This window comes from Blautia hansenii DSM 20583, assembly GCF_002222595.2.
Classification (GTDB): Bacteria; Bacillota; Clostridia; order Lachnospirales; family Lachnospiraceae; genus Blautia; species Blautia hansenii.
Genome location: NZ_CP022413.2, coordinates 75,172 through 130,000 on the forward strand (window position 1 = coordinate 75,172; position 54,829 = coordinate 130,000).

The following is a 54,829-nucleotide window of genomic DNA, read 5'->3' on the forward strand; positions in this document are numbered from 1 at the left end:
ACACTGGAGGCTTTCCGTCTGGCAATGGAGCAGGGAGCAGACGGCATTGAACTGGATGTACATCTGACAAAAGACGGAGAAGTAGTGGTTATTCATGATGAAACTCTTAACAGAACCAGCGATGGACAGGGAAAAGTAAGAGATTATACATTAGAAGAATTGAAAAAATTTTCCTTTCACAATCATATAGAAAAATACAAAGGAGTTCAGATACCGACCTTAAAGGAAGTGCTGGATTTGGTAGAAAATTCTTCTATGAAGGTAAATATCGAATTAAAAACAGGTATTTACTGGTACGAAGGAATTGAAGAAAAAACCATAGAAATTGTGAAAAACAAAAAAATGGAAGACCGTGTTATTTATTCTTCTTTCAACCATTATAGTATTCAGAAAATATTAGAGCAGGATATTCATGCAGAAACGGCATATTTGTTCAGTGATGTAACTCTTAATATGGAGAAATATGCAAAAGAGACAGGTGTAAAAGGACTGCATCCGGCAGTTTACCACCTGAAAATGGCAGATTTTCTGGAAACTTACTTAAACAGTGGGTTAAAGGTGCGTGTGTGGACGGTGAATAAGAAAGAAGATATGAAAATGTTTATGGACGCAGGTGTAGATGCGGTGATTACGAATTATCCGGATTTAGCTCGTAAATAGTTGACGAACCCTTTAAAACTGTGCATAATAGATGCTGACTGACAAGACACTTGAAATGACAGTTTGGAAAGGGAAAAGGATATGAAAGAGTTTTTAAAAAGAAAAAATATTATTTTTTCTGCAAAGAGGTACGGAATTGATGCCTTAAGCGCTATGGCACAGGGCTTATTTGCTTCTCTGCTGATTGGTACAATTATCAGTACGCTGGGAGAACAATTCGGAATTGATATTTTAGTGACTGTGGGAACTTACGCAAAGGAAGCAACAGGTGCAGCTATGGCAATCTCTATCGGGTATGCGCTGCAGTGTCCGCCGTTAGTATTGTTTTCACTGGCAGCGGTGGGAATGGCAGCTAATGAGTTGGGCGGAGCAGGAGGACCTCTGGCAGTTCTGGTAGTAACGATTTTTGCAGCAGAGTTCGGAAAATTAGTGTCAAAGGAAACTAAGATTGATATTATTGTAACTCCATTTACAACCATTGCCGTTGGTGTGCTTTTATCCTTGTGGTGGGCGCCGGCAATCGGTTACGCTGCAAGCAGTGTAGGAAATGCTATTATGTGGGCAACAGAGCTGCAGCCATTCTTTATGGGAATTGTAGTTTCTGTGATTGTGGGAATTGCACTGACACTTCCAATCAGCAGCGCTGCAATCTGCGCAGCGTTATCTCTTACCGGGCTTGCCGGAGGAGCAGCAGTAGCAGGCTGTTGCGCACAGATGATGGGATTTGCAGTAATGAGCTTTCGTGAAAACAAATGGGGCGGACTTTTTGCACAGGGAATTGGAACATCCATGCTTCAAATGGGAAATATTGTGAGAAATCCAAAAATCTGGCTGCCTCCTACTTTAGCGTCTGCCATTACGGGACCATTGGCAACCTGCCTGTTTCATATGGAAATGAATGGAGCAGCAGTAGCTTCCGGTATGGGAACTTGTGGCTTTGTAGGTCAGATTGGCGTCTATACAGGATGGGTAAATGATATAGCAAGCGGTGTAAAAGCAGCCATTACACCTATAGACTGGATTGGGATGGCTTTAATCTGCTTTATTCTTCCGGCAGTGTTTACATGGCTGATTGCTATTCCTTTTAGAAAATATGGATGGATTAAAGAAAATGATTTGAAATTAGACTTATAATTATAGGAAAATGGTGTTATAACAAAAAATTACGTTATGGCGCCATTTTTTTAATATTTGTTAAAAATAACTAAAATCAACCAAAAATTTTATAAATTTTGGAGACGAAAAAAGTATGATTTGTTGAAAAAGAGAGGGGATAGTGTTACAATAATTACGATATAATATGCTTATTACATTTATATTGGTCACCAAAGACAAAAATACTAATGAATATGAGACTTCAAGATTGATTGGTGTCCGATTTGCAAAAATACTGAATTTTTGTGACGGGATGGATTTTGAAGTTAAAAATAATTACCCCCTCCCCCTTAAGGAAGTTTAGATGTATAAGGCATTTTAGTAAATTTTTTAGGGGGGGGGTAGTTGTGCAATGAGGTAAAAAAGTTATGAAAAGAATTGATTTACACTGCCATGTTTTGCCGGGGGTGGATGACGGAGCAGCGGACTTTGGAGAAAGTCTGCGTATGCTGAAATCTGCTGCTAAGCAAGGCGTGTATGCAGTTGTTGCAACTTCTCATTATTCCAGACAGTTTCGTAATGAAGAACCGGAACGATTTAGGATGTTAAGAGAAGAACTGCAAAGAAGAGCCCGAATAGAAATTCAGGAGAATTTTACTGTTTATTCGGGACAGGAGGTTTTCTATACAGAGGATGTAGTACAAAAACTGGATGAAAAGAAGCTTCTTACATTAAACGGAAGTTCTTATGTGCTTACAGAATTCCATCCTTCTATGCCATATTCTATGATTATTAATGGAGTAAGAGAATTGACTATGGCACAGTATACACCAATTATTGCTCACTTTGAAAGGTATTCTGCATTAAGAGAAAAGGGACGTGTGGAGGAATTGATTCAAGCAGGTGCTCTCATGCAGATGAATTATAAGCCTATTGGAGGTAAATGGTATGAGGAAACAACCAGATGGTGCAGAAAGATGTTGAAGGAAGGAAATGTTCATTTTCTCGGAAGTGATATGCACAACATGAGAACGAGAAAACCGGAACTTATGGAAGCTTCGCACTGGATGGAAAAACATCTGGATAATGAATATATGAAGGATATTTCTTATGCAAATGCAGAGAAAATTCTGAAAAATAAAATTTTATAAAGAAAAGGATTGAGATGATGGAAAATACGCGTGAAGATGAATTAGAAATTGATTTAAAACAGATTTTTTATGTCTTGAAAGAAAAAATACTGGTTATTCTGGCAGTAGGCTTGCTGTTTGGCTGTCTCAGTTGTGTTGCTACAAAGCTTTTGATTACTCCCACGTATACATCAACCTCCAGTATGCTGCTGTTGACAGATCAAGGGCTTGAAACAGTATCTGATGTGCAGATGGGAACACAGCTTACAAAGGATTACAGTGTACTGATTACAAGCCGTCCTGTTTTAGATGAAACAGTGAAAAACTTAGACTTGGAGTTGCCATATGAGGAACTAAAAGAAAAAATTTCTGTGGAAAATCCGGAAGGAACACGTATTTTAAATATTACAGTAGAAGACTCAGAGCCTAAGATGGCACAGAAGATTGTAAATGAGGTTGCATCTATATCTTCTCAGTTCATTGGGGATAAAATGGAAGTAAAAGCGCCAAAGATTATTGATGAAGGTCAGCTTCCAACGCACAAGGCAAGCCCGAACATGAAAAAAAATGCGCTCTTAGGACTTCTTTTAGGATTATTTTTAAGTGCAGGCATGATTGCAGTAGTAGCGATTATGGACGACACGATTAAGACAGAAGAAGATATAGAAAAATATTTAGGACTGTCCACATTAACCAGCGTACCGGACAGAAAAGATTATATTAACGAAAAGAAACACGGTAAAAAGAAAAAAGGTAAGAAGGGGAGAAAATAATGGAACAGAAAGTCGTATTAACAGATATCAGAAAAAAAGATTATTTTTACGAAGAAGCGATTAAAACCCTTCGTACAAACATTCAATTTACAGGTAAAAATGTAAAGACGATTATGTTTACAAGTTGCTTTCCTAACGAAGGAAAGAGTGATGTGACTTTCCAGTTGTGCCAGGAAATCGGAAATATGGGTAAGAGAGTGCTTCTGATTGATGCGGATATTCGTAAATCTGCTTATGTAAGCCGATATCGTATTAAGCAAAAGGTAAATGGCTTATCTCAGTATTTAAGTGGACAGTTGGCAAAGGAATTTCTTATTTACCAAACGAACTTTCTTAATGTAGATATTATTTTTGCAGGACCTATGGCGCCTAATCCTTCTGAGCTTTTGGAGGAGGAAGCGTTTCGTGAGTTGCTTGCTGAAGTTAGAGGTTATTATGATTATATAATAATTGATACACCACCGGTGGGAAGTGTTATTGATGCGGCGATTATTGCAAAGGAAAGTGATGGAGCTGTGTTAGTAATTGAAAGCGAACGTGTGAGTTATAAGGTGGCACAAAAATCTATGGAACAGTTGGAAAAAACCGGTTGCAAAATACTGGGCGCTGTTTTAAATAAGGTAAATATTGAGAAAAACAAATATTACGGAAAATATGACTATTACTATAAAAGTAAATAGTAAAAAAGATAAAAAGGCAGAGAAAATATAATGAAGAGAAAGAAAAAAAGCTCATGGGCATGGAACTTTTTGCTGTTAATTATATGCGCGGCTCTGACAGTGGCTTTGGCAGGATTTATTGCATGGGATTCAAAGACAGAAGCAGCAAAAAATGAAAAGCTGGTACAGGAAGCAAAAAAAGGAAGCAAAAAAGAAAATATAAAAGGCGAAAATAAATCGGAAAAAGAGGATAACGGCAAGGAAGAAGATGAAAAGCCGAAGGAAGAAAAAAAGGAAGAGCCTCAGATCCCGGCAGGGATTTCTTTCTGGGGTGATGAGTTTTTTACAGCAGAAAACGAACTGCAATATTCTTCCAGAGTAAAATTAGAAGAAAAGCTGAAAGCGGAAGGATATACACTGGAATATGCAAATAAAACACTGGCCGGTGCAGGGACTTTATCAGTAATGAAAATGGCGGGAGTACCGCAGACTGATTTGGACAAATATATTGAGAAGCACAAAGCAAGTGCAGGAGGTACAACTCCTCCGGTGACAGAAACGGGAATTCGTGATTTGACTGCTGAAGAGATGGAACGTTCTGATAAAGACTATATTCCGATTATTACTATGGGATATTATGGCGGATGGAATAAAGATCCTAAGGAATTAGTAGAACAGCAACAGAAGGTTCTGGATACTTTCGGAGCGAATAAAGACAAATTTATCATTGTGGGTGTGAGACCAATGGATGGCAGTGTGAATATACCGGAATATGAAAAGGTGATGAAAGAAACATGGGGAGAACATTACATCAGCACCATTGATATTTGTACTGTTACAACAACGACAGCAGACGGACAGACACAGGTTGCAGATGCACTTTATAATAAGTTGTTAGAATTGGGTTATATTGTAAAATAAAAGAAATTTAGAAGAAACACGAGGTGGGAACATGTATAGAAAGAATGCCAATAGTTGGCTAAAGCATTGGGACTTTATATTATTGGACTTAATTGCGCTGCAAATAGCATATATTTTTTCTTGTATCATGAGAAATGGATGGACTGAGCCTTTTCAATCAAAAATATATCTTACCATAGATATTGTTATATGCTTTGCTGACATTTGTGCATTATATTTTCTGGAGTCCCATCACGGAATTATGAGAAGGGGATATTTTCTGGAGTTCCGAAATGTAGCGTATCATGTTACTATGATAGCAGTTATCGAAGTGTGTTATTTGTTTTTAAGCAAAAACGGAGAAGAATTTTCTCGTATATCTTTTGTAGTATTCTATATAAGCGGAATTTTACTGGTATATATAGAGAGAATTTTATGGAAACAGTATTTACTTCATTATAATAAAAACTTTGCTCAAAAGAGAAAAATGATAGCTGTATTAACCAGTCATAATGCAAAGAGGCTTATTGAACGGGCTCTTGACACACAGTATAAAGAATGGGAAATCGTGGGAATTGTACTGGCAGACAAAAGCGATATGGTAGACAGCGATATTCTGGGAATTCCCGTTGTATGTAAGGCAGAAGAAATTCCGGATTATATTCAGACAAAGTGGATTGATAGTATTTGGATTCATGTGGAAAGAAAATATCAATTACCTCTTGAGCTGGTAAATACTTGTATTGAGATGGGCGTTACTGTACATAATACATTAATTAATGTAGATGCTTATTCGGGAACAAAAGAAGTAAGGAAAATTGGAAGTTACCATGTGTTAACTGCAAGTCTAAATATGGCAACACCATTACAGCTTCTTGTAAAGAGGATTATGGATATCTGCGGAGGATTTGTGGGATTGTTATTTACAGGAATTGCCACATTGTTCCTTGCACCGGCAATCTATATTGCTTCTCCGGGACCAATCTTCTTCTCTCAGGTGAGAATTGGTAAAAATGGAAGAAAGTTTAAAATCTATAAGTTCCGCAGTATGTATATGGATGCAGAAGAACGGAAGAAAGAATTGATAGATAAAAACGAGATGCAGGGACTGATGTTTAAAATGGATGCAGATCCACGAATTATCGGCAGCGGACCGGACGGAACGAAAAAGGGTTTAGGCTGGTTTATTCGAAAAACTTCTCTTGATGAATTTCCGCAGTTCTGGAATGTATTAAAAGGAGATATGTCTCTGGTAGGGACAAGACCACCGACAGTAGATGAATGGAACCAATATGACTATCATCACCGTGCACGTATGGCAATTAAGCCGGGCATCACAGGAATGTGGCAGGTAAGCGGAAGAAGTGATATTACAGACTTTGAAGAAGTGGTAAGACTGGATAGAGAGTATATTGAGAAGTGGAATTTAGGATTGGATATTAAGATCTTGTTTAAGACAGTGATGGTAGTGTTTAAGGGAAGTGGATCGAAATAAAAATGTTATAGCTAGGGTTGTAAGAGGAAATTAATAATGAATAAAAAGAAAGATATGAAAGTCTGTCTGGTGGGATCATCAGGCGGACATTTAACACATTTATATATGTTAAAACCATTTTGGGAAAGTAAAGAACATTTTTGGGTTACTTTTGATAAAGAAGATGCAAGGAGTTTGCTGGAAAATGAGAAAATGTATTCGTGTTATTTTCCGACAAACAGAAATATAAAAAATTTATTGCGGAATACAGTATTAGCATGGAAAGTTTTGAGAAAAGAGAGGCCCAATTTAATAATTTCATCTGGAGCAGCGGTAGCAGTCCCATTTTTTTATTTGGGGAAATTATTTGGTGCAAAGTTGATTTATATAGAAGTATTTGACAGAATTGATAAACCTACGATGACTGGAAAGTTGGTGTATCCAATTGTAGATAAATTTATTGTGCAATGGGAAGAACAAAAAAAGGTTTATAAGAAAGCGATTAATTTAGGTAGCATATTTTAAAATGAGGTTGAGAGAATGATATTTGTAACAGTTGGAACGCATGAACAGCCATTTGATAGGTTAATAGAATGTATTGATAATTTAAAAAAAGAAGGAAACATTAAAGAAGAAGTTATTATACAAACTGGATTTAGTACTTACGAACCTAAGTACTGTGAGTGGAAAAACTTGTTACCATATAAACAAATGGTAGAGAATGTTTCTAAAGCAAGAATTGTTATAACTCATGGTGGACCGGCAAGTTTTATTATGCCTTTACAAATGGGGAAAATACCAATTGTGGTTCCGAGACAAAAGAAATATAATGAACATGTAAATGATCATCAGGTGGAGTTTGTAGAGCAAGTTGCAAAGAGAATGGAAAACATTTTGGTTGTGGAAGAGATTGCAGATATGAAGAGAAAAATTCTTGAGTATGACAAATTAGTAAACAGAATGAAAAAGAGACAGAATAGTAATAATGAAAGGTTTAATGCTAACTTTGCTCAAATTGTATCAGAGATTATAAAAGGTGACTAGAAATGATTTTAAACATTAAGAAATTAGTTAATATATTTTTAATGACTCAATTGATATTTTGCTTATTTAATGAGTTATTATATTCGTTAAATGAAAATATGAGCGTGCTTTTTTATATTCCAGATATTTTATGTGTTATTAACATTTTCTTGGTTTTTATTATGAATAGGGATAAGATTCGATTAAGAATTTCTATAGAAATGTATTATGGACTGATAGCTATACTATTTATAATTTATTCTATTCTTAGTTTTTCTTGGTCATCTTATAATTATTATGATGCTTTTTTAAGATTACGATATATTTTAGGAGGGTTTTTGACATTCTTTATTTGTGAAAAGTACTTAAGCGATTGGTTTTACGTACAAATAATTAATTTGATGAGTACTGTACAAATAATTAATTTGTTTTTAGTATCATATCAACTGATTATCTTGAAGTTACATCCGGATTTTTGTAATGGCATATTTGGATTTACACAGTATAATAATGCTATGCAAGGGATTTTTTGTTTGGCTATTTCTTTACTGGCAGTAATATATTTTGTAGATGGAAGATGGAAATGGAAGCGTTCAGTTTTGCAGATTGCTCTTTCGTGTATTATATGTGCCTTAGCTGAGATAAAGATTTTTTTTGTTATGTTTGTTATAGGAGTTTTTTTAATATTTTTATTAAGAAAAAAAAATAGAAGGCAGAAAATTCGAGTTACGATTATTATATTAGGAATAGTTGGATTACTTATTGTAGCATATCAAGTGTTAAAAATTGTTATGCCTGAAAATTTAAGGGTGTTTCAAAGTTTAGAAGGTGCATTGTTTTATGAAGATAGAACAACATATGCAGGAAGAACAAATACAATACCTTTTGTATATCATAATGTTTTCGAAAACGATTGGATGTTTGCTCTGTTTGGAACTGGGATTGGAACTAATGCAGGTCAATATATTTATGAGTTAGGGAAAAGCTTTGCAGACTTAGGATTTATAGGCTTGGGATTATTAATGGCGTTTTTGGGATGTGTTTTTTTGTCTGGAATATATCAAAAAAAAGAATATATTGAGACTGAGCAGTTTTCAACAGCTATATTTTCTATTATGATTGTGATAGGTGTAATAGTTTGGAATTGTTTGTTTACAAGATGTACATATCTTGTGTTTTTCTTTTTATCAATAAGAAATGTAAAAGGATTTAGGGACAATGAATATAGAAAAGATGAGTAGTGAATATAAAGTAAGTGTTATAATACCAGTATATAATGCAGAAAAAACAATAAAAAAAGCTATAGATAGTGTTCTAGCACAATCTATGAATAACATACAAATAGTTGTTATAAATGATGGCTCTACAGATAGTACACTTAATATTTTACAATCATATGCGGATTTGAAAAATTTAAAGTTAATTAATCAAAAAAATGCAGGAGTTTCTACTGCGAGAAATAATGGGATTAAAAATGCGGATGGTGAATTTTTGTTTTTTTTAGATTCAGATGATTGGCTAGATCCATATCTGCTAGAAATGATGATTAATTATGCAGAAAAAAATAATTTAGATTTAGTGGCGTGTAGTCATATTGAAAGAAATGCTACACTTTATGGTGGTAATCAAAATTTAGCAACGAAATTCGTTGCTAGAACATTAGAAGAAATTGGTTCAAAAGTTTTTGATATTTTTCCTAAGAGCGCATGTGCGAAAATTTTTAGAAAAGAGATTATACAAAAAAATGATATTTTTTTCCCAGAAAAAATGCAATTGGGGGAGGATTTATATTTCACTTATTTATTTTTATTAAAAACAAATACTATTGGAAAAGTAGAAAATGTTTATTATCATATTGAAAATGTTAATCCAGATTCTTTGTCTAAGCGTTATGTGGAAAACATAGAACAGGATTTAGATAAACAATTTGTATTATGGGAAAAGTTGTTTTGTAAATATCCAAATGCAAGAAAAGAATATTACAAAAATCATATGTATTTGCCGTTTACCATAATGTCTATGTATGCTAATAATTTGCATAAAAAGGGATGTAAGTTAGATTTTATTCAAAAATGTAAAATATTAAATCGGTATATGGAACAGCATAAAGAATGGTTTAATAAAACAGAACAGAAATTATATGGTCCTAAAAATATGTTGGAGAAGTGTTTATATATTATTTTTAATACTCATAACACAGTTGTGATAAACCTATTTTTTCAATTTAAAGAATATATAAAAAGAAAGAAACAAAAATATAAATAAAATGCCATGTCAGAGGAGGACTATGTTAGTGTCAGAATTAATATCAATAATAATTCCTATTTATAATGTAGAAGATTATCTAGAAAGATGTATAAAAAGTATACAGCAACAGACATATAAAAATTTGGAAATTATTTTAGTGAATGATGGATCCACAGATGGGAGTACAGAAGTCGCTTTGGAATTTTGCCAGATGGATCCACGCATTAAGCTTGTCAATAAAAAAAATGGTGGTTTATCAGATGCTCGAAATGTAGGGATTGATGTGTGCAAAGGAAAATATATTGTTTTCGTTGATTCTGATGATTATGTAGAAGCTCGTTATGTAGAACTATTATATAAATCTCTAGTATCTAATAATGCACAAATGGCAGTTTGTTCTTTCAATATTGTTAATGATAATGGAAGTGTAATAAAAAGAAAGTTAGTAAGTGAAAAAAAGAATGAAATTATAACAGGGCGTGAAATGCTTAACAGAGTAATGCGTGCGGATGGATATAAATATGTTGTTGCATGGAACAAAATATATGCATCAAATTTACTCGAGGATCTTAGATTTGAAAAAGGAAAATTATATGAAGATGAATTTTTTAATTTTGAAGTATCTTATAATTTAACTAAAGTAAGTTTTGTGGCAGAACCATTATATAATTATGTACAACGAGCTGGAAGCATAAAACTATCGGAGCTTACTAACGAGAAAATAGAAATGCAAAAAGAAATGCATGAAAAACGTATAAGTTTTTATAAAGATAATAAAGATAAGGAATTGTATGAACGAGCTATTCAAATGTACTGTAATTGGATGGTTAATATTGTAATAGAAGCAAGGGGAATAATTAACAGGGATTTACTAAAAAGTTTTAAAAGAAGCAAAAAAGTTTTCCTGTTATCGATGTGTACAAGACAAAGTTCCTATGGCGAAAAAATTCAAGATTGTATTGCTATTTTTTCACTATTCGTTGCAGCAAAAATAAAAAAAAGAAGAAAAGAGAAGATAGAAAATGATTAAAAAGGTAGTACAAGCTATTGAGGATGGAAGTATAGGCGAAAAAATTCTTAGAAAAATTCATCATAATTTTCCAATTTATATAGTTAATAATAATAATTTGGAATTTCAGTTAAGGATGTATAAAGTATATCAAAAATATTCTAAAAAATATCAAGACATAATAAAAGAAGGAGTACAGTCCAAAGAAACAAAGAAATCAAAAATAGTTTGGATTTGTTGGTTTCAAGGAGAAGAAGTTGCGCCTCCCTTAGTAAAAGCGTGTATTGCATCGGTACGAAAAAATCTTTGTGAGTATGATGTTATTGTATTAACACAAAAAAACATATCTGATTATGTTAAATTTCCAGAATATATAGAAAGTAAGTGGGAAAAGGGAAAGATTCCATTTGCACATTATTCCGATTTGTTGAGAATTGAATTATTGTGTAAATATGGAGGGATTTGGATTGATGCGACTGTTTACTGTACATCGAAAGTACCAAAGTATATTTCTGATGTACCATTATTTTTATATAAGCAGATGGATTTAATACGTATGGATGAGATGCCTAGTATAGCATCAAGTTGGTTTATATCATCCGTTAGTAATAATAAAATTTTACTATTAACAAGGAAATTACTCTTTACATATTGGAAAGAGCATTCAAATTTAAATAATTATTTTTTATTTCATATTTTTTTAACAATGTCAGCACGCCGTTATTCCCAAGAATGGGAAAAAATACCTACATTCAATAACCACAGCCCCCATACATTGTTTTTTGAGTTACAAACAAAATTTAATAAGGAACGATGGGAAGAAATAAAACGAATTTCTTGCTTTCATAAACTAAATCATCACATAGAGTATGAAAATATAGAAGGAACATATCTTGAAAGTATTTTGAATATGGAAAATAACATTTAAGAAAGATGAGACCATGAAAAAAACAAATATAGTAGTAAATTTTTTATATAATATAGGATACCAAATTTTGGCCATTGTAATTCCTCTTATAACATCCCCATATTTAGCGAGAACTTTAGGTGCAGAAAAGATAGGTATAAATTCATGGACTTATTCAATTGTATTTTATTTTATGATATTTGCAATGCTAGGGATTTCTAATTACGGAAATAGAACTATTGCAATGGCAAGAGTAAATAAAAAAGATATTAACAAAACTTTTTCTAGCATATATACATTTCAGTTATTTATGTCAGTAGTAATGTTAGTGCTATACAGTATTTATGTTATATTTTGGGCAAAGAAATATATGGTGATATCAGCTATACAAGCATTTTTTATTTTAGCTAATGCAGTGGATATTACATGGTATTTTTACGGGATGGAAGAATTTAAAACGACAGTTCTTAGAAATTGCTTTGTTAAAATCTTTGGACTTATTTGTATATTTATTTTTGTAAAGACGCCAGATGACTTGTGGAAATTTACTTTTATAAATGCAGGATCTATGTTTTTGGGACAACTCATTATATGGCCCCAATTAATAAAACAAATAAAGTTTGTTAAAGTAAAGTTGTCAGATGTTTTGCCTCATATACGACCAATTTTGATATTATTTTTACCAGTACTGGCAATTAGCGTTTTCGCAAATATGGATAAGTATATGATAGGGGTTTTTAGCAATGTAGTGGAAAGTGGTTTTTATGAGAATACTGATAAAATAATAGGGATTCCTAAAGCAGTAATTACCGCTTTAGGGACAGTAATGCTACCGAGAACAGCAAATCTTATAGCAGAAGGGAAAGAAAAGGAAAGTAAACAATATATAGAAAATACCATGTTCTTTACAGTATGTTTAGGAAGTGCATTTGTATTTGGGATGATGTCAGTAGCAGATATATTTTCAGTGGTATTTTGGGGAGAGGAGTTTAGAGAATGTGGAGAGTTAATAGCTTGTATGGCACCAGCAGTATTGTTTTCTGTCTTTGGCAATGTAATTAGAACACAGTATTTAATTCCGAGATCAAAGGATAAAGAGTATACAATATCCTTGATTATTGGTGCAATAGTAAATTTATGTGTTAATTTAGTATTAATACCTGAATTAGGTGCAATGGGAGCGGTTATGGGAACCTTAATAGCAGAATTTACAATGACTTTTTTACAAAGTTGGTTTGTAAAGAATGCTTTGCCAATAAAAAATTATATTTTCAACAATATGATTTTTTTGATTATGGGATTAATTATGTATTGGTTATTGAATAGTATTAAAAAATGTGTATCGATTAATACTATAAGCCTTATTATTTTGATAATAATAGGTGTTTTTATCTATTTTTTCATGCTTACTATTTATTTCTTTATATCAAAGAGAGAGATGTGTGTTAAGATTAAAAAAGAAATTCTAATAAAAATAATGAGTAGGAAGAGGGGATAGTATGAATTTTTATAAATTAAAAATGCAAATAAAACATATTCCATGTGTTGACTATCTTTATGGAAAGTTAATTGGAAACAGAAAGGTTATTGATATGGAAAAGAGAAAAAAAGAAGCATTAAAAATGGAAGGGGCGGGTATAACACAAGAAATTTTTGATATATTATCAAAAAGCGAAGCTCGCTATTTTGTTGATATGGGAACTTTACTTGGAATAGTTAGAAATCAAGGATTATTATCATGGGATAATGATATGGACTATGGGGTAATTATAGATGAAAAGTTCAATTGGGATAAGCTAGAAGAATTGTTAAATAAAAAGGGCATTAGAAAAGTACGACAATTTATTTATGAGAATAAAGTGGTCGAGCAGACCTATGAAAAAAAAGGAGTTCTTATAGACTTTTTTGGACATTACATAAAGGACAATGGTAGTATATTTTATTCATTTACAAGAGAAAAAGATACAATATATGATTCTCCAAATATATTTGAGACTGTGAGATTTGATGTGTGTGTATTAAATAAAATGAAGCTAGTAAAATATAATGATATAACGTGGAGCATTCCAGAAAATGCGGAAGAATATTTAGCATGTTTATATGGTGAAGACTGGAAAATCCCAAATCCTGATTGGGTTAGTTATTCAGGACCTTGCTGTAAAAAAATCCCGAATCAATATGGATGTTTAGAAATGTTTTGAAAGATTACTAACTTTAAAGGGAAAGGGGATTAAATTATGAATATTACAATAGTTGGTGCCGGCAACATGGGGCTTGCAATGGCTGGATATTTTTCGGTCAATACAGAGCATAATATTATATTGTTTACGAATAAAGATATTTATAGACGTGAAAAATTGGTTTTACACGAGATAGAAGAAAAAAAATGTACTGAGATTAAAGGAATACATACTACTAATTCGATAAAAGAAGCTTTCCAAAGTACGGATATTGTTTTTTGTACATATCCAGCTTTTTTAAGAAAAAAATTCATAGAACAAATAGAAGATATTATTTCTCCGACAGCTATGTTAGGATTTATACCAGGATATGGTGGTGCTGAATTTTGTTGTAAAAAAATGCGCGAAAGAGGAGTTACTATTTTTGGATTGCAAAGAGTTCCATATGTAGCAAGAGTAAATGAAACAAATGATGAAATCATTGCAGGGATATTGTCAAAAAAGAAAAAATTATATGCAGCAGCTATTCCTTATAATAAGACGCAAGAGATTTCGAATATTATTGAAGGATTATTAGATATACCTTGTGAAGCATTAAAAGAATATCTTGCGATTACTTTAGCTCCTTCAAATCCTTTATTACATATATCAGGACTATATAATGTTTTTAGAAACTATAAAGAAGGCGATGTGTTTAAAGAACAGTTAAGCTTTTATGAAGAGTGGAATGATTTTACATCAGAGCTTCTTTTTGAATATGATGCAGAATTACAAGAAATTTGTAATAAATTAGAACCATTAGATTTAGAAGAAGTAGTACCATTATCTATATATTACGAATCGCGGACACCACAGGATATGACATTGAAACTAAAAAGTATAGAACCTTTTAAAGCTGTTATGGTTCCACTTAAAGAGGTTGAGGACGGATTTGTTCCTGATTTTACATCCCGTATGTTTGTGGAGGATTTTCCTTTTGGTGTATGCGTTATTAAAGATTTTGCGCGTATTGTAGATGTGAAAACTCCAGTTATAGATATGCTTTTAAGATTTTATGAAGAAAAAACTAATCATAGATATTTTAATAATGATGGATCGTATACAACAGAAATAAAGGAAACAGGGGTTCCAGGGTTATATGGAATTAATACCATAGAAGATATAATTAAATTTTATCATTAGAGAGGAAGAATATAGATGTACTATTTGAATAAAAATGTTGAAGATTTAGATAGAGTATTTGACCAGAATAAAAGAGAAGGTTTTTTAAGACTGGATTTAAATGAAAATCCGGGAGGATTACCTCAGAAATTTATAGAAGAGGTACTAAGTGAAATTACTCCTGAATTTGTTTCTCAATATCCAGAAACTTTAGAATTTACAGAAATGTTAGCTCAATTTGTAGGAACAGATATAGAACATATTTGTTTGGTGAATGGATCTTCAGAAGGAATTCGATACATAATAGAGGCATTTTCTTCTCCTAAGGGTAAGATTGTAGGGGTTACACCAACATATGCAATGTTTGAAGTATATTCAAAAATGTACGATAGAAATTTTATACCAGTTCCATATACAGAAAATTTAGAGATGCCAGTATCTAATATTATTGAAAAATTGAATCCAGAAATAGAATTATTAATTTTGCTTAATCCCAATAATCCTATGGGAAACGCTTATACAGAGGAAGAAATGAAAAGGGTCATTTGCAAGGCTAAAGAGAATGAAATTACAGTGGTTATTGATGAGGCTTATTTATATTTTTATCCAAAGACCTTTGTTGAGTATGCATTAAAAGAAGAACATATTTTTGTCACAAGAACATTTTCTAAGTTATTTTCACTTGCTGGATGTAGGCTGGGATATGTAGTGGGATGGCCAGAAGGAATAAAGATGGTTCAAAAATTATGTACACCTCATAATGTAAATGCATTTGCAATGAAATTTGCAAAAGCAATTATAGAAAAAGACGGAATGTTAGATGATTTAATAAAACTTCAAAAAGAAGGTAAAGCATATTTGATTTCTTCGTTACAGAAACATAATTATGAGTTTAATGCAAAAGAAGGCAATTTTATCTTTATAAAACCTAAGACAGATGCAGAAAACCTAGTTAAAAGAATGAAATTAGAAAAGAGAATTTTAATTAAGACTTATTCTGGGATTGGAAGTTTAGGAAATTGTTTACGTGTTACAACAGGCGAAGAAAAATATATGAAACAATTTTTGAAGGCATTATATGAGTTAGATAAATAAAAAGGTTAAAAATGTAACTAAAGATTGGAGAGGTAAAAATGGTTAAGGTAATAACATATGGAACCTACGACCTTTTGCACTATGGGCATATAAAATTACTTGAGAGAGCAAAAAAACTGGGTGATTATCTTATTGTTGGGGTAACAGCAGATGATTTTGATAAGACAAGGGGAAAGATTAATGTACAACAATCGCTAATTGAAAGAATTGAAGCTGTTAGAAATACAGGTTTAGCAGATGAAATTATTGTGGAAGAGTATGAAGGTCAGAAAATTGATGATATAAAGAAATATGATGTGGATATTTTCACAGTTGGCTCAGATTGGGTTGGGTGTTTTGACTATTTAAAAGAATATTGTGAAGTTATTTACTTGGAACGTACAGAAGGGGTTTCAAGTTCTGAAATACGATCTGAGAAACGTTCTATATCTATAGGCTTAGTTGGAACTTCAGGATTTCTTAATAAAATTTTACATGAATGTGAATATGTCAATGGTGCTCACATAGAAGGGATTTGTTCAGATAATTTAAGTAATATGGAAGGTGATATGAAACAGTTACCATTGCTTACAGATGATTATAGTGAATTACTTGAAAAGGTAGATGCAGTGTTTATTCATTCATATCCAACAGCACATTATGAACAAGTAAAAGAAGCTTTGAAACAAGGAAAAAACGTTTTATGTGAATCTCCTATAGCTCTTAATAGAGAAGAATGCCAAGAATTATTTAGAATTGCGAATGAGAAAAAGTTAGTTTTAATGGAGGCGTTAAAAACTGCGTATTCGACTGCTTTTTCAAGATTATTGCTTCTGATAAAAGGGGGTAAAATAGGAAATGTAGTTTCGATAGATGCAACCTGTACAAGTTTGCGAGAAGTGGATGTAAGTAAAGATTTGAAAAAAGGTTGGAACAGTATTACTGCATGGGGACCAACAGCGATGCTTCCGATATTCCAATTGTTAGGAACAGAATACAGAGAATTTGAAATTATTTCTCAATATTTAGATGATGAACAGAATTATGATTTATTTACAAAAATTAATTTTATTTACGATAGTGCAGTTGCTTCAATAAAAGTAGGAACAGGAGTTAAATCGGAAGGGGAATTAATAATATCAGGAACTAAAGGATATGCTTATGTTCCCGCACCTTGGTGGAAAACAGATTACTTTGAAATTAGATATGAAAATCCTGTAAATAATAAGAGATATTTTTATCAATTAGATGGTGAAGGGATACGTAACGAAATAGTAGCGTTTGTTCGTTCAATAAACAAAGCAAAAAACTTATCTAATATAGAACAACAAGTAACAGAGAAAATTTCACAGGTGATGGATAGTTTCAATAACAAGAAAAATGTAAAGATAATTAAGTAACGACTATTACAGGAGGAAAATCATTGGAGTGTTCAAAGAAAAGAGAGTCTAATCTTGAAATGCTAAGGATTGTTGCAATGCTTCTGATTGTAGCACAACATATTGTAGAAAGAGGGGTAGAGGGGGGGGGGTGGACTGCACTCAAAGTCCCCTTTTCTTTTAATTTTGTTACTACAGTAATTATAGGAATTTGGGGGCAATTAGGGGTTTTACTTTTTGTTATTATTAGTTCTTGGTTTCTTGTTGATAGACAGGGAATTAAGAGCAAAAAAATTTTAAGTTTAGTATTTCAAACATGGAGTACGTGTGTAGTTTTAATAGTTGTATTTCTGTTTTTTAAGCCGGAAATGTTAAATTTCAAATTAATAGTGAAGGAACTATTGACACCCGCTGTTAAACAATATTGGTTTATAACAACATTTCTTGTGTTTTATTTGATAGTGCCATTGTTACAAAAAAGTATTGCAGGGTTAAGTAATATAGCACTAAGGAATATATGTATAGTTTTAACAATGATTATACCTGTATATAATTATTTTTCAACCAATGTAGGAGATACGTTGGCTGATTTTTGTTATATTTTTTACCTTGTTGCGTACTTAAAAAGAAATAAGGATAATTTTTTTGAAAAATATAATAAACTGGGATTTGCCGGAATGGCACTAATTGTAAGTATCCTTTTATTAGTTAAAATAGTATTGCCGGATTCAATACTGGGTAAAAATGGAACAGACTTATTTATGAAATTATTTCTTGCATTAAGAGGGAGAACTCTTTTAATGGTTATAATTTCTGTATGTATTTTTTACTATTTTAAAAATTTAAAGTTTTCTTATTATAAGGTAATTAATATTATTGGTGGTTCCACATTCGGTGTTTACATTATTCATGAAAATTTTCTATTAAGAGGAGATGGAATGAAATCTTTTTTATGGGATGGAGTATTCCACATGGATTGGTGGTATAATAACTCATTTTGTTTTTTTATAATACATATTATTGTTACAATATCTGTATTTGCAGTATGTATTGTAATCGATTTATTGAGAAAAAACACAGTTGGTAAATTGTTTGATAAGAATAAAAAAATAAATGAGTTTTGCATTAGATTTGATGATTGGTATTCTAATCAATTGTTTAAATAATATAAATAATCTGAAATTTAGTGGCGACAGCATTATCCTATTATTAACCAAACGATATGTAGCACAGCCAAAATCCCATGTGGAAGTATCATTGGAGTGGAACTTAGTGCAAATCATAGAGTATATATTCTACAGAAATATCCTAAACTCATAGAGTTGATGCGTTGTGTTTGAGAATTCCGTGAAGTATACGAAAAGAAAATTCTGCTGTCAGTGAACTCTCAAATGGTTTTGTTGAGGAAAGAAATAGAAAATTAAAAATGGTAAAACGTACGATGTATGGGAGAAGCAGCAAAACTAATGTATGTAAATAAGCATTTTACTCTATTTGATTTATGGTAAGCGCAAAATATTGCTACGCTGCCCATGAATCACGCTTGCACCAAAATGATAGATGCAAGCGTTTTACTCTATGTTTAGTTTTGACAGTTCGCTTTCGCAGTCTCGCTCCATGGGGCAAGCTGTTCCAGCTGTTCATCTGACATTTTAGCGTCTGGCCGCTGTGATAAGAGGTATGTCAGATATTTGTAGGTATTCAGGTCATTCGCTTTTGCCATCTCAACCATTGTATACACAATAGCGCTAGAGGCCGCTCCCTTCGGACTGGCACTGAACAGCCAGTTCTTCCGGCCAACAGTGAATGGTCTGATTGCATTCTCGCTAAGATTATTGGATAAACTGCAATGACCGTCTTCCAGATAGGTCATCAGGGTGTCTTTCCGATTTTGGGCATAGTTCACCGCTTTCGCCAAACGGGTTCCCTTATTTGGACGCTGTTGATCCAGCCAATTCCAGAATGCCTCCAGTATCGGCTTCTCCTTTTCAAGACGGAACTGTTTTCTCTGCTCCGCAGTATGATTTTTTGCTTTTGAGTACCGCTCACAATCAAACAGCTTGGAGCAGAATTGTACTCCCTGCACCGCCGGAAGGCTGTAATCATACTCTTTCCCTTTCGGTATGGCATCTGTGAAATAACGTCTCACATGTGCCCAGCAAGAGCAGCGTTTGATATCCGGCAGATCGTTATAACCCTGGTATCCATCGGTCTCCAGATATCCACGGAACCCCTGCAGGAAAGATGCTGCATGGAACTTTGCCCTTGTCTCTGTGTAATGATAGAGCAGGATCGGCGCAAGCCCATCTTCTCCACTGCGGAAGAGCCACATCCAGGAATCTGTTTCAGGATTGCGCTCCGGCTCATTCAGTACCTGAACCCGGGTTTCATCTGCCATCAGATATTTACGCATCCGTAACTGACGGTGAAAATAATCATAAACATGACAGAGGTAATTCTCGGCACAGTAAATGATCCAGTTAGCAAGCGTAGCCCGGCTTAATGGGACACCCAGCTGCTTCCATTCCGATTCCTGCCGGTTTAATGGCAGACCATTCTGGTACTTCTGGTGCATTGCCCATCCTACAACGGATTCCGATGCATAACTTTCTGGGATCAATGGTTCCTGAACAGGCGCTTTGACAAATGTCTGATCATCCGGGTGTTCCTCTGATATGGCACACTCCGGGCATTTATAGGTTTCACGATAGATATTTACTACTTTCCCTTTGGCAGGGGTAAACCGGAATTCATGGCGGACGAATTCTTTCCCAATACATTCCATCTGTGTTCCGCAGGTTGGACAGTTTCGCTCCTCCTCCGGAAGAGAAATGATCTCATCGCAGGAAGGAACATTTTTAAAGAGATCCGTATGTGTCCGTCGTGATTTTCTCTTATGTTCCGGAACAGTGATGTCATCAGGAAGTTCCTGTTTCCATGTCAGATCTGCCTCCTGCTCGGCTTCATCAAAAAGATTCAGCTGACCATCGATATCTTTCCGTTTTTCACTGGAAGTACCAAAGAGTTTCTTCGTGAGATATTCGTAAACGCAAAATAGCGAGTACCTTGACATTTTTAGGCGGCTGCTTTGCAGCCACCGATATTTAAGCTTTGCGAATCCCTGCCGGAAGTTTTTCTGACCAGGGCAGAAGATCTTCCAGAAAAGAACAGTCCTTATCATTCATGTGTTTCGGAATCTCTTCCAAGAGATGCTGCACATAATCAAAAGGTTTCAGATTATTGGCTTTTGCAGTTTCTACAATACTGTAAATAATTGCGGAAGATTTGGCTCCATGAATCGTATCGATCATCTGCCAATTCTTCTTTCCAATACAAAAACCTCGGATTGCCCTTTCGGATGCATTATTATCAATCGGAACATCTCCGTCTGTAAGAAATACCCGGAGATATTTTTCCTGATTTCGTGCATATCTAACGGCATCACCAAATTTGTCCTTTTTGGACACATTTATGGTTTTCAGGTACGCAAAAAAAGCATCCACAAGAGGTTTGATAACCGCCTGTCGCTGTTTCAGTCGTTCATCAGAAGAAAGGTCATTCAATTTCCCTTCTTCCCGATAGATTGCCTGAATCTGTTTCATCAGCAGAAATGCATTGGATTCCTTTTGGGATGGTTTGGGAATCAGCTTCAAAGCTTCATCAAATCTGCGGCGACAGTGCACCCAGCATCCAGCAATGGTCAGTTCTTCCAATTCTTTTTCTAAAGTATGGTAGACCTGATAACCATCTGTTACACAGATGCCATCGTATCCTTTCAGGAATTCCCGTGGATGGGATGCATTTCTTGTCTGCTGGTATTCATACAGGACAATCTGCCGGTCTTGATACAGATGACCAGAACGGTATACCCACATCCAGCTTTTGCTTCCGGCTTTGCGTCCGTCATGGTTTACAAGCAACGGCGTCTCGTCTGCCTGGATCACATGATAGAAATACAATTCTTCATGAAGATGATCATAAAGGATCGAGAGATATTCCTCTGCCAAACGTATGCACCAGTTTGCCATGTTCTGCCTTGTGATCTGCAGGCCATAACGCTGGAATTCCTGCTCTAACCGATAGAGAGGAACTGCATTCACATACTTTCCATTGATGATCGCAGCTCCAAGAGATGGTGATACCAAACTTCCATGCAGTAATGCTTTTGGATGGTCTGCTTTGACCATGTGCTCATCTGTTTTGCTGGCATACACACCGATGTGATGTTCTTCTACCTCTACCCTCGCAGGTACAAAATGATATTTTTTGGAAATGGCATCCGGTAACTGTTTCCACCCATTGACACCGAATTCTATTTCCAATTCCTCCTCTGACAGATAATGGTCAATCCGTCTGACCGTAAGTCCGGAAAGATCTGATTCTTTCTTTCCCTTACGCTTTGGCTGTTTTGGAGATTTGAGTTCCAGCTCATCAGGTTCTTTTTCATTGAGATCGTAGACAGCTTCCGCTTCATTGAAAAAAACAATAGTGCCGTCTACTTCTTGAAAACAGATCTGGCTGGTATCTTCCATTTTTTCAGATGACCTTCCAAAACGGTTCTGCTTACCAAGGATTACCTGTTCCATCAGAAGCTGCATTTTTTCATTCGATGCGTGAAGCTCCTTTGTTATGGCTTCCAATTGTTCCTGCTGTTGTAAAAGAAGCTGGATAAGAAACGACTTATCAACACTATTTAATTGTTCCTCCGTATACTTAACTGCCATAACCAAACCTCACTTTCCTGAGTGCTATTATAGCAGAACCAACGGTTTTTGGCTATTTTTGAATTCTGTCACCTTCGTCATTTTGACAGTGGATAACAGTCATGAATACCTGAAAATAAAAGCCTGAATTTCAGATATTTATGACTGTTATCCACAATCTGAAAAGTTTTGGAATCAGGAGTATATAGAAACTCACAGAAAACTTTCAGGATGTGAATAACTTTAAATTTTATATTGCACAGGGTGATTTATCATGGATGAAAGCAATTTTATTTTCTACGTTTTGCACAAATCACAAGGAGAATTCTGGACAGGAGATTTCTTCTATGGGATGTCTGGCAACGATTTCCAGACCTTGCATTAACATTTGATACTGGTCTGCACTAATTTCCAGTGCTTCTTCTTGTGTACGGGGCCAGCGGAAGTTTCCGTTTTCAATCCGCTTGTACAGAAGTAGAAATCCATCGCCCTCCCAGATAAGCCCTTTTATCCGATCTGTACGTTTGCCGCAAAATAAAAATAATGTATTCTTATCGTAAGGATCAAGCTGGAACTGAAAACGTATGATTCTGGCCAAGCCATCGATCCCTCTGCGCAGATCCGTAAATCCAGTCGCCAGATATACTTTTTTGAACCCGGAGCCATCATTGAGCATTGCCGAGCACTCCCAAAAGTGTTTTTAAAAATGAATCAGATGCCTGTTCGGTAATTTCCAGAGTGAGGTTGTTTCTGCCTCTAATCAAGGCAATGATTTTATACTCCGCTGCCATATTTACCGGCTGGATTGCAGAAGAGGGAACTTCTACAAATGTTTGTGTATGATCCGCTGTTTTCAGATAAGCCTCACGAACTTTCCGGAGTCTCCAGTAATAACTTGCTTTTGTAATGTCGTGTAGTTGACACCATTCATCGATTTTCATTCCTTGCGGACGGTTTTGGCAGTCCCTGACCATGTCAGCCCATTCGCTCAGACGGGTTTGCTGTGCAACTAAACTTGTATGAGATTTCATAACTCACCTCCTGTAGCAAAGTCAAAAAAGTTGAGTACTAAACTATTTGGACTTTGTAGTGATGAGTCTATTATCTCACATCGGATGATTTTGAACAGGTACTCGCTATTTTGCGTTTACAGATATTCAATCTGCTGACGAAGGTTTTCTTTTTCCAGACGGTCTGCTTCCAATGTTTTTTGTAAAGACTGGATCAATTCTGTCTGTGCGGAAATCGTCTTATTCAGTTGGTTGATCATGTCCTTGTACGCAAGGATTTTTGAATCTTTTGAATTACCGGCCATATGTCTTCTGCTCCTTTTTCATTGCTCTTATTATACCATAAAAAGCAATGAAAAAGAAGCAGAAAACCCAGTATTTACAAGGGATTGCAGACATGATACAGAGTGTGGAAAGCTCTCCATTTTTGTTGGTTGGCATAGAGTTTTTACACGATCATTGCGTAGGTTTGAATGCCTTTGGCTGTTCGATTTCAAGACCGGACATGAGCCAGTCGAATTGCTGCCAGGTCAGTTGCTTTACTTCCAGCTGATTTCTGGGCCAGCGGAACCTGCCCTGGACTTCCATGCGTTTATACAGCAGCACAAATCCGTCAGACTCCCAGAGCAAAGCTTTGATCCTGTCACAACGTTTTCCACAGAAAAGATACAGGGCGCTTCGCCTTGGATCCATATGGAGTTGTTCTTCTACAATAGCACACAGCCCGTCAATGGATTTCCGCATATCCGTTCTGCCTGTTACGATATAGATTTCATCGGCGGCTGTGATATCCCCTAACATTCCAACTCCTTCACAATGCGGAGCATTTGAGCCAGAAACTGAGGATCTATTCCATTTGGTATTGTTAGATGAAAACTTCCTACAGACAGCTTCATTGGCTCTGCTACGGAAAGGTTATTTCTTTCCGTAGCTACCGGAATCACATTGAATGGCTGTTCATATGGGGGCGGGTCAGTATCATGAAAATCCACTCTGACAACTTCCTGGCTTTCCGGTGCACGATAGCTGCGTCCGGTTGACGCTGGCAAATCCACACAACCTTTCTGACGCAGCCTTTTTACCCAGTTGTAAAAAGTTCCCGGTTTGATGTCGTGTTCCACACACCATTGATGATCTGTCAATCCACTTTGACGGCATTCCATGATGAGACGGTATTGTTCTTCGGCAGGTATTCTTTTGATTCTCATGAGCACACCTCCATAAATCGGATAGAGTAAAATGCTCGCATCTATCATTTCTAGCAAGAGAAGATGAAGTGAAATGCTTGCATTTTCTAATGATTATTATGGATTCATTTTTAGGGCAACACAATCCGTTGAAGTATTTTGCGCTTACAACGGGAGTTTGTTTATATGATAATTTCTATTGCATTTGGAAATGTCAAGTGCTAAAATTAAAAATTGATTATAGGAACTTATGTTATTAGTTTAATAGAAAGGACAAGAGATGAAGAAAAAGAGAATACCGGGAATTATAGCTGTGTTGTTAGAGGTAATTATATCCGCCATATTTATGATATTTTTATTTTCAACGAAGATGATTCCCAATAAGTTATTTTTACTGATTGGTGTAGGAATACTTGTACTTACAGTTATTGTATATTTACTTACAATGAATTTTAAGAATAAGGTTCGTTTTGTAATAGGTATTGTACTGATTGTATTAATTACAATCTGCTATATTGTTGGCGGTGGATATTTGAAGAAGGGTATTGATACATTATCTGATATTACAAAACCAGCAGTGGAAAAAACCGGAATTGCAGTATATGTTCGTGAGTCAGACAAGGCGGAAACTCTGGAAGATACAAAGGGATACACATATGGTGTATTAGAGGCATTAGATAGAGAGAATACAGATACAGCCATGGAACAGATGAGTGAAGTCATCGGAAATATTGAGACAAAAAACTATACAGATGTATCTGCGTTAGTAGATGGTTTGGAGAAAGAAAAAGAAGTTGATGCTATTATCCTGAACACAGGATTTATGAGCTTACTTGAGAGCAGGGAAGATTATGAAACTGTGAAGGCTCAGATGAAGCAGGTTCATGTGGAAGAAATTGAGAAAAAGGTAGACTCCGTGGAGGAACCAGTGGCAAGCTCAGAAATTCCAAAGACATTTTCTGTCTATATTAGTGGAATTGATTCTCGCGAAGGTCTTGTAGCAAACAGCCGCAGTGATGTTAATATTGTAGCTACCGTGAATACAGAGACACATCAAGTGCTGTTAGTTTCTACTCCACGAGATTATTTTGTACCATTGTCAATTTCTAAGGGGGTTCCTGATAAGTTGACACATGCAGGAATTTATGGAATCGATGTCAGCAAAGATACACTAGCAATGTTGTATCAGACAGATATTGATTACTACTTCCGTGTAAATTTTGGAGGATTTGAAAAAATTATTGATTCACTTGGTGGTATTACTATTGTATCAGATTATACCTTTGATTCAGAGAATGTAGATGGATATTCATATGTAAAGGGTGAAAATCAGGTGAATGGCGCACAGGCATTGGCATTTGCCCGTGAAAGATATGCGTTTTCAGAAGGTGACAGACAGCGTGGTAAGAACCAACTGCATGTTATCGAAGGAGTAATTAAGAAAGCTATGAGCCCGGCTATTTTGAAGAATTTTTCACAGACTATGGAAAGTCTTGTGGGAAGTTTTGAGACAAATATTCCATACGATGTCATTGCCGGTCTTATCCGCCAGCAGTTGAGTGAGGGCGGAGAATGGTCTGTAGAAAGCTACAGTGTAGATGGTAGTGGTGCAACGAAAGTACCATATTCAATGAGTATGGCGGCCTATGTTATGATTCCGGATATGAATACAGTGAATACAGCCATTGAAAAGATGAACCAGGTAAAAGAAGGAATTACAGAAGAATAAAAGTAGTGCTTAGCAGGTTTATTTATGAACCAGGCAACTCCGAGAAAGCAGTTTATAGTTTCCATTGGAGAGGCCTGGTTCGGACTTTATACATATATTTTATCTCATTTTATATGTTTAGGTGTGTTAGGGGAATGATATAAAAACGGAGGTGTTATCTAGGAAGGATGCACGAAAGCTATTAGCAGAACGTGTAAATGAATTGTGCAAGGAAAAGAAACTTACATATGAGGAATTATCATCTAAGTCTGAAGTTCCTATTGAAACAGTATTACAGATGGCAGATGGTTCGGTGAAAAATCCGGGGATATTTGCAATCGCTAAAATTTGTGAAGGATTGAATGTTTCACTAAAAGATTTCTTTGATACAGATGAATTTAGAAATATTATGATATAAAACATTATTTAGAAATATTTTCGATTTCAAGAGCTGTTGCTTTGATTATTAAAAATCATAAAGCAGCAGCTTTTTGTCTATATAAAATAATAAAATACTTCTTGCGTCTTTTTCCCAAAGGTGTTATGATACTATTATGTTCATAAAAATTAAAAGGAGAAAGAACATGAACATTCAAGAATATGATTTAATGAACTGCATCATGAAACAGGACTATGTGAACCAGAGAATTTTATCAGAGATAACAGGATATTCTTTGGGCAAGGTAAACAGTTCTTTGAAGAAACTGACAGAATTAGGTTATTTAGATGAGAAAATGCAGTGTACCCCAAAGGTATATGAAGAATTAGAAGATAAGAAGCCGAACAATGCAATTATTCTTGCCGCAGGATTTGGAATGAGGATGGTTCCCATTAATGTGGAAGTTCCAAAAGGGATTTTGGAGATTAAGGACGAGCCGTTGATTGAAAGGCTGATTAAGCAGTTACAGGAAGCAGGGATTTTTAAAATTGATATTGTTGTAGGATTTATGAAGGAACAATATGATTATTTAATTGATAAGTATCATGTAAATCTGATATATAACAAGGATTATATGACGAAGAATAATCTCTATTCTTTAAAATGTGTTATGGATAAAGTTGGAAATACTTATATTTTGCCTTGTGATTTATGGTGCTTTGAAAATCCTTTTTCAGAGAGGGAATGGTATTCCTGGTATATGCTTAGCAACAGAGAGGTTGAGGAGAGCAATGTAAGGATTAACCGCAAGAAAGAGATTGTGGAGACTAAGAAGAATGAACTGGGAAATCAGATGTTTGGTATTTCTTATATTTTGAAGGAAGAGGCAGAGGTTTTAAAAGAGAATATTTTACGTCTTTCAAAAGAAAGGGAATATTCTTATGCATTCTGGGAAGAAGCTGCAATGAAGAATGGCAAGATGATTTTAAAGCCTCGTGAAGTTTCTCAAAATCTGGTATATGAAATTAATACGTTAGAGGAATTAAGGGAATTAGATGAAGATTCTAATCAGCTAAATTCAGATATTATTTCTTTGATTTCGAAAGTGCTTTCCTGTGATACAAAGGAAATTGTAGAGATAAAAGCTTTGAAAAAAGGAATGACAAATCGTTCTTTTGAATTTAGTTGCCGAGGAGAGCGTTATATTATGCGTGTTCCGGGAGAGGGAACAGATAAGATGATTAACCGTAAGAATGAATATAATGTCTATCAGGCATTGGAAGGTCAGAATATCTGTGATCCGGTTTGTTATATGTCTCCTGAGACAGGATATAAAATTACTAAATTTTTAGATAATGCCAGGGTATGTGATCCTTATGCAGAAGAAGATGTGCAGAAATGTATGAAAAAGCTTCGTGGATTTCATGAATGTAAGCTGCAGGTAAATCATGAATTTGATTTGTTTGGTCAGATAGAATATTACGAATCACTGCGAAATGGAACAAAATCCATGTATCGTGATTATGAGGAAACAAAAAGAAAGGTATATGAGCTGAAAACCTATATTGATAAAGCTCCTAAGAATATAGCACTTACTCATATTGATGCAGTTCCGGATAATTTCCTTTTTACAGGGGATGAAATTCGTTTGATTGACTGGGAATATGCAGGAATGCAGGATGTACACGTGGATATTGCAATGTTTGCGATTTATGCCATGTATGACAGAGAGCATGTAGAGAAATTAATTGATGCTTATTTTGATAATGCTTGTGAAAGAGCGATTAGGATAAAAATTTATGCTTACATTGCGGTATGCGGATTTTTATGGAGCAACTGGTGTGAATATAAGAGTATCTGTGGTGTGGAATTTGGAGAATATTCTCTGAGACAATACCGATATGCAAAGGATTACTATAAGATTGTGAAGGAAGAGCTTAGCAGGGAAGGAAAAGAAGAAAATGTATAAAGTAAAGCGTGCAATTATTATGGCGGCAGGGATTGGAAAGAGAATGCAGCCGGTGACATTGGAAACACCAAAACCTCTTGTAAAGGTAAACGGAGTACGAATGATTGATACCGTTATACAGGGACTTTTAGAAAATGGAATATCAGAAATCTATGTGGTTGTGGGATATTTAAAAGAGAAATTTGCGGTTTTAGAGCAGGAATATCCACAAGTAAAACTGATTGAAAATCCTTATTATGATATTTATAACAACATTTCTTCTCTGTATGTGGCAAGGGATTATCTGGAAGATGTGATTATTTTGGACGGAGACCAGATTATTTACAACCCTTCTATTTTGGCACCGGAGTTTGAGCGTTCCGGTTACAATGCAGTCTGGACAGATGAGGAAACCGATGAATGGCTGATGACGGTGGAGAATGGAATTGTGAAATCTTGCAGCAGAACCGGTGGAAAATCAGGTTGGCAGCTCTTTAGCATTTCTCGTTGGAATGCAGAAGATGGAAAGAAGCTGAGAAAGCATCTGGAAGAAGAATTTGAGGAGAAAGAAAATCGCCAGATTTACTGGGACGATGTGGCAATGTTCTGTCATCCACAGGAATACCGGTTGGGAATTCGTAAAATGCAGGCAGGCGACATCATAGAGGTGGATAATTTATCAGAACTTGCCCAGTTAGATAGCAGTTACGAGAAATATTTAGGAGGAAATTCAGATGCAGAAAGACAGTAAAAAACAGATTGATTGGACCATTACTCTGGTTCCTCTTGGAATTGTAGTTGCCCTTAGTGTGTTATTTTTCTTTATGCCGGAGCAGTCTAATGCAATATTGAGCCAAATTCGTTTTTTCTTTGGTGATACATTTGGAACTTATTATCTGGTAATCGGACTTGGTGTATTTTTGCTTTCCATTTATATAGCAATGTCAAAGTATGGAGATATTGTGTTAGGTGGCAAAGATGAGAAACCAAAGTATTCCTTTTTTGCATGGGGCAGTATGATGTTTACCTGTGGACTTGCAGCAGATATTTTGTTTTATTCTTTCTCAGAATGGGTTATGTATGCATCAGATCCCCACATTGCAGAGCTAGGAAGTATACAGGAATGGGCAGGAGTGTTCCCTATGTTCCACTGGAGCTTTATTCCATGGGGATTTTACCTTGTTTTGGCAGCTGCATTTGGGTTTATGCTCCACGTAAGAAAAAGAGAACGTCAGAAATATTCCGAAGCATGCCGTCCTTTATTGGGTAAACATACAGACGGATTAGCAGGAAAAATAATTGACTTATTAGCAGTGTTTGCTCTGCTGGCAGGAACAGCAACAACCTTTAGCGTTGCAACTCCTTTGATGGCAGAAGTGGTAAGCGAGCTGTTCCACGTTGAAATCAGTCGTACAGTAATTACGATTATTATTCTGCTTTTAACTTGCCTTGTTTACACCTATTCTCTTTTACACGGATTTAAGGGGATTAGTTTTCTGGCAAAAGCGTGTATTTATCTGTTCTTTGGGTTATTGGTGTTTGTTCTTTTATTCGGAGGAGAGACAAAATACATTATTGAATCAGGATTTGCTTCTTTTGGAAAGATGATCGGAGAATTTGTGGAGCTTTCTACCTTTACAGATCCTCTGAGAACATCTTCTTTCCCTCAGAATTGGACGATTTATTACTGGGCTTATTGGATGGTTTGGTGTGTTGCAGCTCCATTCTTTATCGGAAGTATTTCCAGAGGAAGAACCATTCGCCAGACAATTTTAGGCGGATATGGATTTGGAGTGGGTTCTACACTGGTAAGTTTTGTGGTTTTAGGAAATTATTCTATGGGACTGCAGACATCCGGTGCAGCAGATTTTATTGCACAGTATCAGGCTGACGGAGATGTATATGGAATGATTATTTCTGTAATTAAGACACTGCCATGTGCACCGTTGATTTTAGTGTTATTATTGATTACGATGATTGCATTTTATGCAACTTCTTTTGACTCTATTGCACTGACAGCTTCTTGCTATAGTTATAGAAAACTGGGAGAAAATGAGAGTCCAAATAAGCTGATACAGTTAATGTGGTGTATCTTGTTGATTGTACTTCCTATTGGACTGGTATTTTCGGAAAGCTCTATGAGCAATCTGCAGTCTGTCAGTATTGTAGCAGCGTTTCCTATAGCGATTGTCATTGTGATGATTGCAGTCAGTTTTATAAAAGATGCGGGGAAATATTTGAGAGAGAAAAAATAAAAAGGAAGAGTAAGAAGACGAAAGCATCCATTTCTTTCGTCTTCTTTATTTTTTCATATTTATTGTGAATATTATAAGAAAAAAAGGATAATGAAGGAGTTTTTTTGTAAGGTATGGAAAAAATGAGAAAATATGCAAGAAAACATTAAAAAATGGAAAGAAATCTGCTATAATTAGACGAAAATACAAAAAAATAAAACGATTGTACAAATAGGAGGTATAAAATATGTGTGGAATTGTGGGATATGTGGGAAAAGAAAATGCGGCATCTATTTTGATAGAGGGGCTTTCCAAGCTGGAGTATAGAGGATATGATTCTGCGGGTATTGCGGTGCTGGATAATAGCCGCGACAAAAAAGAAATTGAAATCATCAAGGCGAAAGGTCGTTTACAGGCGCTTCGTGAGATGACAGATAATGGAAAAGCGGTAAAAGGGTATTGTGGAATTGGTCATACCCGCTGGGCTACGCATGGTGAACCATCAGTGATTAATGCGCACCCTCATGTATCAAAGGATAAAAAAATCGCGGTGGTACATAATGGGATTATTGAAAATTATAAGGAAATAAAGGAATATTTACAGAAAAAAGGTTATGAATTTGTGTCACAAACAGACACAGAAGTAATCGCCCATCTTTTGGACTATTATTACAAAGGGAACTGTTTGGAAGCGATTACAAAGGTATTAGGAAGAGTGAGAGGTTCCTATGCGTTGGGAATTCTTTTTCAGGAAAATCCGGGAGTTATGTATGCTGTGAGAAAGGATAGTCCTTTAATCGTTGGGAAATCTCCTCAGGGAAATCTCATTGCATCTGATGTCCCTGCGATTTTGAAGTATACAAAGACCGTATGCTACATTGATGACAGAGAAATTGCCGAAATTAAGGCAGATGGTATACGTTTTTATGATATTGATCAGGAAGAATTGCAAAAAGAGTTCAAAACCGTGGAGTGGGATGCAAAAGCAGCGGAAAAAGAGGGCTTTGAGCATTTTATGCTGAAGGAAATCTATGAGCAGCCGAAAGCAGTAGCAGATACTATCAGTCCCAGAATTAAGAATGGGAAAATTGTGATTGACGAATTGGAAATGACAGACGAAGATATTAAGAAGGTCAGTCGTATTCAGATGGTAGCTTGTGGTTCTGCATATCATGTGTGCGTATGTGCGAAATATGTGCTGGAAAAGCTGGCAAAAATACCGGTAGATGTGGATTTGGCATCGGAGTTTCGCTACAGGAATCCCCTTATGGCGAAGGACACATTGGTGATTGTCGTGAGTCAGTCGGGGGAAACGGCAGATTCGCTGGCAGCTTTAAGGGAGTCTAAGAAAAAGGGTTATAAAGTGCTGGGAATTGTAAATGTAGTAGGAAGTTCTATTGCACGAGAAGCGGATAGTGTTTTTTATACATGGGCAGGACCGGAAATCTCCGTGGCTACTACAAAAGCGTACAGTACTCAGCTGGCAGCAGTTTATCTCATTGGATTACTTTTTGGAAAAGTAAGGGGTACGATTAAAGATAAAGAGTATAGAGAATATATTCACGAGCTGGGAAGACTTCCTGAGAAAATTCAGAAGATTTTAGATGAAAAAGAGAGGATACAGTGGCTTGCTAATAAGTATTCGCATACAAAAGATGTGTTCTTTATCGGAAGAGGTCTGGACTATGCCATTTCTTTAGAAGGTTCTTTGAAGTTAAAAGAAATATCTTATATTCATTCTGAAGCTTATGCGGCAGGGGAATTAAAACATGGCACGATTTCTCTTATTGAAGAAGGAGTTCTGGTAGTTGGTGCAGCAACACAACCGGATTTATTTGAGAAAGAGGTCAGCAATTTAGTAGAAGTGCGAAGTCGTGGAGCATGTGTCTTAGGGCTGACTTCTTATGGGAATTATTCCATAGAAGATATTGCAGATTTTACTGTGTATGTGCCTAAGACACAGGATGTTTTTACTACCAGTCTGGCTGTTGTTCCACTGCAGTTGCTGGCATATTATATTTCAGTTGCTAAGGGCTTGGATGTTGATAAGCCAAGAAATCTTGCAAAGAGTGTTACAGTAGAATAGAGATGGAAAGTGTACTATCAAATAAGGCACTAGTGTTATATATGGTAGTAATTGGAAAATAATAAGTAGTACACTGATAGTACCAAAAATGGAGGTACTATTTATGATTCGTTCACGAAAGATATTAGCAGATCGTATTAATAATCTGTGTAAGGAACAAGGAATAACTTATTATGCGCTATCCTATAAATCAGCAGTTCCCCTGACTACATTGCTGCACATTGTAAACGGCTCAACCAAAAATCCGGGAATATTTACTATTCATAAAATTTGCGAGGGATTTGAGATTTCATTAAAGGACTTCTTTGATACAGAGGAATTCTGCGAAATGAGAGGAGATTTTGAAGAGGAGATGCAGATTTAATCAGTGGAGGATAGGAATGACAGAGATAATCACTTTTCCAAGCTCTGTGAGGGAAAAGGGGAGCTGTTAAGTAAAGCGCTAAGAGACTGGATATTGGAACAGGATTTTATGAGAAAATCGAAGTTTCCGATTATATATGCTTCTGAGACTATTATGCGCTATCGTGCGGAAAAGACTGATATAAGCAGCAGAGAAAGTCTAAGAGAATTTGTTCAGGGACTTTTTTGCTCTTCTGTAAGTGAAGAAAGTATAGCAGGTGTAGCTGCATTTATAGGAAATCATGCAAGAGAACTTAGAGATTTGAAAGAGGGACAGGAGCGGGTTCTGGAAGGATATGCAATAGCGGTGGACTCTTTTAGTTTAGTACGTATAGATTATAGAATATGGGCACAAAAATGCGATGCCCGTTATATTTCGGCAGCAGCAGGAATTAGAGGTGTTTTAGATGTGAAAAGGACTCGCTGGAATGATTTTTTAAGTGCCTACATGGAGATTTTGAATTTGGGATTTCCGGAGGATATTTCACAGGAAGAAAAACAGGAGCAAATTACAAAATGCGTGGAAAAGGCACGTATGTTATTTAGACTTTTTCATGGAAACCTTGTAAAAAGTGAATAGAATAATATACAACTATACAAAATAATTGTATGGTTAAAGCGAAAAGAGCACTTTTTTGCCAGAAAAGTTCAAAAAGGTGTTCTTTTTTTACTATGTATGATAAAATAGGAGACAATGAAAACGATATTTGTGAAAGGAGAAATAGAAGCTTATAAGCTTCATACAAAAACAAATGAAAAGTTTATTGATTTTAGGTGCGGGCGGTTTTGGTCAGATGATACAGGAAACAGCCAGACTGATTGGATATGCAAAAGTAGTATTTTTGGATGATGCAGTTAAAGGAGAAGATGTCATTGGAAAATGCTGTGATTATCAGGCATTTCTAGGAGAATATGATACAGCAGTAGCAGCTCTCGGAGATAACGGAATGCGCCTTTATTGGACAGAAAAGCTCATGGAAGCAGGATATAAAGTGCCGGCAATTATTCATCCGTCAGCAGTAGTAAGCCCAAGTGCGGAAATTGGCAACGGAAGTTTTATTATGCAGCGTGCAGTTGTTAATACACATACAGTCATTGAGCATGGTGTTCTTGTAAACAGCGGTGCGGTTGTAGACCATGACTCTCATGTTGCAAAGGGAGCACATATCGGACTGGGAAGCGTTGTGAAAGCAAATTGTAATATTGATGTAAAACGTAAAGTGGAGGCCGGCGAAGTGGTATTTTCTACCAGAAGAAAAATTGACGGCGTTACAAACAGAAATCTGGAAGATGCCTTATATGCTTTCGGATTTGGTAATCAATGCAGCTATGTGAAACCTTTTGGACAGGGACATATCAATGAAACTTATGCTGTTTATATGCCTACGGATGCAGGAGATGAGTTTGCATATATTCTTCAGCGAGTAAATAACAACGTATTTAAAGATCCGGCAGGGGTTATGGAAAATATTTTCGGTGTAACAGAATACCTTCGTAACGTTATTCGAGACGAAGGCGGAGATCCGGACAGAGAAACTTTATCTTGTATTAAGACAAAAGCCGGATGCACTTATTTTGAAGACAGTGAAGGACAGCCTTGGAGATGTTATCATTACATTCCGAATTCTGTATGCTATCAGTTGGTGGAAGAACCGGAGCAGTTTTATCAGTCAGGAAACAGTTTCGGACATTTCTTAAAGCAGCTTGGTAATTATCCGGCATCCAGCTTAAAAGAGACCATTCCTGATTTCCATAATACAGTAAAACGTTTTGCAAATTTCCAGCGTGCTGTAAAGCGTGATATTAAAAACAGAGCCATTACCTGCCGCCCTGAGGTTAAGTTTGCTTTGGAAAGAGAAGCAGATTGCGGCGTTCTGGTAAAACAGCAGGAAGAAGGAAAACTTCCTTTACGAGTAACACATAATGATACGAAATTAAACAATATTTTATTTGATGCGGATACCGGAAAAGGACTGTGCATTATTGATTTAGATACTATTATGCCGGGCTTGGCTGCCAATGATTTTGGTGACTCTATCCGTTTTGGCGCAGCTACCGCAGAAGAGGATGAAAGAAATCTGGATTTAATGCACTTCGATATTTCCTTATATGAAATGTATGTGAAAGGTTATCTGGAAGGTACAGATGGTGTGCTTACACCTGAGGAAATAGAAAGTCTTCCATGGGGAGCACGCTTAATGACTTTGGAATGTGGTATGCGTTTCCTGACAGATTATCTGGAAGGAGATACTTACTTTAAGACAGCTTATCCGGAGCACAATCTGGTTCGTGCCCGTACACAGTTCCGTCTGGTTGATGAAATGGAACAACAGTTTGAAAAGATGCAGGAAATTGTGCGTCAGTATTGCTAAGAAAATGATTTTTAGATAGAATAATTACAAGGGCTGCCACATTAGGCGTACATGGAGTTGTTGCTTAATGAGCAGCCCTTATTATGCAGGAATTTAATAGAAGTGGAGGAAAATTCGTTGTCGGAAAATACAGATAAAATCATTTTGTTTGAACAGACACCAATTCCAAAGGCAGTTGCAAAGCTGGCAATACCCACAATTCTCAGCTCGCTTGTTATGGTGCTTTATAATCTGGCGGATACCTATTTTGTAGGAATGTGCAATGACCCAATTCAGAATGCGGCAGTTACCTTGGCAGCCCCGGTGCTTTTGGCATTTAATGCGGTGAACAATCTTTTCGGAGTGGGCAGCTCCAGTATGATGAGCCGTGCTCTGGGAAGAAAAGATTACGATACGGTATATAAAAGCTCTGCACTGGGCTTTTATTGTGCAATTATATCCGGTGCGCTATTTGCGTTGGCATGTTTTGTTTTTAATGCACCGCTGCTTCGTATGCTGGGAGCAAATACTGAGACCATGGCTGCCACAGGAGAATATTTGAAATGGACCTCTATTTACGGAGCAGTGCCTGCTATTTTAAATGTTGTTATGGCGTATATGGTAAGAGCAGAGGGTTCTGCGCTGCATGCCAGTATCGGAACAATGAGCGGCTGCTTTTTAAATATTATTTTGGACCCTGTTTTTATACTTCCGTGGGGCTTGAATATGGGAGCGGAAGGAGCAGGACTTGCCACCTTTTTATCTAACTGTGTTGCCTGTATTTACTTCTTTGTATTACTCTATAAAAAAAGAAAAAGTACTTTTGTGTGTGTAAATCCCAAACGCCTTTCTCTGGACAAAAATATTATCTGTGGAATTTGTGCAGTGGGAATTCCAGCATCAATTCAGAACCTTTTAAACGTTACGGGAATGACGATTTTGAATAATTTTACATCTTCTTTTGGTGCAGATGCAGTTGCGGCAATGGGGATTACCCAGAAAATCAATATGGTTCCTATGAACATTGCCATGGGAATTTCTCAGGGAATTATGCCTTTAATCAGTTATACTTACTCCAGCGGTAATCATAAGAGAATGAAAGGTACGCTGGTATTTGCAGCAAGAGCAAGTCTGGGATTTATTACCGTTGTAGCAGCTTTTTATTATTTAAGTTCTGCTCAGTTGACAGAAATGTTTATGTCTAATGAAGCAATTATTTCTTATGGAACAAAATTTTTAAGAGGCTTTTGCCTGGGATTGCCGTTTTTATGTATGGATTTCCTTGCAGTAGGTGTGTTCCAATCTGTGGGAATGGGAAAAGAAGCTCTTATTTTTGCGATTATGAGAAAGATTATTCTGGAAATACCGGCGCTGTATCTTTTAAATTATTTACTTCCTTTGTATGGACTGGCTTATGCACAGTTTGTGGCAGAGGTTGTATTGGCAGCAGCAGCGGTTATTGTGTTGGCAAGGCTGTTTCAGAAAATTGAGCAACAAAAAGTGATTGCCAGATAAAATAGACTAAGCTATACTGATAATGTTACCGCCTCCTATACCGGTACAGAAGGGAGGTGCTCACTATGGATTTAGTATTATCTTTTATTGTCGCTGTTGCGGCTGGTGTAGTTTGCCACTACATCATCAAATGGTTAGATGGCGACAAATAGCCGGTAACTAGCCTGTGGATATAAGCCTTTCCACACCAAAATTAGGAATAGAAAACCCCTCGGAATGCAGTCCGAGGGGTTTTCATTGCTGTTCACTATGGAATAGCATTATCTTTTTGCCTACTGGCATTATAGCATATGCAATTTAAGAATACAATATGCAGATTTGAGCTTTATGTGCTATATTTTCAAATTTTTCATAAATCTTGATTTTCATCAGTTCCTGTGCTATACTACAACACGTTGTAAAGCCCATAAAAACAAGGTCTTATAAGGGTTTCGCCGATTTCCGGCATAAAATGAATCGTGTGTTCGTGACCTTCCACACGTAAAACAAAACTAAAGGAGAAAACAGAATATGAAAAACAAAAATGTGTCGTACTTAACACAGGCTGCAATGATTGCGGCAATCTATGTGGTGCTTACCATTGTCTTTGCACCTATCAGCTTCGGAGAAATACAGGTTCGTATTGCAGAAATGCTGACAATTTTACCTATTTTTACACCGGCGGCAATTCCGGGATTGTTTGTAGGATGTCTGATTGGAAATATTACAGGCGGAGCAATTTTACCTGACATTATTTGCGGCAGCATCGCAACACTTGTAGGAGCAGCAGGGACATACGCATTGAGAAATCACCATAGAGCATTGGCAGTTTTACCGCCTATTTTGGTAAATGCCTTGGTCGTTCCGTTTGTACTTCGCTATGCTTACGGTGTGGTACTTCCAATTCCATTTTTGGCTTTAACCGTAGGAATTGGGGAAATTATTTCCTGTGGAATACTGGGAAATGTTTTGGCGGCAGTTTTGAAAAAATACAGCGGAAAAATTTTCGTATCACAAAGAGTATAAAATAAAAAGCTTCAGGGAGTTCTGTAAATCAGAATTCCCATTTTTTTGTCTCCTTCCAATCATTTACTTTGACATACAATAGTCTGTATGCTAGAATTAAATCAATTATGGAGTCTTATACCCTCAGCAAGAATTACAGATAAGAACACATATTTGAAACTATATACAAATCAATAAATGTACAGAGGTGAATAAATTGGATAAAAACGAGTACAGAGCAAAATTGGAAGAAATCGGTCAGTTAGTTGACAGACAGGACTACAAAGGCGCTCTAAAAATTGTAGATACCATTGATTGGCGTAGAGTACGCAGTGCCAGAACCTTATGTATGGTAGGCGAGATATACGAAGCTAATAAAAGGTATGAAGATAGTCGAAAACTTCTGCTCCTTGCACATCAGAGAGCTCCTATTGGAAGAACTGTCATATACAGATTAGTTGAGCTTTCTATTAAAATGGGTGAATTTGACGAGGCACTGAATTATTATAAGAAATTTGTGGAGATTTCTCCTAATGACAACAGCCGTTACATTTTAAAATATAAAATTTACAGAGCGAGACGTTCACCGATTGAAGAACAGATTGCAATTCTTCAGGATTATAAGAGCAAAGAGTATACGGAAAGATGGGCTTATGAGCTGGCACGGCTGTATGCAAAGGCAGGTATGAAGGATGCTTGCATTGAAGAGTGTGACGATTTGATTTTATGGTTCAGCGAAGGAAAATATGTTACAAAGGCCATGGAATTAAAAATGCGCTTTACACCGCTGACAGCAGCGCAGCAGGAAAGCTATAACAAGGCAAAAGGTGTTCCTGTTCGTGCTGTTGAAATACCGAAGACAGTACCGGTGCAGATGAATGAGCCTTTCAATCAGCAGCAGGATAAGGAAATTGAAGAGATATTAAACAGTATTAAGCTGGGAGGGCTTACACAGGAAGCTCCGTCTGAAACAGTGAAGCCTCAGGAAGCGCCTATGCAGCCAAAACAGCCGGAAGACCTTCCGGACCGCGTGGCACAGGGGCTAAGGGATGTGTTCCAGCCAAAGGCAGCAGTGTCAGAGGACATGGAAACAGCGGCAACAAAAGAACCGTCTACGGCTACGGAAGAACAGGGATATGTGATTAAAGATTTAGAGCCGGAAGATATGACAAAGGGCACTGAATTTAAGCCGTTTCATATTGGAAGCGCAATGACAATGGAGGTAAAGGCAGAAGCCCCGAAATCAGAGATGCTTTCTTCTGATGGTGCAGCGACAGAAGCCTTTAAGACAGATACAAAAAGTCTGGAAATTGATTTAGAAGCGCTTTTGGCAGAGACCGCAAACGAGTTGGCGCAGGCAGTTGCCGAAGGAACACAAGAAACTGTTCAAGAAGTAAACGAGGAAGTTGTGGAAGAGGCGCTTGCGGAGATTTCAGAAGAACCGGGTGAAGAAGAAGTTACAGAAGCTGTTGAAGAAACCGAAGAGGTTGTAGAGGAAAGTTCTAAAGAAGCAGAAGAAGATATTCTTCCTGCGCCGGCAGCGGCAAAGGCTGCTATGATTGCAGAAAATTTAAGCGCTGTTTTTGAAGAAAAAGCAAATGAAATCGAAGCTTTGGCAGCAGAAAATACAGAGGAAGAGTCCGAAGAAGCTTTAGCAGAAGCCAAAGAAATTACAGAAGAAGCTTTAGAGGAAACTGCTGAGACAGCAGAAGAAGCGGTAGAAGAGACTGCGGAGGAAGAAGTATCTGAGGAGGCAACCAGAGAAATTCCTGTGGAAGAAGTCAAAGAGGCAATGGGTGAAATTGATTTTTCACAGGCTTTGGAACAGGAAATAGAGAAAGAAACTTCCGTTGAGTCACAGCAGGAGGAATGCCATATAAAACGTGTGGCAGCCTCGGCAGTAGATGAAACGCAGAAATCTTCTGCATTTCAGACAGCAGTCGAAGGCTTAATGCGTCATCACCTTACAGAAGAAGAACACAGAAGATTGTTTACATATTTTGCACCTGTTCCGGGTATGACACAGCAGATAAATGAAGCCTTAGATACTGCACAGGAGTCTGCATGTGCCAAGACATCTCAGGCAGGAAATATTATCGTTACAGGACGTGAAGGTTCCGGAAAGACAAGACTTTCAGAAGGGCTGATTAAAGCTCTTTGCAAAGAACGTCAGATGGAAGGCGCTAAGGTTGCGTTTATCACAGCAGAGGAATTGAATAAAAAAGACCCAATAGCCATTGTGGGAAAATTATCAGGAGGATTTCTGGTAGTTGAAAATGCAGGAGAATTAGACGAGGAAATAGTCGAAGATATGTCAAAGGCTATGGAATTTAAGACAAATCGTTTGACTGTAATTTTAGAGGATTTGAAACCGGGTATCCGCAGTCTGGAAGAAAAATATCCGGAATTTATCAAAAAATTTGACTCCCGCATTGTAATTCCTGTGTTTACCAATGATGAGCTGGTATCTTTTGCGAAAACTTATGCAAAAGAGCTGGGATATAAAATTGACGATATGGCAGTTCTTGCATTATATACTTTAATCGGAGATAATCAGAACGAAGAAAATCCGGTCACAATCGGCACAGTCAGAGGTATGATGGATGAAGCCATTAAAAAAGCTTCTAAGAAAGGACGCCGATTAGGAAAGAAAGTGGCAAAACGCCATTTAGATGATGAAAGCGGCAGAATTATGCTGTATGAGAAAGATTTTGATATTTAGTCAGGAGGAAAAAAGATGACAGCCCCTTATCTGGGAAACCCTAAAAGAACCATAGAAGTTCTTCAAAAATACGATTTTGTTTTTCAGAAAAAATTCGGGCAGAATTTCCTGATTGATACCCATGTGTTGGATAAGATTATAAGCGCTGCCGAGATTACAAAAGAGGATTTTGTACTGGAGATTGGTCCCGGAATTGGGACCATGACCCAGTATCTGGCATGTGCGGCCAGAGAAGTGGTTGCAGTTGAAATTGATAAAGCGCTGATACCAATTCTTGAGGATACGTTGCAGGACTACTCTAATGTAACTGTTCTCAACGAGGATATTTTAAAAGTCGATATCAAAAAACTGGCAGATGAGCACAATAATGGAAAACCCATTAAAGTTGTGGCAAATCTGCCATATTATATTACAACACCGATTATCATGGGATTATTTGAAGGAGATGTGCCAATTGAGTCCATTACCGTAATGGTGCAAAAGGAAGTAGCGGACCGAATGCAGGTAGGACCTGGAACAAAGGAATACGGAGCGTTGTCATTGGCAGTGCAGTATTATGCAGAACCTTATATTGTAGCCAATGTGCCGCCTAACTGCTTTATGCCAAGACCGAAGGTGGGAAGCGCCGTTATACGTCTTACAAAACATGCAGAACCTCCGGTAGAGGTGTTTGATACAAAGCTGATGTTTCGCATTATTCGGGCATCCTTTAATCAGAGAAGAAAAACTCTTGCCAACGGTTTAAATAATTCTCCGGAGCTTTCCTTTGGAAAAGAAGAAATTCAAAGAGCAATTAAGGCTTGTGGATTTCCTGAGGGAATTAGAGGAGAAGCATTGACCTTAGAAGAGTTTGCTGCATTGACCAATGAATTTAAAAGTAAATAAGAAACAGAAAAACATCGCAGAGAAGTGAGTCTGCGATGTTTTTTTATAAATATTAAAGGAAGGAGAGTCGGCATTAACGCCGACTTATGAAAAAGAAAATATAAAAATAATTTGCTCTGTATTATTTTTATGATATTAGTATATATTGGAAATATGTTCAAAGCATGATGAACTTGTGAAGAAATCGTGAACGAAATTGAAAACTTTTATGAATGTTCCACATTAAAGCCCTAAAAAGGAAGATGACAGGGAATTTGCAAGTGGTGAATATCTAAAAAGTTTTCAACGGATATCCGTGCGCCTCCTAAAAGACAGGAGAGATTTCCTAATTTTGAGGGGATAATGTTACAGTCTCTGTTTTGATGTCCGGCCAAGTATTCTGAAATTCTTTGGTTGATATCAGGAATATGATTGGAAAAAGCGCTGTTTAATACAATGATATCAGTATTAAAGGTGTTAATAATATTGTTAATGCCAATGGAGATGTATTTCACGAATAAATCCATCATTTCATGGGCAAGAGGCAGGTTTGCATCATAATCCTTTAAAAATTCAGATATAGTAACGTTTTCTTTCTTCTGTCGGGCAGCATAATTTTCCAGAATGGCTCTTTGAGAGGCATAAAGCTCAAAACAGCCCTGATTTCCGCAGGGGCATGGTTTTCCGTCAGGGAATAAGATGGTGTGCCCGAATTCACCGGCATAGCCATCCCGTCCTTTATATAAGCGTCCGTTTACCAGAATTCCCATACCAATTCCGTCATGCACATTGATATGTATCATATTTTTATATTTGTGATGAAAGGCGGCTTCTCCCAAAACAGAGAGATTTGCTTCATTTTCTACAAAGACAGGAATTTGAAAAGTTTCCTGCAAATGTGTACCCAGACCGCTTTTGGGGAGAGGATAATAAGGCGTAAATAAAATTTCGTTTTTTTGGACAACTCCATAAATACCAATGGAAACTCCGATAATTTTATTTTTAAACGCAGTATTTTCTCTGATATAGAAATTTAAAATCTGTTCTAAATGCTGCAAAAGATTATCCTGTGGACAGAAGGGGATTTTTTTGATTTCCTGTACTTCTCCCTTTAAGTTTGTCAAAAGGGCAATAATCTGCTGCGGTTGTATTTCTAAAGACAGGGCAAAACCATAAGCTTTGTTAAACTCCAGCAGGATGGGCTTTCTTCCCATGGAGGTTTGGGCACTGCCGATTTCCCTGATGAAATTCTGTTCCAATAATTCCTGTACAATATTGGAAATGGTTGCTTTTGTAAGGGATAATTGCTTTGCCAGTTCTGCTCTGGAAACAGGAGGGTTATTTATAATAAATTCTAATACCAGACGGCGGTTATTATTGCGTATCATTTCCTGATTGGCGATGGACATAATAAAAGCTCCTTCGTATGTTAAACTTTTTGTTCTTATCATACACTTTTCCGGGAAAGGGGGCAAGGGATATACAGCTCTTCTTTCGAGAACCTTTAGAGAAACTTTAGAAGTATGTGGGAGAAAATGTGGTATAATGAAGTTGTCGCATTAAGTATATATCCGGAAATATTGATACATTTTATGCTCAGCCTGCGCTCACTTTGAGCTTATAATCTCAAAGCGTGCTCGACAAATTCGCTAAAAGTGCATCAATATTTCTGAATAATATTTAAAGTGACAACTTCGGTTTGGAAAGGAAATACCCTTTTGAGTGTTTCCTCGCCGGCACATGTGGTATATAAAATATGTAGAATTTAAGGAGATTGAAGATATGAAGAAAAAAGGAATTGCGTTGCTGCTTACAGGTGTGATTATGGCATCTTGTTCTATGCCTGTTTATGCGGACAGAGAGGATGCAAAGCTAGATGTTCCCTATATTTCGCTGGGAGCAGATTTGAATGCGCAGGAAAAGGCTTCTGTTTTGGAGCTTTTAGGTGTTTCGGAAAAGGATTTAGAAGATTATACTGTTGCTACGGTTACAAATAAGGATGAGCATAATTATCTGGACTCTTATCTGGATAAAAGTGTTATCGGTTCAAGGGCTCTTTCTTCTGTTCTGGTAGAGGGAAAAGAAGATGGAAACGGAATTCACGTAACAACAAAAAATATTACATACTGTACGCCGGGAATGTACGAAAATGCCCTTGCCACAGCGGGAATTAAGGATGCGGATATTGTGGTGGCAGGTCCGTTTAAAATTTCAGGAACAGCGGCTTTGGTAGGTGCGATTAAATCTTATGAAAATATGACAGGTGAAGAAGTAAAAGAAGAAAATGTAGAAACAGCTACCAATGAGCTGGTTATTACCGGACAGATTGCGGAAGATGTAGGAAGTCAGGAAAAAGCAGAGCAGCTCATCGGAGCAATTAAAGGAGAGGTAGTCAGCAGCGGCGTTTCATCACCGGAAGAAATCGGAGAAATTGTAGACCAGGCTGTAAAAGAGATGGAGGTAAAGCTTTCTGAGGAAGACCGTCAGGCTATTGTAAAGCTCATGGAAAAAATCGAAAATCTGGATTTGGATATCAACAGCTTAAAAGAACAGGCAAAAAATCTTTACGATAAGATTGAAGATTTAGGATTAAAGCTGGATATTAATGAAGAAGAGGTAAAGGGATTTTTTGATAAAATTATAGAGTTCTTTAAGAATTTATTTTCCGGTAATCAAGAATAAGAAATTTGGAGCTGCCGCATTAGGCGTATATCATGTTTAAGCGGCAGATCCTGCTTATAAAAGGCTATGATAGATTTCTTTAATACAATTCTTTATGAATTCTTTTCAGAAAATTCCTGTATTTTTTCATTCAGAGAGAGCATACGTCGATCCAGATTTGAAACGATATTTGCACATTCCTGCAGCTCACGGCGAATATAATCTGGTGCATTTCCCTCAAATTTATAATAGATTTTATGTTCCAGACTTGCCCAGAAATCCTGTGCAATGGTGCGGATTTGTATTTCCACAATGGTATCCACAATTCCCTGTGTCAGATGAATAGGAACTGTCACCAGAATGTGATAGCTTTGATATCCGCTTACTTTTGGATGCGTAATGTAATCCTTCACAGAAACTACCTTTAAATCGCTTTGTTTTGTAATCATATCTGCAATCAAATAGATATCAGAAGTAAAAGAACATATAATGCGGATACCTGCGATGTCATTTACGTACTTCACCATGTTTTCCACACTGGTTTCATAACCGTTCTTTTTTAGCTTATTTACAATACTTGCCGGAGTTTTAATGCGGGATTTAATGTGTTCAATAGGAGTATAATGATAAATGTGCTGAAATTCATCGTTGAGAATATCAATTTTTGTATTAATTTCTTTTAAAGCGGCGTTGTAGAGGAACATGAGCGTTTCCCAGCCGTCTGCATCTTCTTGCTTGATTAGTTCTATAAGTTTTTCCATTTTTGTGTCCTCATTAAAGAAAATAAAAGTCTGTCACTTTTTCTTAGTATAGCAGAAAAGCGACAGACAGTCAAAAAAGATTTTTATGTTGTATGAAGAAGCATGTCCTGAGATTTAATCAGATTTAATTTTCGCATGCCGTTGGCAATAAACAACGTAAGGACGCCCGGCAGGATGAAATGAAACAGAAGGATTTTTAAAAACACCATCTGCGGGGCTTCTCCTGCTGTCATGGTTTCCCAAGTAGTCGTCTGTCCCATAAGTCCCATAGTGCCCAGACCGGAACCGTTAGGTGAATTTTGCATTTTTCCTAAGAGAACGCCCAGAGGTCCTAAAATGGCGCTGGAAAGTATAGGAGGCAGCAGAAGGAATGGGTTTTTCAGAATATTAGGAAGCAGCAGCAATGGCGTGCCTGTTCCGATAGAAAGAAGTCCTGAAAAACCGTTTTCTCGATAACTTGCAACAGCCATTCCTACCATACTGCAACAGCAGCCGATGGTTGCCGCTCCGGCAGCCGGTCCTGATAATCCCGCTATAACGCCCAGTGCAGCAGTACCGATAGGGAAAACAACGGCGATGCTCATAAGTACTGCAACTATTATCCCCATAAGGAGAGGCTGTTGCTGTGCTCCCCAATTTACACAGTTGCCAAACTCCTGTATAAAGTAACTCAGGGGTGTCTCCAGCAAAAGATTTATAAGTTCTCCGCATAAAAATCCCGTAAGAGGACACAGAAATAAATCAAAACGAGTTTTTTTGACAAAGAGACGAGAAAGTTCAATAGCTGTAAAGGCAGCCAGAAAAGAGCACAAAAACGCTGACGGACCGGCGGCATCGCCTCCTAACATACCTGCAATACCGGCACATAGTACAACAAGAGGCGCTTCCTGAAGCTGGCAGGCAACACCCACCCCAATGCCTATTCCGGTAAGTCCGGTGGCAATCCCGCTTAAATGAATAAGCGTACTGTTAAAGTCACTGGGGAAAAGGTTCGCAATCTGTCGCAAAAACATTCCCATAATCAATGTGGCAAAGATACCACATGCCATTCCGTGAGCCCCTTCTATGAAAAATCGTTGTAAAAATCGTTTCATAATTTCAGATTTTTAAATAAAGAGCCTAAGGAAGTAGAGATTTCTTCGCTTTCCGGTAATTCGTAATCCGGTTCTTCCTCTTTTTCTTCTGCGATTTCATTGAGCGCTTTCATGCTCAGACTGATTTTTCCGTCTTCGTTTTTGATTACTTTTGCTTTTACTGTATCGCCAATGCTTAAAACGGCTTTCGGTGATTTAATTCGTTTTTCGGAAATCTGAGAAACGTGTACAAGACCGGATATTCCGTCACCTAAATCAATGAAAGCGCCGTAAGTCTGTAAGGACTCTACGGTACCTTCCACAATACTTCCCACCTTAATATCGTCAATTTTACTGCGTTTTTCAGCGTCAGCCTTTTCTTTTAAAATTTCTTTTGCAGAGAGAACAAGACGGTTTTCCTGTTCGTCTACTTCAAAAACCCTTACAGTAATGGTCTTTTTTAAGAAATCTTCTGGATTTTCTACATAATTTAAAGCCAGCTTGGAAACCGGGATAAAAGCACGGATACCTTCTACATAAGCAATAACGCCGCCTTTTACAATGCCCTCCACGGACACTTCAAATTCTGTTTTGTCTTCCTTCATCTGCTCTAATTTGTCCCATATAAGCATATCATCGTCACGGAAGTTAGAGAAAGAAGCGTCAATTTCTTTCATGTAGTCTTCCATAGTTTCTTGTTTTTTCATTTCTTCTGACATTGAAATACCTCCATGTTTTAAATTTTGGATTAAGTATATCATAATTGCCATTGATTTAGAAGTATGTTACTATAAAAACAGATAGAACTGCAGTAAAGGCAGAAAGGAAAGAAGAATGGGAAAGCAAGGAAAAATATACATTATCGGACATAAAAATCCAGACACAGACTCTATTTGTTCAGCGATTGCTTATGCGGATATAAAGAACAGAATGAGTAACGGAAATCGCTATGCGGCAAAGAGAGCGGGACAGATAAATGAAGAAACAGAATATGTGCTGAAACGATTTGGTGTGGAAGCGCCGGGTTACCTGTCAGATGTTGGGACACAGGTAAAAGATATGGATATTCGTGAAACTCCGGGAGTTCCCAACAGTATTTCCATTAAAGATGCGTGGGCAATTATGAAAGAGAGCAGTGCAGTAACATTGCCTATTACAAAAGAGGACGGACAGCTGGAAGGATTGATTACCACAGGAGATATTGCAAAATCCTACATGGATGCCCATGACAATTATTTCCTTTCCAATGCCAGAACCCAGTACAGAAGTATTGCCAATACCGTAGAAGGCGTCATTGTAACAGGAAATTCCCATGGGTATTTTGTAAAGGGAAAGGTGGTAATCGGGGCGGCAAATCCGGATAAATTAGGAGATTTTCTGGAGGAAGACGATTTGGTTATCTTAGGAGACCGCCATGAAGACCACTTATGCGCTATTCAGGAAAATGTAAGCTGTATGATTGTGTGCAACCATGCCAGAGTATCTGCAGATATTATTGAGGCGGCAGAAAGAAACCAGTGCGTCATCATTCAGTCCGCTCTTGATACATTTACCGTAGCAAGATTGATTAATCAGAGTATTCCTGTGAAACACATTATGAAAAAGGAAAATCTGATTACGTTTCAGACAGATGACTTTACCGATAATGTAAAGGACATCATGGTAAAAAACCGACACAGAGCATTTCCGGTGGTAAATAAGCATGGCAAATATATTGGTACGGTTTCCCGCCGTAATTTGCTGGGAATGAAAAAGAAACAGCTGATTTTAGTTGACCATAATGAGAAGACACAGGCAGTGGACAATATTGATGCGGCAGAAATATTGGAAATTATCGACCATCACAGATTGGGCTCACTGGAAACTTTACAGCCGGTGATGTTCCGCAATCAGCCGGTAGGGTGTACAGCGACAATTATGTATCAGATTTATGTGGAAAAGGCGTTGGAAATCAGTCCGTCTATTGCGGGGCTTTTATGTTCTGCGATTATTTCAGATACTTTGATGTTTCGTTCGCCTACCTGTACCTCCGCAGATAAAATGGCGGCAGGCGCTTTGGCTTTGATTGCGGGAATTAATATAGAAGAACATGCAAAAGAAATGTTTACTGCGGGAAGTAATTTGAGAGGAAAGACTACGGAAGTTATTTTCTATCAGGATTTCAAGCGTTTTACAGCGGATACCGTGAATTTTGGCGTAGGACAGATTAGCTCCATGAACGAAGAGGAGCTGAAGGATTTAAAGAAAAGGCTTATTCCGTTTATGGAACATGAGTGCGGAAAGAACGGAATTTCTATGGTATTTTTCATGCTGACTAATATTTTGGATGAGTCCTCTGAAATTATCTGCTACGGAGAGGGCAGTGGAAAACTGGTACGAGATGCGTTTGAAGTGCAGGAGTCTGACAGTGGTTATATACTGCCCGGTGTGGTATCCAGAAAGAAACAGCTGATACCTGCATTTATCGGAACTTTGCAGCAGAACGGAAATTAGTGCATTGTATATTGGTTTTGAAAGGACAAGAAAATGAGTAAAATTGAGTGGAAACCGGGAAATATGCTTTATCCTCTGCCGGTGGTAATGGTGAGTGTGGCGGATGAAGAAGGGAAGGACAATATTATTACCGTGGCATGGGCAGGAACAGTATGTACCAATCCGCCTATGGTGTCTATTTCTGTACGACCGGAACGATATTCCTATTATATGATAAAAGAAACAGGAGAATTTGTGATTAATCTTACTACGGAGAAACTGGCTTATGCAACCGATTACTGTGGGGTCAAATCCGGTCGTGACGTAGATAAATTTAAAGAGGCACATTTAACAAGAGAATCAGCCTCTCATGTGGGAGCGCCGATGATAAAGGAGTCTCCAGTTTCTATTGAATGTCGGGTAAGAGAAGTGCAGGAGTATGGAAGCCACAGCGTGTTTACGGCAGATGTGCTGGCGGTACATGTGGATGACCAATACATGGATGAAAAAGGCAAGTTTGATTTGGCAATGTCAAATCCAATTGTTTATTCCCACGGAGAGTATTATGGATTAGGGAAGAAATTGGGAACCTTTGGGTATAGTATTAAGAAGAAAAGAAAGAAAAAACAGAAGAAGCAGGGGAAATGAGTATGGAAAATATTACACTGATTGGAATGCCCGGTGTAGGAAAAAGTACGGTAGGTGTTATTCTGGCGAAGGTGCTGGGATATGAATTTGTAGATTCAGACCTGTTAATTCAAAAGTCTGAAAATCTGCTTTTGCGGGAAATTATTGCAAGGGACGGACAGGATGGTTTTTTGAAAATTGAAAACAGAGTAAATGCTTCTATTGAGACAGAAAAATCAGTAATTGCCACGGGAGGAAGCGTGGTATACTGTGCAGAAGCCATGGAACATTTGAGGAAAATCGGTAAAGTGGTATACCTGAAGCTGGAATATGAAGAACTAAAGAAACGTTTGGGAAATCTTAGAGGCAGAGGCGTGGTTTTAAGAGACGGACAGACTTTAAAAGACTTGTACGATGAGCGGACACCTCTTTATGAAAAATATGCAGATATTGTAGTTGATGAGAAAAATCTGGATGTAGAGGGAACTTTACAGAAAATTCTCGAAAATATTGCTGAATAATTGACGGCAAGGGTTTGGAAAACTGTGGAGAAACGGGAAAATGCGGATTTTTATTTACAAATTCATATATCTGTTATAATATAATGGATAAGCCATAAAATAGTATTGAGAAAGTATTGTAAACAGACGTGAATTCGAGAAATGGCTTTATAACAAATAGATAAAACCTGTGACAGACAGGAAGACATAGATTTAGACAGGTAGTGATACCTGGGAAAACAAGAGGTGTGTATATGGAGCAGTATATTATTAAGGGTGGAAACCCATTGGTCGGTGAAGTGGAAATTGGCGGTGCCAAGAACGCAGCGCTGGCTATACTGGCAGCAGCAATCATGACAGATGAGACGGTACACATTGAAAATTTACCAGATGTTCGTGATATTAATGTGTTATTAGAGGCGATTAAAGAAATTGGTGCTACTGTTGACCGCATTGGACCTACGGAAGTAAAGATTGCGGGAGCAACCATTGGAAATATTACTGTTGAGTATGAATATATTAAGAAAATCAGAGCGTCCTATTATTTGTTGGGTGCTCTTTTAGGCAAATATAAAAATGCAGAAGTGCCCCTTCCGGGAGGCTGTAATATAGGAAGTCGTCCGATTGACCAGCATTTAAAAGGTTTTCGGGCTCTCGGTGCGTCAGTAGATATTATTCACGGTGCAGTTGTAGCAAAGGCGGAGCATCTTACAGGAAAACATATTTTTATGGATATGGTGTCAGTGGGTGCGACAATCAATGTTATGATGGCAGCGGCAATGGCGCAGGGAAATACGACTATTGAGAATGCGGCCAGAGAGCCTCATGTTGTAGACGTTGCAAACTTCCTTAACAGCATGGGCGCAAATATTAAAGGAGCCGGTACAGATGTAATCCGTATTCAGGGAGTGGACAAGCTTCATGGTACAACTTACTCCATTATTCCGGACCAGATTGAAGCAGGAACCTTCATGTGTGCAGCAGCAGCAACCATGGGGGATATTATGGTGAAAAACGTTATTCCAAAACACTTGGAAGCAACGACAGCAAAATTGGAAGAAATCGGATGTCAGGTAGAAGAATTCGATGATGCGGTGCGTGTTGTGGCAAATAAACGTTTAAAACGCACAAATGTAAAAACAATGCCATATCCGGGCTATCCTACGGACATGCAGCCTCAGTTTGCCGTGGCGTTGACTCTGGCAGAGGGTACAAGTATTGTAACGGAAAGTATTTTTGAAAATCGTTTTAAATATGCAGATGAGCTTACCAGAATGGGGGCTAATATTAAGGTAGAGGGAAATACTGCAATTATTGACGGAGTGCAGAAGCTTGCGGGAGCAAGAGTAAGCGCGCCGGATTTAAGGGCGGGTGCAGCCCTTGTTATTGCCGGTCTGGCAGCAGAAGGCATTACGATTGTGGACGATATTGTTTATATTCAGAGAGGATATGAGCGTTTTGAAGAAAAGCTCAGAAGCCTTGGCGCTGAAATTGAAAAGGTTTCCAGTGAAAAAGAAATTAAAAAATTCCAGCTTCGAGTAGGCTGATGGAGTTTTTAGAAAAAATGCTTGACGGATAACGGGAAAAGCGTTATCGTAGTAGTGTTAAATAGAAAATTGTAAATGTTATATTTTCTCTTATTCAGAGTGATGGAGATACATAGGATCTGTGAAGTCACGGCAACCCCGCATGGCGGAAGGTGCCAACCTGAGCGAATAATCGAACAATAAGAGGATTCATTTTATGAAAAGTATATGAGTCCGCTTTGTCGGGCTCTTTTTCAATGTACGGCGGTAAAATGCGAGAGAAAATATAAACTCAAGAAAAGGAGAAAACACATGGAAAAAAGATTATTTACTTCTGAATCTGTAACTGAAGGCCATCCGGACAAGATGTGCGATGCGATTTCTGATGCGATTTTAGATGCGCTTATGGAAAAAGACCCAATGAGCCGTGTTGCTTGCGAAACTGCTACAACAACAGGTGTTGTTATGGTTATGGGTGAAATCACAACAAGCGCTTATGTAGATATTCCGAAGATTGTAAGGGATACTGTTCGTGAAATTGGTTATACAAGAGCGAAATATGGTTTTGATGCAGATACCTGCGGCGTTATTACGACAATAGACGAACAGTCAGCAGATATTGCTCTGGGTGTTGATAAAGCTTTAGAAGCAAAAGAAAATAAAATGTCTGAAGAAGAAATCGATGCAATCGGCGCCGGAGATCAGGGTATGATGTTTGGATTTGCAACAGATGAGACAGAAGAATTTATGCCTTATCCGATTGCTCTTGCACATAAATTGGCATTACAGCTTACAAAAGTACGTAAGGACGGTGTACTTACTTATTTAAGACCGGATGGAAAAACACAGGTAACAGTAGAGTATGATGAGAATGATAAACCAATGCGTTTGGATGCAGTGGTATTATCTACACAGCATGATCCGGAAGTGACACAGGAACAAATTCATGCAGATATTAAAAAATATGTATTCGACCCAATTCTTCCGGCAGATATGGTGGATGATGAAACAAAATTCTTTATCAATCCAACAGGACGTTTTGTAATCGGCGGACCTCACGGGGACAGTGGATTAACAGGACGTAAAATTATTGTAGATACTTACGGCGGATATGCACGTCACGGCGGCGGCGCTTTCTCTGGTAAGGACTGTACAAAAGTAGACCGTTCTGCGGCTTATGCGGCTCGTTATGTGGCAAAAAATATTGTGGCAGCAGGTCTTGCAAAAAAATGTGAAATTCAGTTGTCTTACGCAATCGGTGTAGCACATCCGACCTCCATTATGGTTGATACATTTGGAACCGGAAAGCTTTCTGATACACGTTTAGTGGAAATTATTCGTGAGAACTTTGATTTAAGGCCGGCAGGAATCATTAAAATGTTGGATTTACGCCGTCCAATCTATAAACAGACAGCAGCTTACGGACATTTTGGAAGAAATGATTTGAACCTGCCTTGGGAAAATTTAGACAGAGTGGAAGATTTAAAGAAATATTTATAAAATGTTTATAAAAGTAAGATTTTTTGTGTCGGACTGTTTCATGAACGGTCCGACTTTTTCTATTTTATACCGAAAGTATTACATTTATGTGTATATGAAGAAATGTGGTTGAAATTACCAGAAAATTGTAATAGGATATCAATATAGAAATAAAAAAAGCAGCGGGAGGAAAAGGGATGAAGAAAAAAACGTTACAGGCTGCTGTAATTGCTTTAGGTATTTTAAGCGCCAGCTTTACAGTATCTGCTATGGGGGAAACAGATGTAGAAGATACTGTATTATCGGAAATTACAGAAGAGAGTATGCAAAATCAGGATGTTGAGACAGAAGAAGATACAGAGCAGGAAAACCCGGATAATCCACAACCGGAGAAGCCGCAAAATGGATGGGTTGAAAATGAAAACGGTTGGCAGTACAAAGATGAGAATGGAAATCTGCTGAAAGACGGCTGGTGGGAAATAGAAGGTGAAAGATATTATTTTGATAAAGATGGATATCGTGCTTCTTATTGGTTGTATGCAGACGGACAATACTATTGGCTAGGTACAGATGGAAAAATGCAGACAGGCTGGCAGGAAGTATGGGGACAGAAGTATTATCTCGGAACAGACGGAGCAATGCAGACATATTGGTCAGTAATAGACGGAAAATATTATTGGCTTGGAAGTGATGGGGCAATGCGGACAGGCTGGCAGGAAGTATGGGGTAAATATTATTATCTTGGAAACGATGGAGTGATGCAGACATATTGGTCAATGGTAGATGGACAATATTATTGGCTCGGTGCAGACGGAGCGATGCGGACAGGCTGGCAGGAAGTATGGGGTAGATGGTATTATCTCGGTAAAGCGGCTGATGACGGAGCGATGAGAACATATTGGCAAGAAATAGGCGGAAAGTACTATTGGTTTGGGGCAGACGGAGCGATGCGGACAGGCTGGCAGGAAGTATGGGGTAAATGGTATTATCTCGGCAAAGCGGCTGATGACGGAGTGATGAGAACGTATTGGCAAGAGATTGACGGAGAATATTATTGGCTCGGAGCGGACGGAGCAATGCGAACAGGCTGGCAGGAAGTATGGAGCAAATGGTATTATTTGGATGTAGCCGGAGTGATGCAGACAGGATGGATTTGGACCGAAGGGGACAAATGGTATTATACGTATGAAAGCGGTGCAATGGCATCTAACACTTGGGAAAAAATGAACGGACAGTGGTACTGGTTCGATGAAAGCGGTTTGATGGCACAGGGTTGGAAATATATAGGAAGATATAAATATTATTTTAATAATTCAGGCCATTTATTACAGGATTTAGATGGTGTTCTGGGAAGACAATCTTCTTATGAAGTTACAATAAATCGTAAAAGGTGTCAGGTGACAGTTTATGCAAAAGACGGAAGCAATGGGTATATTATTCCGGCAAAAACATTTACTTGTTCTGTAGGACTTTCCTCTACACCGACACCAACAGGAACATTCTATACACCGGATAAATATCGTTGGCATACTTTGATGGGACCTTCTTATGGTCAATATTGTACCAGAATTAATGGAGGAATTTTATTCCATTCCGTAGCTGGTTATAATATGACAAGCTATAATATTCGTGCAAGAGATTATAATAAATTAGGTTCACCGGCATCTCATGGTTGTGTACGCTTAACTGTACGTGATGCAAAATGGATTTATGATAACTGTAAGTTAGGAACAAAAGTTACAATTTCAGATTATGCAGCAACTCCATTTGATAAGCCTGCAACAATTAAAATTCCAGCTAGTCAGAATTGGGATCCAACAGACCCTAATATTTAAAATTAGAGTATAGATTGTGTATAAAGAGGGAAAGCGTTGTTAAGAGGGCGCTTTCCCTCTTTATTTGTATTAATTGTAGAAATAAAAACAAAAAAATAAACAAAAAGAGCTTGACATAGTAAATAGAAGAT

49 protein-coding genes, 1 pseudogene and 1 riboswitch (1 of these 51 cut by a window edge) are annotated in these 54,829 nt (G+C 37.2%); of the genes and pseudogenes, 39 read left to right on the forward strand and 11 right to left on the reverse strand.

Translation table 11 applies throughout. From position 1 onward, the window contains the following. The 19 genes from CGC63_RS00405 to CGC63_RS00495 form a co-directional block, all read left to right on the forward strand. Positions 1 to 660: the 3' portion of a glycerophosphodiester phosphodiesterase gene (locus tag CGC63_RS00405; protein WP_040351220.1), read on the forward strand. 51 nt of this gene lie to the left of the window's left edge; only the last 660 of its 711 coding nucleotides appear in the window; its start codon lies beyond the left edge, outside the window; it ends in the stop codon at positions 658 to 660. An 81-nt stretch (positions 661 to 741) separates the two neighbouring features. Continuing rightward, positions 742 to 1,794 (forward strand): PTS sugar transporter subunit IIC, encoded by a 1,053-nt coding sequence (locus tag CGC63_RS00410; RefSeq protein WP_003023115.1) that lies wholly within the window; start codon positions 742 to 744, stop codon positions 1,792 to 1,794. A 389-nt stretch (positions 1,795 to 2,183) separates the two neighbouring features. Beyond that, positions 2,184 to 2,906, forward strand: a complete 723-nt coding sequence (locus tag CGC63_RS00415) for a CpsB/CapC family capsule biosynthesis tyrosine phosphatase (protein WP_003023111.1) — start codon at positions 2,184 to 2,186, stop codon at positions 2,904 to 2,906. Between the two features lie 14 nt (positions 2,907 to 2,920). Then, positions 2,921 to 3,658 carry a YveK family protein gene (locus CGC63_RS00420; protein WP_003023110.1) on the forward strand — a complete coding sequence of 246 codons (738 nt, stop codon included), beginning with the start codon at positions 2,921 to 2,923 and terminating at the stop codon, positions 3,656 to 3,658. Then, positions 3,658 to 4,338: a CpsD/CapB family tyrosine-protein kinase gene (locus tag CGC63_RS00425; protein ID WP_003023109.1), complete on the forward strand. Its 681-nt coding sequence runs from the start codon at positions 3,658 to 3,660 to the stop codon at positions 4,336 to 4,338. The genes CGC63_RS00420 and CGC63_RS00425 overlap by 1 nt, the downstream gene beginning before the upstream one ends. Before the next feature lie 30 nt (positions 4,339 to 4,368). Beyond that, positions 4,369 to 5,238: a hypothetical protein gene (locus CGC63_RS00430; RefSeq protein WP_003023108.1), complete on the forward strand. Its 870-nt coding sequence runs from the start codon at positions 4,369 to 4,371 to the stop codon at positions 5,236 to 5,238. 31 nt (positions 5,239 to 5,269) lie between these two features. After that, complete coding sequence (locus CGC63_RS00435; protein WP_003023106.1) at positions 5,270 to 6,712, forward strand: sugar transferase; 1,443 nt, start codon at positions 5,270 to 5,272, stop codon at positions 6,710 to 6,712. Between the two features lie 36 nt (positions 6,713 to 6,748). After that, the gene (gene pssD, locus CGC63_RS00440; RefSeq protein WP_003023104.1) at positions 6,749 to 7,216 is read left to right on the forward strand and encodes a PssD/Cps14F family polysaccharide biosynthesis glycosyltransferase; all 468 of its coding nucleotides are present in this window, start codon (positions 6,749 to 6,751) and stop codon (positions 7,214 to 7,216) included. Between the two features lie 15 nt (positions 7,217 to 7,231). Beyond that, the gene (locus tag CGC63_RS00445) at positions 7,232 to 7,735 is read left to right on the forward strand and encodes a glycosyltransferase (protein ID WP_003023103.1); all 504 of its coding nucleotides are present in this window, start codon (positions 7,232 to 7,234) and stop codon (positions 7,733 to 7,735) included. Positions 7,736 to 7,737: 2 nt separating this feature from the next. Next, positions 7,738 to 8,955 (forward strand): hypothetical protein, encoded by a 1,218-nt coding sequence (locus tag CGC63_RS00450; protein ID WP_003023102.1) that lies wholly within the window; start codon positions 7,738 to 7,740, stop codon positions 8,953 to 8,955. After that, positions 8,948 to 9,979: a glycosyltransferase family 2 protein gene (locus tag CGC63_RS00455; protein WP_040351249.1), complete on the forward strand. Its 1,032-nt coding sequence runs from the start codon at positions 8,948 to 8,950 to the stop codon at positions 9,977 to 9,979. Before CGC63_RS00450 ends, CGC63_RS00455 begins: the two co-directional genes overlap by 8 nt. A gap of 28 nt (positions 9,980 to 10,007) precedes the next feature. Continuing rightward, positions 10,008 to 10,991, forward strand: coding sequence for a glycosyltransferase family 2 protein (locus tag CGC63_RS00460; protein ID WP_040351248.1), 984 nt, complete (start codon positions 10,008 to 10,010; stop codon positions 10,989 to 10,991). After that, positions 10,984 to 11,898 carry a capsular polysaccharide synthesis protein gene (locus CGC63_RS00465; RefSeq protein WP_003023099.1) on the forward strand — a complete coding sequence of 305 codons (915 nt, stop codon included), beginning with the start codon at positions 10,984 to 10,986 and terminating at the stop codon, positions 11,896 to 11,898. Before CGC63_RS00460 ends, CGC63_RS00465 begins: the two co-directional genes overlap by 8 nt. Positions 11,899 to 11,911: 13 nt before the next feature. After that, positions 11,912 to 13,375, forward strand: coding sequence for a flippase (locus tag CGC63_RS00470; RefSeq protein ID WP_003023098.1), 1,464 nt, complete (start codon positions 11,912 to 11,914; stop codon positions 13,373 to 13,375). A 1-nt stretch (position 13,376) separates the two neighbouring features. Further along, on the forward strand, positions 13,377 to 14,078 hold the full coding sequence (locus tag CGC63_RS00475; protein ID WP_003023097.1) for a LicD family protein: 702 nt from the start codon (positions 13,377 to 13,379) through the stop codon (positions 14,076 to 14,078). Positions 14,079 to 14,114: 36 nt separating this feature from the next. Beyond that, entirely contained in the window at positions 14,115 to 15,239 is a 1,125-nt protein-coding gene (locus tag CGC63_RS00480) for an NAD/NADP-dependent octopine/nopaline dehydrogenase family protein (RefSeq protein ID WP_003023096.1), read from the forward strand. Between the two features lie 15 nt (positions 15,240 to 15,254). Continuing rightward, the gene (locus tag CGC63_RS00485; protein ID WP_003023095.1) at positions 15,255 to 16,313 is read left to right on the forward strand and encodes a pyridoxal phosphate-dependent aminotransferase; all 1,059 of its coding nucleotides are present in this window, start codon (positions 15,255 to 15,257) and stop codon (positions 16,311 to 16,313) included. Between the two features lie 38 nt (positions 16,314 to 16,351). Then, positions 16,352 to 17,692, forward strand: coding sequence for a Gfo/Idh/MocA family oxidoreductase (locus CGC63_RS00490; RefSeq protein WP_003023094.1), 1,341 nt, complete (start codon positions 16,352 to 16,354; stop codon positions 17,690 to 17,692). A 23-nt stretch (positions 17,693 to 17,715) separates the two neighbouring features. Then, positions 17,716 to 18,837: an acyltransferase family protein gene (locus CGC63_RS00495; RefSeq protein WP_040351219.1), complete on the forward strand. Its 1,122-nt coding sequence runs from the start codon at positions 17,716 to 17,718 to the stop codon at positions 18,835 to 18,837. A gap of 416 nt (positions 18,838 to 19,253) precedes the next feature. On the opposite strand, the gene tnpC (CGC63_RS00505) is transcribed toward CGC63_RS00495, so the two are convergent. From tnpC (CGC63_RS00505) to tnpA, 7 genes and pseudogenes are all read right to left on the reverse strand, one after another. Beyond that, positions 19,254 to 20,852, reverse strand: coding sequence for an IS66 family transposase (gene tnpC, locus CGC63_RS00505; protein WP_003023092.1), 1,599 nt, complete (start codon positions 20,850 to 20,852; stop codon positions 19,254 to 19,256). Next, a complete protein-coding gene (gene tnpC / locus CGC63_RS00510; RefSeq protein ID WP_089438656.1) occupies positions 20,776 to 22,395 on the reverse strand; it encodes an IS66 family transposase in 1,620 nt (539 codons plus the stop codon). Before tnpC (CGC63_RS00510) ends, tnpC (CGC63_RS00505) begins: the two co-directional genes overlap by 77 nt. A gap of 292 nt (positions 22,396 to 22,687) precedes the next feature. After that, positions 22,688 to 23,050: an IS66 family insertion sequence element accessory protein TnpB gene (gene tnpB / locus CGC63_RS00515; protein ID WP_009247574.1), complete on the reverse strand. Its 363-nt coding sequence runs from the start codon at positions 23,048 to 23,050 to the stop codon at positions 22,688 to 22,690. Continuing rightward, positions 23,040 to 23,405, reverse strand: coding sequence for a hypothetical protein (locus CGC63_RS00520; RefSeq protein ID WP_003023175.1), 366 nt, complete (start codon positions 23,403 to 23,405; stop codon positions 23,040 to 23,042). Before CGC63_RS00520 ends, tnpB (CGC63_RS00515) begins: the two co-directional genes overlap by 11 nt. A 119-nt stretch (positions 23,406 to 23,524) precedes the next feature. After that, a pseudogene (locus CGC63_RS15230) lies at positions 23,525 to 23,689 on the reverse strand (IS66 family transposase); the annotation flags it as partial. Positions 23,690 to 23,840: 151 nt separating this feature from the next. Further along, positions 23,841 to 24,185, reverse strand: coding sequence for an IS66 family insertion sequence element accessory protein TnpB (gene tnpB, locus CGC63_RS00525; protein WP_003023173.1), 345 nt, complete (start codon positions 24,183 to 24,185; stop codon positions 23,841 to 23,843). Then, positions 24,179 to 24,592: an IS66 family insertion sequence element accessory protein TnpA gene (tnpA, locus tag CGC63_RS00530; protein WP_040351255.1), complete on the reverse strand. Its 414-nt coding sequence runs from the start codon at positions 24,590 to 24,592 to the stop codon at positions 24,179 to 24,181. The genes tnpB (CGC63_RS00525) and tnpA overlap by 7 nt, the downstream gene beginning before the upstream one ends. 259 nt (positions 24,593 to 24,851) lie before the next feature. On the opposite strand from tnpA, the gene CGC63_RS00535 reads away from it, so the two are divergent. The 13 genes from CGC63_RS00535 to rsmA all read left to right on the forward strand — a co-directional run bounded on the left by CGC63_RS00535 (position 24,852) and on the right by rsmA (position 41,785). Beyond that, positions 24,852 to 26,300: an LCP family protein gene (locus tag CGC63_RS00535; protein ID WP_003023171.1), complete on the forward strand. Its 1,449-nt coding sequence runs from the start codon at positions 24,852 to 24,854 to the stop codon at positions 26,298 to 26,300. A 151-nt stretch (positions 26,301 to 26,451) separates the two neighbouring features. After that, on the forward strand, positions 26,452 to 26,697 hold the full coding sequence (locus CGC63_RS00540) for a helix-turn-helix domain-containing protein (protein ID WP_003023170.1): 246 nt from the start codon (positions 26,452 to 26,454) through the stop codon (positions 26,695 to 26,697). Positions 26,698 to 26,863: 166 nt separating this feature from the next. Further along, entirely contained in the window at positions 26,864 to 28,627 is a 1,764-nt protein-coding gene (locus tag CGC63_RS00545; RefSeq protein WP_040351254.1) for a phosphotransferase, read from the forward strand. Continuing rightward, positions 28,620 to 29,357, forward strand: a complete 738-nt coding sequence (locus tag CGC63_RS00550) for an NTP transferase domain-containing protein (RefSeq protein WP_003023168.1) — start codon at positions 28,620 to 28,622, stop codon at positions 29,355 to 29,357. Before CGC63_RS00545 ends, CGC63_RS00550 begins: the two co-directional genes overlap by 8 nt. After that, on the forward strand, positions 29,341 to 30,861 hold the full coding sequence (locus CGC63_RS00555) for a BCCT family transporter (RefSeq protein WP_003023167.1): 1,521 nt from the start codon (positions 29,341 to 29,343) through the stop codon (positions 30,859 to 30,861). The genes CGC63_RS00550 and CGC63_RS00555 overlap by 17 nt, the downstream gene beginning before the upstream one ends. A gap of 226 nt (positions 30,862 to 31,087) precedes the next feature. Then, positions 31,088 to 32,926, forward strand: a complete 1,839-nt coding sequence (gene glmS / locus CGC63_RS00560) for a glutamine--fructose-6-phosphate transaminase (isomerizing) (RefSeq protein WP_003023166.1) — start codon at positions 31,088 to 31,090, stop codon at positions 32,924 to 32,926. Positions 32,927 to 33,029: 103 nt separating this feature from the next. Then, positions 33,030 to 33,290: a helix-turn-helix domain-containing protein gene (locus CGC63_RS00565; protein WP_009247678.1), complete on the forward strand. Its 261-nt coding sequence runs from the start codon at positions 33,030 to 33,032 to the stop codon at positions 33,288 to 33,290. A gap of 3 nt (positions 33,291 to 33,293) precedes the next feature. After that, positions 33,294 to 33,908, forward strand: coding sequence for a hypothetical protein (locus CGC63_RS00570; protein ID WP_003023164.1), 615 nt, complete (start codon positions 33,294 to 33,296; stop codon positions 33,906 to 33,908). Positions 33,909 to 34,080: 172 nt separating this feature from the next. Next, positions 34,081 to 35,700: a phosphotransferase gene (locus CGC63_RS00575; protein ID WP_003023162.1), complete on the forward strand. Its 1,620-nt coding sequence runs from the start codon at positions 34,081 to 34,083 to the stop codon at positions 35,698 to 35,700. Positions 35,701 to 35,751: 51 nt separating this feature from the next. Then, the gene (locus CGC63_RS00580) at positions 35,752 to 37,194 is read left to right on the forward strand and encodes an MATE family efflux transporter (RefSeq protein WP_003023160.1); all 1,443 of its coding nucleotides are present in this window, start codon (positions 35,752 to 35,754) and stop codon (positions 37,192 to 37,194) included. A 510-nt stretch (positions 37,195 to 37,704) separates the two neighbouring features. Continuing rightward, on the forward strand, positions 37,705 to 38,199 hold the full coding sequence (locus CGC63_RS00585) for a QueT transporter family protein (RefSeq protein WP_003023158.1): 495 nt from the start codon (positions 37,705 to 37,707) through the stop codon (positions 38,197 to 38,199). A gap of 187 nt (positions 38,200 to 38,386) precedes the next feature. Further along, complete coding sequence (locus tag CGC63_RS00590) at positions 38,387 to 40,900, forward strand: hypothetical protein (protein WP_003023156.1); 2,514 nt, start codon at positions 38,387 to 38,389, stop codon at positions 40,898 to 40,900. A 15-nt stretch (positions 40,901 to 40,915) separates the two neighbouring features. Continuing rightward, a complete protein-coding gene (rsmA, locus tag CGC63_RS00595; protein ID WP_003023155.1) occupies positions 40,916 to 41,785 on the forward strand; it encodes a 16S rRNA (adenine(1518)-N(6)/adenine(1519)-N(6))-dimethyltransferase RsmA in 870 nt (289 codons plus the stop codon). A gap of 230 nt (positions 41,786 to 42,015) precedes the next feature. Here rsmA and CGC63_RS00600 read toward each other — a convergent pair whose 3' ends face one another. Next, positions 42,016 to 43,215 (reverse strand): ROK family transcriptional regulator, encoded by a 1,200-nt coding sequence (locus tag CGC63_RS00600; protein WP_003023154.1) that lies wholly within the window; start codon positions 43,213 to 43,215, stop codon positions 42,016 to 42,018. Positions 43,216 to 43,546: 331 nt separating this feature from the next. Between CGC63_RS00600 and CGC63_RS00605 the strand changes: the two genes are divergently transcribed. Further along, complete coding sequence (locus CGC63_RS00605) at positions 43,547 to 44,446, forward strand: DUF1002 domain-containing protein (RefSeq protein WP_009247673.1); 900 nt, start codon at positions 43,547 to 43,549, stop codon at positions 44,444 to 44,446. A 92-nt stretch (positions 44,447 to 44,538) separates the two neighbouring features. Here the strand turns inward: CGC63_RS00605 and CGC63_RS00610 are convergent, their stop codons facing one another. From CGC63_RS00610 to CGC63_RS00620, 3 genes are all read right to left on the reverse strand, one after another. Next, positions 44,539 to 45,186, reverse strand: a complete 648-nt coding sequence (locus CGC63_RS00610; protein ID WP_003023152.1) for a GTP pyrophosphokinase — start codon at positions 45,184 to 45,186, stop codon at positions 44,539 to 44,541. A gap of 83 nt (positions 45,187 to 45,269) precedes the next feature. Next, the gene (locus CGC63_RS00615; protein WP_003023151.1) at positions 45,270 to 46,280 is read right to left on the reverse strand and encodes a PTS sugar transporter subunit IIC; all 1,011 of its coding nucleotides are present in this window, start codon (positions 46,278 to 46,280) and stop codon (positions 45,270 to 45,272) included. Beyond that, a complete protein-coding gene (locus CGC63_RS00620; RefSeq protein WP_009247670.1) occupies positions 46,277 to 46,978 on the reverse strand; it encodes a S1 RNA-binding domain-containing protein in 702 nt (233 codons plus the stop codon). Before CGC63_RS00620 ends, CGC63_RS00615 begins: the two co-directional genes overlap by 4 nt. A gap of 115 nt (positions 46,979 to 47,093) precedes the next feature. Here CGC63_RS00620 and CGC63_RS00625 point away from each other — a divergent pair, with 115 nt between their 5' ends. The 6 genes from CGC63_RS00625 to CGC63_RS00650 all read left to right on the forward strand — a co-directional run bounded on the left by CGC63_RS00625 (position 47,094) and on the right by CGC63_RS00650 (position 54,698). After that, on the forward strand, positions 47,094 to 48,752 hold the full coding sequence (locus tag CGC63_RS00625; protein WP_003023149.1) for a putative manganese-dependent inorganic diphosphatase: 1,659 nt from the start codon (positions 47,094 to 47,096) through the stop codon (positions 48,750 to 48,752). A 33-nt stretch (positions 48,753 to 48,785) separates the two neighbouring features. Next, the gene (locus CGC63_RS00630; RefSeq protein WP_003023148.1) at positions 48,786 to 49,379 is read left to right on the forward strand and encodes a flavin reductase family protein; all 594 of its coding nucleotides are present in this window, start codon (positions 48,786 to 48,788) and stop codon (positions 49,377 to 49,379) included. A 2-nt stretch (positions 49,380 to 49,381) separates the two neighbouring features. Further along, positions 49,382 to 49,879: a shikimate kinase gene (locus CGC63_RS00635; RefSeq protein WP_009247668.1), complete on the forward strand. Its 498-nt coding sequence runs from the start codon at positions 49,382 to 49,384 to the stop codon at positions 49,877 to 49,879. A gap of 233 nt (positions 49,880 to 50,112) precedes the next feature. Next, positions 50,113 to 51,405 carry a UDP-N-acetylglucosamine 1-carboxyvinyltransferase gene (locus CGC63_RS00640; RefSeq protein ID WP_003023146.1) on the forward strand — a complete coding sequence of 431 codons (1,293 nt, stop codon included), beginning with the start codon at positions 50,113 to 50,115 and terminating at the stop codon, positions 51,403 to 51,405. An 87-nt stretch (positions 51,406 to 51,492) separates the two neighbouring features. Further along, positions 51,493 to 51,591, forward strand: a riboswitch (SAM riboswitch). Between the two features lie 105 nt (positions 51,592 to 51,696). Next, positions 51,697 to 52,884, forward strand: a complete 1,188-nt coding sequence (gene metK / locus CGC63_RS00645; RefSeq protein WP_009247667.1) for a methionine adenosyltransferase — start codon at positions 51,697 to 51,699, stop codon at positions 52,882 to 52,884. 176 nt (positions 52,885 to 53,060) lie between these two features. Further along, a complete protein-coding gene (locus CGC63_RS00650; protein ID WP_003023144.1) occupies positions 53,061 to 54,698 on the forward strand; it encodes a L,D-transpeptidase family protein in 1,638 nt (545 codons plus the stop codon). Positions 54,699 to 54,829 lie beyond the last annotated feature (131 nt).

What these genes read in the sequence shown, in the direction of transcription:
- CGC63_RS00410 (WP_003023115.1), top strand. Translation starts at nt 742, where the DNA reads ATGAAAGAGTTTTTAAAAAGAAAAAATATTATTTTTTCTGCAAAGAGG.
- CGC63_RS00415 (WP_003023111.1), top strand. Translation starts at nt 2,184, where the DNA reads ATGAAAAGAATTGATTTACACTGCCATGTTTTGCCGGGGGTGGATGAC.
- CGC63_RS00420 (WP_003023110.1), top strand. Translation starts at nt 2,921, where the DNA reads ATGATGGAAAATACGCGTGAAGATGAATTAGAAATTGATTTAAAACAG.
- CGC63_RS00425 (WP_003023109.1), top strand. Translation starts at nt 3,658, where the DNA reads ATGGAACAGAAAGTCGTATTAACAGATATCAGAAAAAAAGATTATTTT.
- CGC63_RS00430 (WP_003023108.1), top strand. Translation starts at nt 4,369, where the DNA reads ATGAAGAGAAAGAAAAAAAGCTCATGGGCATGGAACTTTTTGCTGTTA.
- CGC63_RS00435 (WP_003023106.1), top strand. Translation starts at nt 5,270, where the DNA reads ATGTATAGAAAGAATGCCAATAGTTGGCTAAAGCATTGGGACTTTATA.
- pssD (WP_003023104.1), top strand. Translation starts at nt 6,749, where the DNA reads ATGAATAAAAAGAAAGATATGAAAGTCTGTCTGGTGGGATCATCAGGC.
- CGC63_RS00445 (WP_003023103.1), top strand. Translation starts at nt 7,232, where the DNA reads ATGATATTTGTAACAGTTGGAACGCATGAACAGCCATTTGATAGGTTA.
- CGC63_RS00450 (WP_003023102.1), top strand. Translation starts at nt 7,738, where the DNA reads ATGATTTTAAACATTAAGAAATTAGTTAATATATTTTTAATGACTCAA.
- CGC63_RS00455 (WP_040351249.1), top strand. Translation starts at nt 8,948, where the DNA reads ATGAGTAGTGAATATAAAGTAAGTGTTATAATACCAGTATATAATGCA.
- CGC63_RS00465 (WP_003023099.1), top strand. Translation starts at nt 10,984, where the DNA reads ATGATTAAAAAGGTAGTACAAGCTATTGAGGATGGAAGTATAGGCGAA.
- CGC63_RS00470 (WP_003023098.1), top strand. Translation starts at nt 11,912, where the DNA reads ATGAAAAAAACAAATATAGTAGTAAATTTTTTATATAATATAGGATAC.
- CGC63_RS00475 (WP_003023097.1), top strand. Translation starts at nt 13,377, where the DNA reads ATGAATTTTTATAAATTAAAAATGCAAATAAAACATATTCCATGTGTT.
- CGC63_RS00480 (WP_003023096.1), top strand. Translation starts at nt 14,115, where the DNA reads ATGAATATTACAATAGTTGGTGCCGGCAACATGGGGCTTGCAATGGCT.
- CGC63_RS00485 (WP_003023095.1), top strand. Translation starts at nt 15,255, where the DNA reads ATGTACTATTTGAATAAAAATGTTGAAGATTTAGATAGAGTATTTGAC.
- CGC63_RS00490 (WP_003023094.1), top strand. Translation starts at nt 16,352, where the DNA reads ATGGTTAAGGTAATAACATATGGAACCTACGACCTTTTGCACTATGGG.
- tnpC (WP_003023092.1), bottom strand. Translation starts at nt 20,852, where the DNA reads ATGATAAGGACTGTTCTTTTCTGGAAGATCTTCTGCCCTGGTCAGAAA.
- tnpC (WP_089438656.1), bottom strand. Translation starts at nt 22,395, where the DNA reads ATGGCAGTTAAGTATACGGAGGAACAATTAAATAGTGTTGATAAGTCG.
- tnpB (WP_009247574.1), bottom strand. Translation starts at nt 23,050, where the DNA reads ATGCTCAATGATGGCTCCGGGTTCAAAAAAGTATATCTGGCGACTGGA.
- CGC63_RS00520 (WP_003023175.1), bottom strand. Translation starts at nt 23,405, where the DNA reads ATGAAATCTCATACAAGTTTAGTTGCACAGCAAACCCGTCTGAGCGAA.
- tnpB (WP_003023173.1), bottom strand. Translation starts at nt 24,185, where the DNA reads ATGTTAGGGGATATCACAGCCGCCGATGAAATCTATATCGTAACAGGC.
- tnpA (WP_040351255.1), bottom strand. Translation starts at nt 24,592, where the DNA reads ATGAGAATCAAAAGAATACCTGCCGAAGAACAATACCGTCTCATCATG.
- CGC63_RS00535 (WP_003023171.1), top strand. Translation starts at nt 24,852, where the DNA reads ATGAAGAAAAAGAGAATACCGGGAATTATAGCTGTGTTGTTAGAGGTA.
- CGC63_RS00545 (WP_040351254.1), top strand. Translation starts at nt 26,864, where the DNA reads ATGAACATTCAAGAATATGATTTAATGAACTGCATCATGAAACAGGAC.
- CGC63_RS00550 (WP_003023168.1), top strand. Translation starts at nt 28,620, where the DNA reads ATGTATAAAGTAAAGCGTGCAATTATTATGGCGGCAGGGATTGGAAAG.
- CGC63_RS00555 (WP_003023167.1), top strand. Translation starts at nt 29,341, where the DNA reads ATGCAGAAAGACAGTAAAAAACAGATTGATTGGACCATTACTCTGGTT.
- glmS (WP_003023166.1), top strand. Translation starts at nt 31,088, where the DNA reads ATGTGTGGAATTGTGGGATATGTGGGAAAAGAAAATGCGGCATCTATT.
- CGC63_RS00565 (WP_009247678.1), top strand. Translation starts at nt 33,030, where the DNA reads ATGATTCGTTCACGAAAGATATTAGCAGATCGTATTAATAATCTGTGT.
- CGC63_RS00575 (WP_003023162.1), top strand. Translation starts at nt 34,081, where the DNA reads ATGAAAAGTTTATTGATTTTAGGTGCGGGCGGTTTTGGTCAGATGATA.
- CGC63_RS00580 (WP_003023160.1), top strand. Translation starts at nt 35,752, where the DNA reads ATGGAGTTGTTGCTTAATGAGCAGCCCTTATTATGCAGGAATTTAATA.
- CGC63_RS00585 (WP_003023158.1), top strand. Translation starts at nt 37,705, where the DNA reads ATGAAAAACAAAAATGTGTCGTACTTAACACAGGCTGCAATGATTGCG.
- rsmA (WP_003023155.1), top strand. Translation starts at nt 40,916, where the DNA reads ATGACAGCCCCTTATCTGGGAAACCCTAAAAGAACCATAGAAGTTCTT.
- CGC63_RS00600 (WP_003023154.1), bottom strand. Translation starts at nt 43,215, where the DNA reads ATGATAAGAACAAAAAGTTTAACATACGAAGGAGCTTTTATTATGTCC.
- CGC63_RS00605 (WP_009247673.1), top strand. Translation starts at nt 43,547, where the DNA reads ATGAAGAAAAAAGGAATTGCGTTGCTGCTTACAGGTGTGATTATGGCA.
- CGC63_RS00610 (WP_003023152.1), bottom strand. Translation starts at nt 45,186, where the DNA reads ATGGAAAAACTTATAGAACTAATCAAGCAAGAAGATGCAGACGGCTGG.
- CGC63_RS00615 (WP_003023151.1), bottom strand. Translation starts at nt 46,280, where the DNA reads ATGAAACGATTTTTACAACGATTTTTCATAGAAGGGGCTCACGGAATG.
- CGC63_RS00620 (WP_009247670.1), bottom strand. Translation starts at nt 46,978, where the DNA reads ATGTCAGAAGAAATGAAAAAACAAGAAACTATGGAAGACTACATGAAA.
- CGC63_RS00625 (WP_003023149.1), top strand. Translation starts at nt 47,094, where the DNA reads ATGGGAAAGCAAGGAAAAATATACATTATCGGACATAAAAATCCAGAC.
- CGC63_RS00630 (WP_003023148.1), top strand. Translation starts at nt 48,786, where the DNA reads ATGAGTAAAATTGAGTGGAAACCGGGAAATATGCTTTATCCTCTGCCG.
- CGC63_RS00635 (WP_009247668.1), top strand. Translation starts at nt 49,382, where the DNA reads ATGGAAAATATTACACTGATTGGAATGCCCGGTGTAGGAAAAAGTACG.
- CGC63_RS00640 (WP_003023146.1), top strand. Translation starts at nt 50,113, where the DNA reads ATGGAGCAGTATATTATTAAGGGTGGAAACCCATTGGTCGGTGAAGTG.
- metK (WP_009247667.1), top strand. Translation starts at nt 51,697, where the DNA reads ATGGAAAAAAGATTATTTACTTCTGAATCTGTAACTGAAGGCCATCCG.
- CGC63_RS00650 (WP_003023144.1), top strand. Translation starts at nt 53,061, where the DNA reads ATGAAGAAAAAAACGTTACAGGCTGCTGTAATTGCTTTAGGTATTTTA.